The sequence below is a fragment of the Halorubrum rutilum genome (assembly GCF_042665015.1).
In the GTDB taxonomy this organism is placed as follows: Archaea; Halobacteriota; Halobacteria; order Halobacteriales; family Haloferacaceae; genus Halorubrum; species Halorubrum rutilum.
This window is the reverse complement of record NZ_JBHTBL010000011.1, coordinates 451,011-496,461: the sequence shown is the minus strand read 5'-3', so window position 1 is coordinate 496,461 and position 45,451 is coordinate 451,011. Positions and strand designations below refer to the sequence as shown.

The following is a 45,451-nucleotide window of genomic DNA, read 5'->3' as shown; positions in this document are numbered from 1 at the left end:
ACGACCACGGCTCACATCAGATTTCCGCTTACGCCGGAGCGCAGGGGGCGAAATCCTCATATCGGTGAGTCGGACGAACCGACTCTGCGAAACCGGGCCGAGTTGAACGGCCCGAATTCGCGGGTGCGTTCTTCGCGTTACAACCGAACGCGCTTATACACTTAAGCACGTCGGAACACTTCGGCCGGGCGCGGTGCGGCCGACCGTCGTCCCCCGCGCCGGGGGACCTTCGCATTCAACACGAATCCCGGGTTGTACTTAACACCGTCGAACTATCACCGCCACGTCATGCGATTTCAATGAGATCGATTGTCACGACGGGGCGCGACCGGGACTCGTCACGGCGATCGCTGCGGCGGGGGTCTCGCCCGAGCGGACAGAGCCGATCTACGGGGATTTATTTGTCTTCTGTCAATAGATCGCACGGGTATTTGAGTGCACCATCGGGGGTTCCTGAGGGGGCACCTGTAGATTTGCGAGTGCACACAGCGGCCGGTCTGTGAGAGCGAGAGGAAGCCCGTTTCGGTCGCGTCTGCTCTCAGAAATGGGGGTCTCGTTCATCGGCGACCCTGGTCTCGTCCATCGGCAATCCTAGGTTTCGATCACGCGTACTCGGGACTCGGAGAGCGAGCGAGTGGCGGCGACGGGGACGCGTCGCGAGCGATCGTTTATACCACGGGCGTTTATAAGGGAGGGGGACGCATATAAAAGCGAACGATGACGAACCCTGCTGATTCGATCGAGATTCAGAACGTCGTTGCATCAACCGGAATCGGCCAAGAGCTCGACTTGGAAGCGCTCGCGGAGGACCTCCCGGGCGCGGATTTCAACCCGGACAACTTCCCCGGGCTCGTCTACCGGACTCAGGAACCGAAGGCGGCCGCGCTCATCTTCCGGTCGGGGAAGATCGTCTGTACGGGCGCGAAGAGCATCGACGACGTGCACGAGGCCCTCGGCATCATCTTCGAGAAGCTCCGCGGGCTCCAGATTCCGGTCGAAGAAGATCCGGAGATAACCGTACAGAACATCGTGTCGAGCGCCGATCTCGGTCACAACCTCAATCTCAACGCGCTCGCGATCGGCCTCGGTCTGGAGGACGTCGAGTACGAGCCGGAGCAGTTCCCCGGGCTCGTCTACCGGATGGACGAGCCGGAGGTCGTCATCCTCCTGTTCGGCAGCGGGAAGATCGTCATCACCGGCGGGAAACGCACCGACGACGCCGAGGAGGCCGTCGAGGAGATCGTCGAGCGGATCGAGGGACTCGGCCTGCTCGGCTGAGCGTCCGCTCGGTCGTACCGGCTCGATCGTATCGGCTCGATCCGTCGCGAGGCGTCGAACCAGCAGCGCTCGGACGGTCGACGAAGCGCCGGCGCGGACTCGACCGTACGGGGTATCCGGAGGGGAGAAGCGACCGTGGAATCGGTCGTGGCGGAACGGCTACGCGGCGCTGTCTCCCGTCAGTACGTCCTTGACGACGCTCGGGTCCTCCAGCAGCTGATGTTTCGTGTAGCTGCCCTCCGCGCTCCCGCCGCTGTGTTTCGACTGTTCGATGATGTCGAGGAACGCGTGCTCCTTGAGGAGGTCTCGGACGCGACGGAGCGAGAGGCTGTCCGACCCCTCCTGCCGGCAGATGTTCTCGTAGATCTCGTAGACGCGGCTGGTCCGGAAGCCGTCCTTGCGTCCGTTCGAGAGCGACAGCAGCGCGAGCGCCTGCAGGACGTATCGGGAGTGCGGCGTCGATCCGCGGATGAGTTCACGGAACCGATCCGTCTCGGCGCGCTGGCGCGCCTGCGTCACGAACTCCTCGCGAACGGTCGGTTCGTCGTTGCCCTGCGCGATCTCGCCGGCGTATCTGAGGATGTCGATCGCCTTCCGCGCGTCCCCGTGCTCGCGCGCTGCGAGCGCCGCGGCACGCGGAATCGTAGACGGATCGAGGACGTCGTCGTGGAACGCGTCCGCCCGCGCCTGCATGATCTCTCGGAGCTGGTTCGCGTCGTACGGCGGGAACACGAATTCGCGCTCGCAGAGGCTCGACTTGACCCGCTCGTCCATCCGGTCTTTGTACTGGATCTTGTTGCTGATGCCGACGACGCCGAGCTTGCAGTCCGTGATCTTCCCGGCCTCGCCCGCCCGGGAGAGCTGCATCAGGATCGCGTCGTCGTCGAGCTTGTCGATCTCGTCGAGGATGACGAGGACGACGTCGTACCGCTGGTCGAGGATGCGCCAGAGCCGCTTGTAGTACGTCGAGGTCGAGAGCCCCTTGTCGGGGACGTTGATCCCGGTCGCGTCGGGGTCGTTCACGCCGTCGGCGATCGTCTGGACGGCCTGCGTCTCGGTCGTGTCCTGCGCGCAGTCGACGTACGCGAAGGTGGCGTTGACGCCCTCCTCGCCGGCGGTCGAGACGAGTCGCTTCGAGACGTACTTCGCGCAGAGCGACTTCCCGGTGCCCGTCTTCCCGTAGATGAGGACGTTGCTCGGACTCTGCCCGAAGATGGCCGGGTTGACCGCGTTCGCGAGGTCGGCGATCTCATCGTCCCGACCGACGATCCGACCTTCGCCGGGGAGGTGACTGATCTCGAGGAGCTCCTTGTTCGCGAATATCGGGTCCTTCCGAGTGAAGAGGTCGTCCGCTGCGTTCATGGGATCGACACCGGGTTTCCGGTGAAATGCGTTCCGTTTCGAGCGTGTGGTGAGTTGGGAGAGTTGAGACACACACCGGGTTTCCGGTGAAACGGGGTCGGTGGGGTGGATGGTGTTTCGTGGGGATGGTGTTTCGTGGAGGTGGTGTTCTGTGAAGGTGGTGTTGCGTGGAGGTGGTGTTCTGTGAAGGTGGTGTTGCGTGGAGGTGATGTTCTGTGAAGGTGGTGTTGCGTGGAGGTGATGTTCTGTGAAGGTGGTATCCCGTGGAGATGGATTCTGTGGAAGCCGGTAAGACTGCATGCAAAAGGGCGACGTTGAATAAGTAATGCCATCGCGACGAGATCGACACCACCACGCCATTCGTATTCACCGGAAACCCGGTGTCCGTCGCATGACTTCTCGTGGCTGAATACGCCTTCATGCGGTCGAAAAACGAAACACTCGGCGACAGAGTGTCGGAGCCTCTGGTATCTTTCCGATGAAAATCTCTCGACTATCGAGAGAAATATCTCGACTATTGGAGTCAATAGAGTGTACTCAAAACTAGTTTATAATTCTTTATCGAATCAGCGGGGATCAGATGAGACGGTCGAAGGAAGCTCTCGGTAGTTTTAGATTTCTCGGTGCGGAATTTTCGATGGGTCTGACAAAGAACCACCCCACCTCACGACCGCAGCCACCACACGTCCCCGTTTCACCGGAAACCCGGTGTGTCACTCCACCCTCAACGCGATAGCCTCCGGAGTGAGTCTGGAGTGAGCGCGGAGTGAACGCGGAGTGAGACGAGACAGGAAACGAGAGTGAGACGAGAAACGAAAGCGAAGGACAGAGGGCGTCCGACGAAACGATTCCGCTCAGAAAATCGGTCGGTCGGTGACCGCTACTCCTGGGCGTCGACGACCGCCACGCTCGCCAGGTTGACGATGTCTTTCACCTCGTCCCCGCGCTGGAGGACGTGGACGGGTTGGTCCATGCCGACCAGCATCGGACCGATGGCCTCCGCACCGCCGAGGCGTTGCAGGAGTTTGTACCCGATATTGCCCGCTTCGAGGTTCGGGAAGACGAGCACGTTCGCGGCCTCGTTCAGCTCCGAGAACTCGTATGTTCCGTTGAGGATGTCGTCGACGACGGCGGTGTCGGCCTGCATCTCCCCGTCGACGGGGAAGTCGACCGCGTCGTCGCCGTGGAGGATGTCGACGGCCTCTCGGGGCTTCTGTGTCCCCTCGTTGTCGACGCTTCCGAAGTTGGAGTACGACAGCATCGCCGCGCGCGGCTCGACGTTGAACCGCCGGGCGAGCTCCGCGGTGTGGCGGGTGACCTCGGCCAGCGTCTCCGCGTCCGGGTCCTGGTTCACGGTGGTATCGGCACAGAAGATCACCCGATTCTTGAACGTGAGCATGTACACCCCGGCGATCGTGTCGGTGTCGTCGTCGGACCCGATCACCTGAAGCGGCGGTCGGAGCGCCGACGGGTAGTGGTGCGTCAGTCCGGTGAGCATGGCGTCCACGTCCCCCGACTTCACCATGACGCTCCCGAGGTAGTTCGTGTCGCGTCGGACCAGCTCGTTCGCCTCGCGGCGGGTGATCCCCTTCCGCTTTCGGAGCTCGTGGAGCCGGTCCCCGTACGCCGACACGTCGCGGTGCTCCGGGTCGACGATCTCCGGCTGGAACGAGAGTCCCAGCCGGTCGGCCGTCCGACCGATCTCGTCGGCGTCGCCGAGCAGCACGGGGTCCGCGATGCCCTGCTCCGAGAGCTGGTAGGCCGCGCGGATCATCTTCTCGTCCGTTCCCTCGGCCAAGGCGATGCGCTTCGGATCGCTCTTCGCCTTGTTCAGGACGACGCGCATCATCTCGCGGGACTTCCCGAGCCGCGCTTCGAGCTCCTCGCGGTACCGGTCGAGGTCGATCTCCGTCCGCGCGGCGCCGGACTCCATCGCCGCCTCCGCGACGCTCGGCGCGACCTCGAAGAGGACGCGCGGGTCGAGCGGCTTCGGAATCACGTAGTCCGGGCCGAACTGGAGCGGGTCGTCGCCGTACGCCTTCACCACGGCGTCGGGGACGTCCTTGCGCGCCAGCTCGGCGAGCGCCTCGGCGGCGGCCCGCTTCATCTCCTCGTTGATCTCCGTCGCGCGAACGTCGAGCGCGCCCCGGAAGAGGAACGGGAACCCGAGGACGTTGTTCACCATGTTCGGGTAGTCCGACCGGCCCGTCGCCATGATCACCGTGTCGTCGCGGGCGTCCTTCGCGTCCTCGTAGGTGATCTCGGGGTCCGGGTTCGCCATCGCGAAGATGATCGGGTCGGCGGCCATCGACCGCACCATCCCCTGCGAGACGATCCCGCCGACGGAGAGGCCGACGAAGACGTCGGCGCCCGCCATCGCGTCCGTCAGGTCGCCGCCGGCCACGTCGCTGGCGAACTGGCTCTTGTACTCGTTGACCTCGCCGTTCGCGACGCGCTCTTCGGTGATGATCCCGGAGGAGTCGCACATCGTGATGTTCTCCTTGCGCGCGCCGAGCGAGACGTAGAACCGGGCGGTCGCGATCGCGGACGCGCCCGCGCCGGAGAAGACGATCTCAATCTCGGAGAGGTCCTTCCCGGAGATCTCGACCGCGTTCATCAGCGCCGCGCCGGAGATGATCGCGGTGCCGTGCTGGTCGTCGTGGAACACGGGGACGTCCATCTCGTCGCGGAGGCGCTCCTCGATCTCGAAGCACTCGGGGGCCTTGATGTCCTCCAAGTTCACGCCGCCGAAGGTCGGCTCCATCGCCGTGACCGCCTCGCAGAACGGGTCGACCGAGTCGATGTCGAGCTCGATGTCGAAGACATCGATGTCGGCGAAGCGCTTGAACAGCACGCCCTTCCCCTCCATCACCGGCTTCGACGCCGAGGCCCCGATGTCGCCGAGCCCGAGGACCGCCGAGCCGTTCGAGACGACCGCGACGAGGTTCCCCTTCGCGGTGTACTCGAAGACGGATTCCGGGTCCGCGGCGATGTCGCGGCAGGGCGCCGCGACGCCCGGCGAGTACGCCAGCGAGAGGTCCCGCTGCGTGTTCGTCGGCTTCGTCGTCTCGATGGCTATCTTCCCCGGCGGCTCCTCTCGGTGGTATTCCCGCGCGTCGTCATCCAGTCCCATGTGCACCTCCATTCACGAACGGAGTAAAAAGGTATGTGAACCCGTCGAATGCGTTGTTCGACGTTCGACGTTTCGCGGTCGAAACCGGACGTTCGCCCGACGGCCACGAGTAAAATACGACAGTCGACGCCGACGCACCGAGTCGGCGGTCGGAGAGGCGCCACGGATAGCGGCTCAGCAGTCGCCCGGCTCGCCGGTGTCCGATTTCGAACTATCCGACGCCGAACCGCTAGACTCAGAACTATCTGACTCCGAACCGCCAAACTCCGAACTATCCGACGCCGAACCGCCCGATCCCAAGCCACCTGACTCCGGGTTATCCGACTCCGGGTCACTCGATCCCGAGGCGCGCGGTTTCGACGATCCGCGTCCCCCGGAGTCGAGGTCGGGGTGGAGCGGGGCGAGGTCCCGGTCCAGTCCGCCGAGCGTCGAGACCTCGTAGGCGATCCGGTACGAACGCGTGATCACCTGCACGGGCAGCACCAAGGCCAGCAGAACGGCGACCCCCGCGAGCGCCACCAGCGCGACCGCCGCCGCTCCGGCCGCGGTGCCGAGCAGCGCACCGAGCCCGCCCAGCGCGGCCGCGACGAGGAGGAGCGCGAGACCGCCGACCGCGGCCACCAGCGCGAGGGCGAACGCGAGCGCGACCCCCTCGACGACCGACAGTCCCAGTGCGACGACGACGTGGGCGACGAGGTACACCAGCACCTCCGCCCACTCGGCGCGCAGCACGGTCCAGACCCGCCGCCATCCCCCGAGCACGCCGGTCTCTCGAGCGATCATCGTCGGCACGACGAACTCGTAGGTGAAGCGGAGCGCGAGCGCGGCGACCGCGACGAGCGCCGCCCCGGCGAGGCCGAGCGCGACGAGCGGCCCGACGGAGAGCGAGCCCAGCGTCCCGGCGAGCGAGTCGACCGGCGCCAATCCGGTCGGGTCGTCCGCGGCGACCGCGACGAGGACCCCGAGCGCGACGGGCGCCGCCGCCGCGGCGCTCAGTACCGCGGTGAACAGGAACAGGCCGAGCGACTGGCGCAGGCGCCCGAGGAACGGCCGCCAGATCCGGACCCGATTCGTCTGGAGCGCGTCGTAGAAGACCAGTCGCAGCGACAGCGACGCCACCGAGACCGCGACGATCAGGAGGGCGACCGCACCGGCGGCGACCGCGAGCGCGATCGGATCGACCGCTTCCGCGACCGCTCCCGTGACCGCGTCGGGCGGTATCGTTCCCCCGTCGCTACCCACGGATCCCGAGCCGACACCGAAGGCGGGATCGGGCTCGACTCCTTCCGGCGGCGTCACGCCAGCGTCGGAGGCGAGGGAGACGGTCGCGTTCGCGCTCGCGCCGCCGCCACCGCCCATCAGGAGCACGAGGAGGGCGAGCTTCGCCCAGCGGACGAGGCTGAACGGGAACAGGAACCGGCGCGTGGCGTCGACCGCGTCGTCGAGCGCGTCGACGGCGTGCCAACTCATGTCCGGCGGTTCTCGCGGATCACATATATAACATGTCGAGAAGAGGGTGACCGAGCCGTCGGGCTCGACCCCGACCGCAGCCCTTTACGCCGAACGGCGCCAGGGGTCGAGTATGAAGGTTCGCGGCGAACGGGAGTGCCGGGAGTGCGGCGCTCGGTGGTCGTACTACGAGACGGGGAGCGTCGAGTGCCCGGAGTGCGGGGACCTCCGGAGCGTCGGCGTCGACGACCGCACGGCGCACACCGACGCGCCCGCGTCGCTCGACCTCAGTCCCCATCGCGCCCGGTTCGGCGACGCGACCGGGACCCTTCCTACTGACGGCGTCGACGACCTCAAGTCGGCCCTCCGCGAGTACGTCCGCAAGCGCGGGTTCATCCGCGGCGGAGAGCTGCTCCCGCTCGACGGGACGTACCTCGCGGCCCGAGAGCTGCTGGAGGCGGTCGACTGCTACGACCGGCTCCGCGACCCGGCCGACGCGGACCGCGAGTACCTCCTCGAGCTGCTGGCCGGCGCCGACGACGGCGACCGTCCCGCGACGGCGGCCGTCCCCGAACGGCTCCGCGAGGCGCGCGGGATGGCGGCTGCGCGCGCGGTCGACGAGTACCGGAGCGACTGCCTCTCGTTCCTCGACGAACTCTCCGAGGGGACGGGAGGCGGATCGGAAGCCGACGGATCGACGGTTTCGGTTGACGGCGACGACGGCGATGACGGCGACGACCCGCGGTCGCGGATCGCCCCGGCCAAGGAACTCCTCGAACGCCTCCGCGACCGAGCGAAGCGCGTCGAGGCGCTCGACGGCGACGTCCCCGCGGCGGACTCGGACGCGCTCGTCGCCGCCGCCGACGCGCTCGGCGAGTACGTCCGGACCGGCGAGGAGGCGGCGATCGAACGGGCGGGGTCGCGACTGGCCGAACTCGACGCCTGAGCGACGCCGGACGCGACGGACCGGACGTGACACCCGAAGGACATCAACCGCGTCGAAATCACACCTGATACTCGCGGGGGCAGCTTCAACCGCCGTCACGGAAACCGCCACTTATGACGCGGTTCGACGTCCACGACCACCGTCACGCGCTGAAACAGCTCAGGGACACCGGCGCCACGGGACTCTGGGAGAACCGGAAAGGCGTCTCGTGCCCCGTCTGTGACGCCCCGTTCGATCGGCTCTTCACCACGCGCCAGACCGGGACGACGTTTCCCGAGAGCGACGGCGCCCGCTTCTGTCTCCTCCGCGACGACGACGCGATCCACCTCTTTCGCCACTGACTCCCGTCAGTCGCCCGCGACCGAGTCGACGTCCGGTTCGGGATCGTCGATGTACCGCTCGGTCCACGTTCCGCGGGCGAACCACGCGACGCCGACGACGGCTCCGAGGACGTTCCCGAGCGCCATTCCGACCCAGACCCCCGTCTCCCCCCACCCGGCCACGAACACCAGGTAGCCCACGCTGGCAACGCGGCCGACCCAGAGGGTGAGAATGGAGATCACCATGGCCGTCTTCGTGTTGCCGGCGCCGCGGAACGCGCCGAGGATCACCTGCGAGACGCCGATGAAGGCGAACTCGACCGATCGGATCCGGACGTACTCGACCGCGTAGCCGACCGTCGCGGGCGCGTCCGGCACGTCGCCGAGGAACGCCCCGACGATTGGCTCCGTGAACGTCACCGCGACGACGGCGACGAGGAACATCACGCCCGCTCCGGTCCCGGCGGCGAGCCCGACCGACCGCGCGGCGCGGTCCGCCCGGTCCGCGCCGAGGTTCTGCCCCACCATCGTGTCGATCGCGCGCCCGAGCCCCATCGCGGGGAGGAAGACCAGCGAGATGAGTCGGTTCCCGAGCCCGTAGGCCGCCACCACCGGCGGCGAGAACGTGACGACCATCGCCGTGAGCGTGATCATCGCGAGCGCGCTGGTCGTCTGCTCGACGCTGGAGGGAAGCCCCAGACCGAAGATGTCGCGGATGAAGCCGGGATCGGGCACGAGGTGACCGACCGTGACCGCCGGCCCGAGCCCGGTGCCGAACAGGAGCCAGACGCCGATGCCGGTGGCGACTCCCCGCGAGAGGATCGTCGCCAGCGCGGCCCCCTCGATGCCGTATCCGGTGAAGCCGGTGACCGCGAACAGCGACGCCTCCAGCGCGACCGGGTCGAGGGCGCCCGCGGCCGGGATCCCCGCGAGCCACCCGAACAGCGGGTTGTCTGCGAAGCCGAAGATAAGGAAGGGGTCGAGGACGACGTTCAGCACGACGGAGACGAGCATCACCGCCATCGGCGTTCGGGTGTCGCCGTAGCCGCGCATCAGCGCGGAGAAGACGAAGAAGCCGAACATCAGCGGGATGCCGGCGAAGACGACCTCCATGTAGTCGGCCGCGAGCGGGATCACCATCGCCGCCGTGGCGGGGTCGCTCGGGAGCAGTTCCAGCGCCGGGCGCGTGTAGAAGTACCCCGCGATCCCGATGAACACGGAGAGCACGGAGACCGTGAAGATGGTCTGCCCGGCGACCAGCCCCGCCGACCCGTCACCGTCGGCACCCGTGTACTGCGCCACGAGGATGGCGCCCGCGGTGGTGAAGCCGCCGGCGACGGCGATGAGCAGGAAGATCAGCGGGAAGGCGAGGCTGATCGCGCCCACCGCCTCCGCCGACAGCCGGCCGAGGTAGAGCGTGTCGACGACGTTGTACGTCACCTGTAACAGCTGGATGACGACGATGGGCCAGGCGAGGCGGAACAGCGGCCGCACGAGGCTCCCCTCGGTGATCGACTCCTCGGAGACGCGCTCCCCGTCGCCGTCGTCGGCTTCGCCGCCGTCACCCACATCGCTATCACCCACATCGCTATCACCCACATCGCTATCACCCACATCGCTATCACCCATACCGTCATCACTCCCATCGCCGTCACCCACATCGCCATCACTAATATCGCTGTCACCGCCATCGTGGAAACCGTTCTCGCCGGTTCTCGGATCGGAATCCGACGGATTCTCGGAGGGCTCGTCGCTCACTAGTTTATAAGTGAGCTCCTCGGCGAATCAGGCTTCCGGTTCCGGCGGCCTCCGCATCGATCCGCCTCAGCTCCCGTCGCCGCCGGTCGGAGCGTCTCGTCCTGCGGATTCATCCGTGAGACCCTCGATGTCCGAATCCCCGCTCTCGGAACCGTCTGCCCGCGAGCCGGCGGTCGGAGAGTCGCCCGTCGGAGAGCCGGCGACCGAGGAGTCGTCGACTGAGGAGTCGTCGTTGACCGCCCGACCGCCGCGGATTCCGCCGTCGTCGGGCTTGTCCCCGGCCCGCTCGCCCGGCGGGCGCCCGTCTTCCGGACCTCCGACCCGCGCGACGCCGGAGGTGTCGTCGAAGACGAGGTGGCGGTGCGGGTACGCCATCTCGACGTCCGCGTCGGCGAGCCGCTCCCGGATCAGCGTGTTCACGTCCGACTGCACCTTCGCGAGCTTGTACGGCTTCTTCACCCAGTACCGGAGCCGGAGCAGGATCCCGTCGTCACCGAACTCGTGGAGCCGGCAGTCGGGCCCGGCGACGTACCGCGCCACGCCGATCCGGATGTCGGGGCCGCCGTCGATCACCGCGTCGCAGTCGCGGGCCGCCCGCTCGATGAGGCGCCGGCCCTCCGAGATGTCGCTCTCGTAGGTGACGAGCACGTCGATGGTCCGCCGCGTGCGCTCGTCCTCCGCGGAGAAGTTGGTCACGTCGCGCTCGCGCATGGTCCCGTTCGGGACGACGAGGAACGTATTGTCGAGCGTAAATATCTTCGTGTACCGGATCGTGATGTCCTCGACGAACCCGGTCGTCCCGTCCTCCAGTTCGATCATGTCGCCGATCTCGAACGGCTGGTCGGCGAGGATGAACACGCCGTTGATGAAGTTCCCGACGAGCGGGGCGAGGATGATCCCGATCACGGCCGAGAACACCGCCGTCCCGACGAGCAGGTCGGTGAACCGGAAACCGCCCGCCCAGAGGCCGACGAGGAGCGCGACGACGATCGTCCCGACGCGAACGCCCCTGACGATCGTCTGCGCGACGCTCTGTCTCGACACCCGGCGCGCGACGGGGCGGCCGATGAGCCGGACGAGGAACTTCGAGACGAGCGCGCCGAGCGCGACCGACAGAACCACCAGCAGCAGCCGCGAGCCGGGGACTCCCGCCAGCCGCGAGACGGCGTCCGTCACCGGACCGAGGAGCTGACCCGTGACCGGCGTCGCGCCCGCGGGCAGTGCCATAGGCAATCCGGCGTCGCCCACCCGAAAAAGGGTTTCTCCCCGCGGCCCCGCCACCGCGCCCGGACGACATCCGGACGCCCCCGGGCGACTGGGCAATCACTAGGAGAACCGGGCAGCCACTAGGAGGACTGGGCAACCACTGGGACGACTGGGCAATCACTGGGACGACTGGGCAATCACTAACACCCCGCCGAGCGAACCACCGGTCATGTCGGAGACTCCGTCCGCCCGACCGTCGTTCAGCGTCACGCACGAGTCCGCGCCGAGCGACGTCCTCGTCGCCGGCTTCTCGTCGTTCGGCCTCGCGGGACTGACCGCCGTCGACTACCTCGTCGACGACCTCGACCTCGACCAGACGGGCCACGTCGCGATCGATGGGCTCCCCTCGATCACCCCCTTCGCGAAGGGCCGACCGCGCCGCCCGATCCGGCTGTACTCCGCGGACGACGTCGACGTCACCGTGCTCGTCGTCGAGCAGTTCGTCCCCCCGGCGCTCGGAGAGTCGCTCTCGGCGTCGATCCTCGACTGGACCGAGGCGGCCGACGTCTCCGAGATCGCGGTGCTCTCCGGGGTGCCGATCCCGCACGGTCCGGACGCTCACCGGACCTTCTACGTCGCGACGGACGACTACCGCGAGGCGCGGCTCGCGGACGGGTCGGTCCCGCCGATGGAGGCGGGGTTCCTCGACGGGACGAACGCATCGCTGCTCGAACGGGCGATGGACTCGCCGCTCGGCGTCGGCGTGTTCATCACCCCGGTCCACGCGCAGGCCCCGGACGTGGAGGCCGCGGTGCGGCTCGTCGACACCGTGGACGGCACGTACGACCTCGGAGTCGACTCCGAGCCGCTGGCGTCGTTCGCGGCCGACATCCGCAAACACTACGAGGGGCTCGCGGAGCGGATGGAAGAGCGGGAGCCGGAGGGCGGGTACGACCGGATGTACATGTAACGAACCCGCGTCGACTGGACCGACCCCGTACCCGTGGCGAGGGACCCGGCTCCGAAAACGCGTACTACTCGGCTCATAGTAAAAACCTATATCGGAGGAACGCGTCGTGCCGGTATGACCGACGATCTCCGCGACACCCTCGATCACGTCGGGGACCGGTTCAACCTCGGCGAGTACGAGATCGACGCGTACCTCGCGGTGTTGGAGCACGGCGAACTGACGGCGAGCGACATCGCCGACCGGACGGACATCCCGCAGCCGCGCGTCTACGACACGGTGCGGAGCCTCTCGGACCGCGGGCTCGTGGAGCTCCGCGAGTCGCGTCCGATGAAGATCGTCGCCGTCGACCCGGACGACGCCTTCGGCGACCTCCGGTCGTCGTTCGCGGAGATGGTCGACGAGCTGGAGGCGCGGTACACCGCGCCGACCCGGGAGACCGAGGCCGTCTCCCTGGTGAAGTCGCGCTCGACGATCCTCCGGTACCTGGAGGAGATCATCGCCGGCGCGGAGTACGAGCTCGCCGTCTCGCTGACCCCCGGCCTGCTCCGTCGCTTCCGCGACGACCTCGCCGAGAAGGTCGCCGAGGGCGTCAGCGTCGAGCTGCTCGTCACCCCGGCGTCGAAGGCGCCGGACCCGGACGAGTTCGACTACCTCGAGGTCGCGACCATCGCCCGGACGCGCCGCGGGATCACCACGCCCATCCTCGCGGTCGCCGACGGGGAATACTCCGTCTACGCGACGCAGGACGCGCTCCGCGACGACCGCGAGCGCTACGGCGTCATCTTCAACCGATCCGCGCTCGGCTTCCTCGTCTCGGGCTTCTTCGGCACCGTGCTGTGGACGACCGCCGAGACGCTCGCCACCGACGGCGCGGAGCGCCCGTTCCCGCGCCGCTACGCGTCAATCCGGCGGGCCGTCAAGGACGTCAAGGAGTTCGGCGGCGACGACTTCTACGCCGCCGTCGAAGGCCGGGACATCGAGACGGGCGAGGCGGTGACCGTCCGCGGCCGCGTCGTCGACCTCGCGTTCGAGGAGTCGGAGGAGGTCGCCTCGCTGATGGTCGAGACCGAGTCCGGCCGGGTCGAGATCGGCGGCCGCGTCGCGGCCCTCGAAGACGTCGAGGGACAGGAGATCGTCATCGGCCGCGGCGCGCCCCCGGCGCTGTGAGTCGGGTCTGAGTCGGATCCGTGTCGGGCCTGAGTCAGGCCGTGTCGGGCCTGAGTCGGATCTCTGCCGGGCCTGAGTCGCCGTAACACACTTAAGAGCACGCTCTGTATCCACTCTCAGTGGCATCCCGACAGGGCGGGCCGGGAGACGCGGAGTCATCCCGTCCCGGATCGACGGAGCGTCGGACCGCGTCCACGACCGCGCCGGCGGGGTCTCGCCGGCGGGCGGCGAGGTCGGACCCGCTCCCCTTCGACCCCGAGACGGGCGACTCGCGGCGACGGAACTCTTCTCGAGACCGCCGGTCCTCCGTCGCGCGAACCGCGGAGGACCCGCCGATCCGCGACCCGGGACTCTACGCCCTCACCGATCACTTCCGTGAGCGGCTCGAACAGCCCGGTCGCTACGTCTCGACCCGCACCGTGAGCGACGCGATCCGCCGCGGGCAGCTCCGGTGGAACCGGACCGACGGCTGGCGGTTCGCCCTCGTCGAGGGCGGGATCCGGTTCGTCGTCGTCGTCGGCGACACGGAGACCAACTCCCCGGTCGTCGTCACCGGGTGGACCGAGGTGGCCGACCGCGAGGCGGCCCTCGACGCCCGCCGGTGGGACCCCGTCGACGTCGACACCATCGCCGTGCGGGCGGCGCTCAGCGAGTCGTCGTCGACGCCGATCCCGGACCGGATCCGCCCCCGGACCGTGACTCGGCCGTTCGTCGTCGGCGACCACCGCCTGAAGACCGAGCCGGGCGAGCCGTACGTCCGGTGCGCCGACTGCGGCTGCCGGTTCCGCTCGAAGGACGCGATCACCTCGCGCGGCTGTCACGGGCGCTCCGGTCGGTGAGGTCGCGACCGAGGGTCGCTCCGCCGGCTCTCCGACCGCGGACGCTACCCCTTTCAGCGTCGCGCCCGAACCGGAGCTAATGACCGACGACCCCGCCGACGCCGCCGGCGAGGACGATTCCGCGGCCGACGGCGACCTCTCGCTGGACCGCTTCCACGAGGCGCTCGAAGCCGAGGAGCGGCCGATCGCGACCGCCAGCGAGGTCGCCCGCCGGCTCGGCACGACGCAGTCGGCCGCCCGCGACGCGCTGGCCGCCCTCGTCGACCGCGGCGACGTGGACCGGCTCGACGTCGAGAGCGACCCGGTCGTCTTCTACCCGACCGACTGGGGGCGGCTGGCGACCCGCGAGCGCGTCGTCGCGTTCCCGAACCGCCGCGAGATCGTCGTCGACCGCCCGACGCAGTTCACCCGCGCGCGGCTCTCGCAGTTCGCGCACCTCGTCGACACCACCGGCACGGAGCCCGGGACCCGCGGGTACCTCTACCGGATCCGGCAGGAGGACGTGTGGGCCGCGCCGTTCGACGACGCCGACGCCCTCATCGGGAGCCTCCGGTCGGTGCTCCCGCGACGGTACGACCACCTCGAGGAGTGGATCCGCGACCAGTGGCGCCGCGCGCACCGCTTCCGGCTGTACACCCACGAGGACGGCTACGTCGTTCTGGAGGCCGCGTCCGAGAGCCTGATGGGGAACGTCGCGGACCAGCACCTCGACGACGACCACCTCCGGGCGCCCATCTCCGAGACGGAGGCGTGGGTGAACGAGGAGGCCGTCGCCGAGGTCAAGCGCGCCCTCTACGACGCGGGCTACCCGGTCGAGGACGACCGCGACCTCGACGCCGGCGACCCGGTCGACGTCGACCTCACCACCGACCTCCGCCCGTATCAGGAGACGTGGGTGGAGACCTTCCTCGAACGTCGGTCCGGCGTGTACGTCGGCCCGCCGGGCTCCGGGAAGACCGTGGCCGCGATCGCGACGATCGCCGCCGTCGGCGGCGAGACCCTCATCCTGGTCCCCTCCCGCGAGCTCGCCGGGCAGTGGCGCGAGGAGCTGCTCGACCACTCGACGATTGATCCCGCCGATATCGGGCTGTACCACGGCGGCCAAAAGGAGATCCGACCGATCACGATCGCGACCTACCAGATCGCCGGGATGGACCGCCACCGGAGCCTGTTCGACTCCCGGAAGTGGGGGTTGATCTGCTTCGACGAGGCCCACCACATCAGTGCCCCGGTGTATAGCCGCACGGCGGAGCTCCAGAGCAAACACCGCCTCGGCCTCTCGGCCACGCCGGTCCGCGAGACCGGCAGCGAGGAGGAGATCTACACCTTGATCGGCCAACCCATCGGCGCCGACTGGGACGAGCTGTTCGAGGCCGGCTTCGTCCAGGAGCCCGAGGTGGAGATCCGATACGTCCCGTGGCGCGACGAGCTGGCGCGGAACGAGTACGCCAGCGCGGACGGCCGCGAGCGACGGCGCCTCGCCGCCGAGAACCCCGCGAAGATCGAGGAGGTCCGGTACCTGCTCGCGGCCCACCGCGACAAGAAGGCGCTCGTCTTCATCGAGTTCCTCGATCAGGGCGAGGCGATCGCCGACGCGCTCGGCATTCCGTTTATAAGCGGCGAGACCCCGCACCGCGAGCGCGCGGAGCTGTTCCGGCGGTTCCGCGAGGGAGACGGAACCCGGGAAGAGCCCGGTTCGGACGGCGACGACGTCGACACCCTCGTGGTCTCCCGCGTCGGCGACGAGGGGATCGACCTCCCGAACGCCGAGGTCGCGATCGTCGCCAGCGGGCTCGGCGGCTCCCGCCGGCAGGGCTCTCAGCGCGCCGGACGGACGATGCGGCCCGCCGGCTCGGCGCTCGTCTACGTCCTCGCCACGCGCGGCTCCGGCGAGGAGGAGTTCGCGCAGCGTCAGATGCGCCACCTCGCGCGCAAGGGGATACGGGTGCGCGAGACGAACGTGGCGGAGTAGGACGGCCCGCCGACGAACCGGGATAGGACGGCCCGCCGACGCGGCGGTAGAGGACCGCTCCCCGCGCCGAACCGGTCAGTCCAGCGCGTCGCGGAGCGCCCGCTCGCCCCGCTCGATCGACGCGACCGGGTCCGCGGGGTCGTCGTGTTCGTAGACGAGCCACTCGACGCCCGCGCCCCGCGCGCTCGCGACCACCGAATCGAGGTCCAGATCGCCCTCGCCGAGCGCGACCGACTCGCCTCGGGCGACGTCGACGTCGGCGGCGTGAACGTGCGTGATCCGGTCGGCGTGGCGGTCGATCAGCGCGGCGGGGTCCGCCCCGCCGGCGAGCGCCCACCCGACGTCGACCTCGAACCCGACGCGGTCGTCGGTCCGACCGAGCAGCCGTTCGATCGCGGGATCGCCGTCGACGGTCGCGAACTCCCCGTCGTGGTTGTGGTACGCGAGCCGCAGGCCCTCGGCGTCGAGGGCCCCCGCGAGGTCGTCGAGCCGCGCCGCGACCGCGTCGACCGCGGCCGCGCTCTCGAAGTGTTCGGGGTCGAGCCACGGGACGACGAGCGTGTCGACGCCGAGCCGGTCGCAGCGGTCGACGGTCTCGTCGAAGTGGGCCTCCAGGGCCTCGGGCGGAGCGTCCTCCAGCGCCTCGATCGGGACGTGCGCGGACGCGGCGTCCAGGCCGTTCCGGTCGAGCGCCGCGAGCACCTCGTCGGTCGGCGACTCGCGAGCTCGGTAGGCGAACTCCACCCCGTCGTAGCCGGCCCGCCCCACGAGGTCAAGCAGCTCCGGGAGCGGCGCGTCGAGCGAGCGCAGCGCGTACAGCTGGACCGCGACGTTGACCATGTCGGCCGTCTCTCGCCCGGCGACGTATCGGTTCGGGTGCTTCGGGCGCGATGCCGAGGCCGCCGATCGGCCGGCGACCCCCGGCCCGCCGCCGAAGCTTTGAACACCCGCTCCGTCGACCTCGCGGTATGGACACCTCCGACTCCTCGGACGGGGCGGATCCGGGCGACTCCGATACCCCGACCGTCGCCGAGGCGGTCGTCGATCGGATGCTCGACCGCGGGGTCGACGTCGCCTTCGGGATCCCCGGGAAGCAGACGCTCCCGCTCAACCGGGCGCTCGCCGACCGCGACGCGCGGTTCGTCGTCGCGCGCCACGAGACGGCCGTCACCCACCAGGCGTGGGGGTACGCCGAGACGGGCGCGCCGGGCGCGATGGCGGCGACGGTCGTCGTCCCCGGCCCGGGCGACACCAACGCCATGAACGGGCTGAAGAACGCCCTGAACGACTGCGTCCCGCTCCTCCACCTCGCCGTCGAGACCGAACGCGAGGTGCGCGGCGGCGACGGGATTCACGAGACCCCGCCCGAGACGTACGACACGGTCGTCAAGGAGAACGTCCTCGTCGACTCGCCGGCGGGCGCGGTCCCCGCCGTCGCCGAGGCGATCCGCGTCGCCCGCGAACACCCGCAGGGCCCGGTTCGCGTCGGGATCCCGAAGGACGTCCTCGCGGGCCGCACGCCCCAGCCCGCGGTCGGGGAGCGAGAGCCGAGCCCGCCCCCGGCGCCACCGACCGAGGCCGTCGACCGCGCCGCGGAACTGCTCGCGGGGGCCGACGCGCCCGCGGTGCTCGCGGGCGGCGGGGTCCGGCGCGCCGGCGCGAGCGACGCGCTCCGATCGGTCGCGGAGGCGCTGGACGCCCCGGTCGCGACCACGTACAAGGGAAAAGGGACGCTGCCGGAGACGCACCCGCTCTCCGCGGGCGTCCTCTGTGGCGGGTCGAGCACCGAGCTCCGGGACCTGCTCGCCGCGGCCGACGTCGGACTCGTCGTCGGCTCCGACCTCGACGCGGTCGCGACCGCCTCGTGGTCGGCCCCGATGCCGGACCGGCTCGTCCACGTCACCCTCGACGGCGACGACATCGGGTTCGGCTACGAGGCGGATCTCGGCGTCGTCGCCGACGCGGACGCGTTCCTGCGGGCGCTCGCGGACCGAGTCGACGGTGGCGACGCGGCCGGCGCCTCGACGCCGACCGCGGAAGCGGGGGCCAGGGGGGCCGAGAGGGTCGACGGCGCCGAGCGCGCCCGAGCGGTCAGGTCGGCCGACGAGGCGCGGTTCTCGGCCCTCGCCGACGAGCGCACTCCCGACGAGCCGCTCCGGTCGGTCGAAGTCCTGCGGGAGGTCCGCGAGGCGCTCCCCGAGGAGACGGTCGTCGCGGCGGACGCGGGCGGGTTCCGGCTCTGGACGCTCGTCTCGTTCCCGGCGGCGGGCCCGCGGTCGTACGTCAACCCCGGGTCGTGGGCGACGATGGGGACCGGTCTCCCCTCGGCGATCGGCGCGAAGCTCGCGAACCCCGACCACGACGCCGTCGCGCTCACCGGCGACGGCGGGCTCATGATGTGCGTCCACGAACTGCATACGCTCGCCGCGGAGGGGATCGACGTCACCGTGGTCGCGCTCAACAACGACGACTACGCGATCATCAGCGAGGAGGCGTCGCGCTCGTACGGCTTCCCCGAAGGCGCGTACGGCTGGGGGGAGACCGGGCTCGACCTCGTCGCCGTCGCGTCCGGGATGGGCGTCCCCGCGGAGCGCGTGACCGACCGCGACGCGGTCGCGGACGCCGTCGACGCCGCCCGCCGCCGCGACGGCCCCGCGCTCGTCGAGGTCGTCACGGACCCGACGGAGCCGCAGGCGAGCGAGTGGATGACCCGGGATCCGGTCCCCGGTGAGGGGCGGTGAGCGGGAGGTCCTCGGGGCCGGTCCTCCGCGGCGGGGACTGCGACCGGTGTCTCACGGGACGCGACCGAACGTTCGCGCGCCGCGACCGAACGTTTCACGCGCCGCGTTTCGGGTATCTGAAGCGAGATATATACGGGCCGAGGGGCGAGATCCGGTATGCGCAATCCGTGGGTCCACGACGACGTGCCGGGAGCCGCCGACTCCGGGTATGGGGGGCGGGTGCGGCTGCTCGGGGCGATCGTCTGGGGGACGCTGCTGCTCGGGGTCGGGGGGACCGCGCTCCTCATGGGGACCGGGACGGTCGAACTGGCGCTCGCGGCGCCGCTGCGCTCGGCCGTCACCTACGCCGTCGCCGGGGCGGTACTGGTGCTGCTGTTCCCCCTCGTCGTGCGGCTGCTCGCGGTGTCGCGACTGCTCGCGGCGGTCTCGTTGCTCGCCGGCGGATGGCTGGTCGGCGGCTTCGTCTGGAGCCGCGAGTCCGACCGAATTCGACGGCTCGCGCCGGGCGACGGAGCTCTCGGAGGCGGCGCGGAGTCGCTCGACGGGGTGATCGAGCTGATCGACGCGCTCCTCGCCCTCCTCTGAGCCGCGGTCGCCCGGCGGCCGAACACGGCCTAGCGTTCCGCCGGGAGTCGAAATCGCGCCGTGCGCCGGAGCGTGAACCTTAACAACTTTCGTTGTGAATCCGAGTTATGACTCACGCGAACGACGTCGCCGTCGGGATCGTCGGCCTCGGCGGGATCGGGACCCACCACGCGACGAAGCTGACCGAGCGCGGCGCGGACCTCGTCGGCGGTATGGACATCGACCCCGACGCCCGGCGTCGGTTCCACGAGGAGTTCGGCGTCCACGCCCACGAGAGCGAGGAAGCCCTCTACGAGGAGTGCGACGCCGTCCTGATCACGACGCCGAACCGCTTTCACGAGGAGTACGCCGTCTCGGCGCTCGAGGCCGGCCTCGACGTGCTCCTGGAGAAGCCGCTCGCGCACACGGTCGAGAGCGCGGAGCGCATCGCCGCGGCCGCCCGCGACGCCGAGGGGTTCTGCATGGTCGGGTTCAACAACCGGTTCGCGGAGCCGGTCCGGGTGATCAAGGGGTACCAGGAGGAGGGGCGGTTCGGCGAGACGACGCACGTCGAGGCGAACTACGTCCGGCGCCGCGGGGTCCCCGGTCGCGGCTCGTGGTTCACCTCCGGCGAGGTCGCCGGCGGCGGCGCCCTCATCGACATCGGCGTCCACGCGATCGACCTGGCGCTGTACTTCCTCGACCACCCGGAGATCGTCGAGGTGTCGGGCGAGACGCGCTCGGAGTTCGGGGGGCGCGACGACTACGCGTACGTCCACATGTGGGGCGACGACGACGGGGCCGAGGGGTTCGACGTGGAGGACTCCGCGTCGGCGTTCCTCCGCGACGCCGACGGCAACACGGTCTCGCTGGAGGTCGCCTGGGCGACGAACCGCCCGACGAACGACGAGTTCGTGATCCGCGGGACCGAGGCGGGCGCGACGTTCGACCGCGGCAGCGACGAGCTCACGATCCACGAGGCGCGCGCGTTCGACGGCGACCGGCACCACTTCTCCGACACCGAGATAGCGACCCGCGAGGGCGACGCCCACGCCGCCGAGCAGGCGACGTTCCTCGACGCGGTCGCGGCGGGCGAGGCGCCCGAGATCAACACGGTCGACGAGGCGCTCTCCGTCCAGCGCGTCATCGACGCGATCTACCGGTCCTCCGAGCGCGGCGAGGCCGTCCGCCTGGACTGAGCGGGTCGCGTCCCGGTCCGGCGTGCGGCCGCTCCGCCCTGCGGTCGTCCCGCGGTCCGCGCCTATCCGAACCTATTCGGTCCTCCGGTCCCTCCTCGGAACCAATCCGTGACACGCGACGCCGGCCCGACGCCGCCCTCCGAACGGATCGTCAGCCTCGACGCGCTCAGAGGGTTCGCCCTCCTCGGAATCCTGGTCATCAACGTCTGGGTGTTCGCGATGCCGGAGGCGTCGCTGCTGAACCCCACCGTCTACGCCGACGGGGCCGTCTACGGCGATTTCACCGGCGCGAACTACTGGGCGTGGTTCGCCGGCCACGTGTTCGCGCAGTCGAAGCTCATCACGCTGTTCTCGGCGCTGTTCGGCGCCGGAATCCTCCTGTTCGTCGAGAGCAAGGAGGAGAAGGGCCAGGACGCGGTCCGGCTCCACTACCGCCGGACCGCGGTCCTCATCGCGATCGGGCTCATGCACGCCTACCTGCTGTGGTACGGCGACATCCTCGTCGCCTACGGCTTCACCGGGCTGTTCCTGATCGCGCTCCGCGACTGGGAGGCGAAACAGCTCGCGGCACTCGGCGTGGTCTTCCTCCTGTTCGTCCCGGCCACCGAGCTGTTCGCCGCCGTCAGCATCGGCGGCGACGCGATCGCGGCGCAGTGGGCGCCGAGCGAGGCCGCGCTGCGTCAGGAGGTGGCGACCTACCGGGGCGGCTGGCTGGAGCAGATGGACCACCGCGTCGACGCCTCCCTCCAGCGGCAGACGACCGGCTTCATCGGCTCCAGCTTCTGGCGCGTCGGCGGCGTGATGCTGCTCGGGATGGCCCTGTATCGCTGGGGCGTGCTGACCGGCGAGCGCTCGGCGCGGGTGTATAAGGGACTCGTCGCCGGCGGCGTCGTCGGCGTCGCGGTCGTCGTCGCCGGCGTCGCCTACATCGAGGCCAACGACTGGAGCGCGGGCGCGGCGCTGTACTGGCGCCAGTTCAACTACTGGGGGAGCCTCCTCGTCGCCGGCGGCTACCTCGGGCTCGTCACGCTGTACGCGAAGCGACGCCCGGACGGCCCGGTGACGCGGACCTTCGCCGCGGTCGGCCGGACCGCCTTCACCAATTACCTGCTCCAGACCGTGCTCGCGACCTCGATCTTCTACGGCCACGGCCTCGGCCTGTTCGGGTCCGTGACCCGCGTCGAGCAGTACGGGATCGTCCTGGCGATCTGGGTCGTGCAGGTGGTGTTGTCCGTGGCGTGGCTCAGGCGCTATCGGTTCGGCCCCGTCGAGTGGGTCTGGCGGACGCTGACGTACGGGGAGAAACAGCCGTTGAAGAATCCGGACTAATCGAATTCCGCGGGTCCCCCTTTTCTCGGTTCACTCGTAATCAGTTTATATTTCGTTGCCGTCGCTGGCACGACTAGCCTCTCCGACTCTCCGGCGGCTCGCTTGTAATACTCCAACACAGATCGACGGTGAAGGCCTCCAAAGCCCCAGCCGCTCGGTTATAATCGCTCACTGAGAGATCGTCGGCGAACACCTCCAAAGCCCCAGCCGCGTGGGGCACGCACGCTCGCTGCGCTCCTCGGTCGCTCACTCCGTTCGCTCCCTGCGGTGCTTGCGTCGCCTCCGTGCCCCACGCGGCTGCCCCTTTGAGTCCCACCCAACCGCACAGCACCGCACCTCACACCTCCCCAGCCTCGTCGCTGGCACCCTCCGCTTCGCTTCGGGAGCCAGCGACTCCCTCGCGCGCGCTCTTCGCGCCCGGTGGGCGCTCAGAGGCACGCGCCACCGCACGCTCGTTTGAAAATAAACCGTCAGTTACGCCTCGTCAATCACCTGATTCGACAGCGTCCCGACGCCCTCGTAGGTGATATCGACGCGCTCGCCGGGCTCGACGAGCCCCGGGTTCGCCGGGCTGCCGAAGGCGACGCAGTCGCCGGGTTCGAACGTGAACCGCTCGGAGAGGTACGAGACGATCTCGTGGGGGCCGAACAGCATCAGCTCGGTGTTCGCGTCCTGGCGCTGCTCGCCGCCGACCGTCGTCGAGATGTCGAGGTTCGTCGGGTCGACGTCGGTCTCGATCCACGGGCCGAGGGGCCCGGAGCCGTCGAACGCCTTCCGCGCGGTCCGGCCCTGCTGGTCGAGCGCGTCGACGTCGTTCATGATCGTGTACCCGCGGACGACATCTGGAACGTCCTCCGGATCGAGGTCCCGACAGCGCTCGTCGACGACGGCGACCAGCTCGCCGGCGTACGTCAGCTCGTCGGTCCACTCGGGGTACGCGATCGGCTCGCCGTGCGCGAGCAGGCTCGCCGGCGGCTTGACGAAGAAGTCGGGCTCCTCGGGGCGCTCGTACTCCATCTGGTCGAGGGTCTCGGCGTAGTTCCGCCCGACGCAGTAGAGCGCGCTCGGGTCGCAGGGCGGGAGGAGCCGCCCGTCGCGACCGACCTCGTAGCGGCCGTCGTCGGCGACGATCGTCCCGTCCTCGTAGCGTCCGGAGACCGGTCCGTCCGGCGTGAGCAGGCGTGCGAGTCGCATGGCGGCACGTCCGCGCGGGGCGCCGAAAAGGCGTCGGTCGCGGCCGGTCGGTGGTCACGCCTCGTCGCGGTCGGTCTCACCCGGGGCGTCGTCGCGCTCGCCGCCGTCGACGCCGATCACGACGCCCGACCGGATCTCCAGCGCGGTCTCGAACTCCTCGCGCGTCGTCCGGCCCGACCCGGCGCGCTCGACCGCCGTCTCGTGGGCGCGGGCGACGGCGTCGCGCTCGCGGTCCGTGAGCCCGAGCCGCTCTCCGACGCCCGCCCAGTGGTCGGGCTCCACGAGGAACGTCTCGCGCTCCGGCTCGACCGCGATGCGCTCGTACCGCCGGCGGTAGTCGTCGATCCGCGGCCCGAGGTCCGCCTGCACGCGGGCGAGGAGGGCGGGGAGCCGCTCGGCGGGGACGCTCGCGAGCGCCGCCGTCTTCACCAGCGCGGTGCCGTCGATCGGGTACCCGTCGGCGGGCGCGGCCGACCCCGCGCCCGGCCGTCCCTCGTCGTCTGTCATCAGCCGCCGGCTCGCATCGCCTTCTGCCGGTACTTCGGGAGGAGCTCCGCGAGCGCCTCCGGGTCGCCGACGAACGCCGCGGTCACCTCGGTGAGCCGGATCGCGGCCGCGGCCGTCACTGTCTCCGCACTGAGCGCGACGCGCCACCCGTCGCCGTCCACGCGGGTCGCCTCCGCCGGGTCGTCCGTCCCGACGAGCTCGCCGCCGAGGTTGACGAGGTAGTGGGCCGCCAGCCGTCGCGAGATCCCGCGGTAGACGACCGTCTCGCGCTCCCAGCCCGCCTCCGCGGGCGGGAAGTCGACCGCGGCCTCGGCGCCGTCCACGTCCCCGTCGGCGGTCATGCGCCGCCCGCCACCGGCGGGAACACCGAGAGGCGGTCGCCGTCCTCCAGCGTCGTCTCCAACCCGTCGAGGTGGAGCACCTCGCGGCCGTTCTTCAACACGTTGATCTGCGGGGCGAGACCGCCGTCGACGATGAGCCGACCGGCCATCTCCTCGTACTCCGACTCCAGCTCCAGTAACACCTCGCCGACGCTCGACCCGTCGGCGAACTCCGACTCGACGACCTTCCCGCCGGCGGCCTCGCGAAACGTCGCGAAGAACCGCAGTTCCAGTTCCATACGCGTGTATCGGGCGCCCGCGGGTTAAAAAGAGGCGGCCGCGGATATCGCTGCGGCCCCGAGCCGGAACGTCCAGGTCAAATCGGCTCCGAGGTCGGATCGGTCCCGGGGTCGGATCGACCCCGCGGAACGCGGCGAACCGCCTACAGGTCCGACAGCCGGATCCCGTCCTCGACGAGCCGGAAGTTACGCTCGCGGCCCAGCTCGTCGCCGAGCCACTCGTGCTCGTACAGCTGGCCGATCAGCTCCACGTAGAGGTTCCGCCACGCGATCGCGTAGATGGGCGACTGGCCCCAGGCGCGCAGTTCGGGCACGAACTCGTGGTACGTGCTCGCCTGCGACTCCATCCGCTCGACCGCGTCGGCGACCACCTCGGCCGCCTCGGCCGGCTCGGCGCCCTCGATCTCCTCGTTGATCCGCGACTGGATCCCGGCGATGGCGCGCCGCATGTCCTGCTCGGCGGTGCCGTCCTCCTCCGGCAGCGACTCGACGACTCCCCGCGGCACTCCGAGTTCTATCTCAGGCATGCGCGAGGCTCGGGACGGGACGGTGAAAAACCCACCCGACTCACGGCGTCGGCGCGGCCTTCTGGAGGGCCGTCTCGGCGACGTTGCCGCCGTAGTCGGCCGACCGGAGCACGGAGTCGACGACGAGCCCGAGCAGCTGCGCGCGGGCCGGGTCCAGGTCGCGGAGGAGCTCGTCGATGGCGCGGACGCGCTCGTCGATCGCCCTGACGCCGGTGCGCGCCTCGTTCGCGAGCCGCGTCGCCTCGTCGCTCTCGTCGGCGAACAGCGCGTCCATCGCGGTGTCGATCACCTCGACCGCGTCGGCGTGGAGCCCGTTGACCGCCTCGACGACCTCGTCGGGGAGCGGCTCCTCGATGTTGAGCGTCAGGTGGCCGATCTTCGTCGCGTGGTCGCCGATCCGCTCCAACTGGCGGGCGCTGGAGTGGTAGTCGAAACACTCCTCGCGCGGGAGCCCGAGCTCCTCGGCCGCCTTCGGCGTGCGCAGCGTCGCCCGGAAGATCCGGGAGACGACGAGCCACAGCCGGTCGAGGTCGTCGTCGCGACCGATCACGTCCCGGGCGAGGTCGTGGTCGAGCTCGGAGAGCGCGGCGAGCGCGTCCTCCAGCATCGACAGCGAGATCAGCCGCATCCGGGTGACGGCGTTGTGGATCGACAGCTCGGAGGAGTCGAGCAGGTCCTGAATGACGACGCGGTCGCGGGTCTCCTCTAACACCTCCAGCCCGACGAGGCTCTGGACCGCCTCGCGGATCGTGGAGCGCTGCTCGGTGGTGATCTCGACGCCCTCCAGCTCGATGACGTCGAACCCGCTGACGTACATCGTGGTCACCGCGCGCATGAGCGCCTGCCCCGAGAGGTCGGTGACGTCGAGGCTCCCGCGGGTGCGCTCCTCCTCCGACCGCGGCGTGAGGAACAGCGAGTCGCCGTCGGGGAAGAACTCGATCTCGGTGCCGGCCTCCACGTCGTTCTCGGTCGCCCACGTCTTCGGGATCGAGACGGTGTACGTCGAGCCGCCGGTGACCTGCACCTTCCTCGTTTCCATAGCTCGGTATCACACACGATCTCACTTAAATGTATCCAAAATATATACCCCAAGTACGACCCAGTGAAAGCCCTCAAACCCTTATTTCGCGCGTTTCGGGTCTGATCTGAGGGATTGATTCGGATCTGATCGGGTCAAATTGATGAGTTTATATAGTTCTATATATCAAAAATAGTTCGATCTCTCGCACCCGATTGACGGGGTTCGAAGGCGTTCGTCGGGGTCGACGCTCCGGGTCGTTCAACGGGGTTGACGCTCCGAATCGTTCGGCGGGCGCTCCGATCCTGCGGATCGTGCGACCGGCCCTCCGCCGACGACTCCCACACCGGCGGGAGTTAAGAAGAGTTAAATCGGACGCGACGTAAGCGTCGCTTACGCTCGGTTGGTGTAGTCCGGCCAATCATGTTGGCCTTTCGACGGACGCGGCGCGACGGCGCGCCGGTTCGGAAGTCAGCCGACGACCAGGGTTCAAATCCCTGACCGAGCACTTCTCGCGGATCCGCGTCGCCAGCGGCGGCGCCGTTCTCGCGGCCTCCGTCCCGGTGTTCCCACGGCCTCCGCTCCGACGTTTTCGCGACGTCCTCTCCGAAGGGGAAGAATCACGGCGCTCGGCGACGACGCCCGGGTATGAGCGACCAGTCCGACGACCCTCGTTTCGAGACCCGCGCGATCCACGCCGGCCAGGAGCCGGACCCCGAGACCGGCGCGCTGATGACGCCGATCCACGCGAACTCCACGTACGAGCAGGACGCGCCGGGCGACCACCGCGGGTACGAGTACAGCCGAACCGGGAACCCGACCCGGACCGACCTGGAGGCGAACCTCGCGTCGCTGGAGTCGGGGAGTCACGCGCGCTGCTTCTCGTCGGGGATGGGAGCGATAAACACCGTCCTGAACCTGTTGTCCGCGGGCGACCACGTCGTCGCCGGCGACGACGTGTACGGCGGCACCCACCGCATCCTCACGCAGGTGTACGACGAGTACGACGTCGACACCAGCTTCGTCGACACCACCGACCACGACACGGTCCGGGACGCGATGCGCGAGGAGACGGAGCTGGTGTGGGTCGAGACGCCGACGAACCCCCTGATGAACGTCAACGACATCGGGGCGCTCGCGGAGATCGCCCACGCGAACGACGCGCTCTGCGCGGTCGACAACACGTTCGCGACCCCCTATCTCCAGCGCCCGCTCGAACACGGTGCCGACATCGTCTGCCAGTCCCTGACGAAGTACCTCGGGGGCCACTCCGACACGATCGGCGGCGCGCTGATCGTGGACGACGACGGGCTCGACGAGCGGCTCGGCTTCTACCAGAACTCGGTGGGCGCGACCCCCGGCCCGTTCGACGCCTTCCTCGTGCTCCGGGGGACGAAGACGCTCCCGGTGCGGATGGACCGCCACTGCGAGAACGCGGCGGCGCTGGCGGAGTGGCTGGAGTCGCACGACGACGTGAGCCGCGTCTACTACCCCGGGCTGGAGAGCCACCCGGACCACGAGCTCGCGGCCGAGCAGATGGACGCGTTCGGCGGCATGCTCTCCTTCGAGTTCGACGGCACCCTCGACCAGGCCTCGACCGTCGTGAGCGAGACGGAGGTGTTCACGCTCGCGGAGTCGCTCGGCGGCGTCGAGAGCCTCATCGAGCAGCCGGCCGCAATGACCCACGCCGCGATCCCGCGCGAGGAGCGCCTCGCGGCGGGGCTCACGGACGGGCTCGTCCGCGTCTCCGTCGGGCTCGAACACGTCGACGACATGACGGCCGACCTGCAGGCCGCGTTCGACGCGGCGCTGGAGTAGCCGAGAGCCGGAACGAGCAGAGGGGGCCGACCTCGCCGGAGCGCCGGCTGCCGCCTCGCGCGCCGAATCCGGCACCCCTCGCCGCACGGGCACTCTTTATAACCGTCGCGCCGAGTCACCCGCCATGAGCGACCCAGACGTACTCGTGTTGCGGCAGACGATCCACGGATCGGACGCGTCGGACCTCGCCGCGTCGCTCCGCGAGCGGCTCCCGGACCGCGACGTCGCGCTGGCGCGGACGCCGGCGGAGGAGCGGGAGCTGATCGCGACCGCCCGCGTCGCGGTCGGGCTCGACATCGACGAGGAGCTGCTGGCCGCGGCCGAGGAGCTGGAGCTGTTCGCCTGCGTGTTCGCCGGGACCGGGCACCTCCCGCGCGACGCACTCGCAGGCCGCGGCGTCGCCGTGACCAACGCCTCGGGCGTACATAAGCCCAACATCGCGGAGTACGTCCTCGGCTCGATGATCACCCACGCCCGGCAGTGGCCGCGCGCGCAGCGCCAGAAGGCGGAGCGGGAGTGGCGCACCTACGAGACGACCGAGGTGTACGGCTCGACGGTCGCCGTCGTCGGGCTCGGCGCCATCGGGCAGGCGATCCTCGACCGGCTGGAGCCGTTCGACGTCGAGGCGGTCGGCGTCCGGTACTCCCCGGAGAAGGGCGGCCCGGCCGACGCGGTGTACGGCTTCGACGAGTTCCACGAGGCGGTCGCCGACGCGGAGTACGTGGTGCTCGCGTGTCCGCTCACCGAGACGACGCGGGGGCTCGTCGACGCCGACGCGCTCAAGACGATGCGCGCCGACGCCGTGCTCGTCAACATCGCGCGCGGCCCGATCGTCGACACCGACGCGCTCGTCTCGTCGCTCCGGAACAGCCGGATCCGCGGCGCCGCGCTCGACGTGACCGACCCCGAGCCGCTCCCCGAGGACCACCCGCTGTGGGGGCTCGGGAACGTCACGATCACCCCGCACAACGCGGGCCACACCCCACACTACTACGACCGCGTCGCCGAGATCCTCGCCGGCAACCTCGACCGGCTCGACGGCGGTGCGGAGCTGGAGAATCAGGTGATATAAACCCGGGACGACGGACCGCGTAGTCGCCGGTTCGGGTCGCGTCCGGGCTCGACTCGTCGACGGTGACGCCCCGCTCGTCTACTCGTCGACGGCGACCTGTTCGATCTCGACCGTATCGCGGGGCTCGTCGTTGCGACCGGTCGGCACCGAGCCGATCTCCTCGACCACGTCCATCCCGTCGACGACCTGGCCGAAGACGGCGTGCTTCCCGTCCAGGTGCGGGGTCGCGTCCAGCGTGATGAAGAACTGCGAGCCGTTCGTGTCCGGGCCGGAGTTCGCCATCGAGAGGATCCCCGGGCCGTCGTGGGTCAGGTCGTCGTGGAACTCGTCGTCGAACTGGTAGCCGGGGCCGCCGCGACCGTTCTCCTGCGGGTCGCCGCCCTGGATCATGAACCCCTCGATGACGCGGTGGAAGACGTTCCCCTCGTACAGCGAGTCGCCGCGGACCTCGCCGGTCTCGGGGTCCTCCCACGTGTTCGTGCCGCGCGCGGGGTCGGCGTCCGCGGCGGGGTCGTGGCGAGCCAGTCCGAGGAAGTTCTCGACCGTCTTCGGGGCCCGGTCGGCGAACAGCTCGACGACGACGTCGCCGTGGTTGGTGTGGAGCGTCACCTGCGGGTTGTCGGGGTTGGAAACCTCTCGTGCCATGTGGCCTCGGAGGGACGCGCGTCGGAAAACCCTGCCCATCCGCGTCGTCGCGGGCGCCGTCGGGCGCCCGAGTCGGCCGTCCGGCCTCGGCCTGCGACGGCGGCCTCCCGAACGGCTCTCCGGCCGGTATCGTTTTGCACCCGGCCCGAGCAGTATCGCGTATGTACGACGACATCCTCCTCCCCGTCGCGCCCGGCGGCGAGGCGAACGACGCGGTCCCGCACGCGGCCAGCCTCGCCGAGCGCTACGACGCGACCGTCCACGTCGTGAGCGCGGTCGACACGGTCGCCCGGACGCTCCGCGGGCCGCAGGCCGGCGCCTTCGCCGAGCGCGTCGAGTCCGCGGCCCAGGAGCGCGTCGAGGCGGTCACCGCCGAGCTGGAGGCCGCCGGCGTCGACGCCGTCGGCGACCTCCGGCAGGGCGAGCCGGTCGACGTCATCGAGAACGCCATCGCGGACGCGGGCGCCGACATCGTCGTGATGCCGAGCCACGCTCGCAGCGGTCTCCGGCGCGTCCTCCTCGGGAGCGTCACCGAGAAGGTGGTCCGGGTCTCCCCCGTCCCCGTGGTCACCGTGCCGATGACTGACGAGGGGGACGAGCCGGTGACGCGAGAGGACGACGAGGCGATGTCGCGGGAGGACGACGAAGCGACGTCGCGAGAGGAGGACGAGGCGGCGACGCGGGAAGACGACGAGACGGCGGACGACGAGGCGTGACGACGACCCGCGCGTTCCGGGTCGCGTACGACGGCCGGGAGTACGCCGGCTTCCAGCGACAGCCCCACGCGACGACCGTCGAGGGGACCCTCCTCCGAGCGCTCGCCGAGCACGGGGTCATCGACCGCGGCGACGGGCCGACGCACGCGACGCCGCCCGGGTACGCCGCGGCGGGACGCACCGACGCCGGGGTCTCCGCCGTCGCGCAGACGGTCGCGTTCGAGGCGCCGGCGTGGCTCACCCCCCGGGCGTTCAACGGCCACCTCCCCGGCCCGGTGCGGGTCTGGGCGGCCGCCGACGTCCCGGACGGGTTCCACGCGACCCACGACGCGACCCGGCGGACGTACCGGTACCACCTCTACGCGCCCGAGGAGGAAACCCCCGAGGCGGACCCGCGTCACGCCGTGAACGACGACCGGGCTCGCGACGCCCTCGACCGGCTCTCGGGCCGTCACGACTTCCACAACCTGACGAGCGACGACGCGGGGACCGTGCGGGACCTGACCGCGAGCGCGACGCGGGAGGGGGACCTCCTCGTGATCGAGGTCGCCGCCGGCGGCTTCCCGCGCGCGCTCGTCCGGCGGCTCGTCGCCGCGGTCCGGGCGGTCGGCCGGGGACGCACCGAGCCGGCCCGGATCGACCGGCTGCTCGACCCGGAGCCCGTGCCGGGCGAGATCGGCGTCGGCCCGGCGCCGCCCGAGCCGCTGGTGCTGTGGGACGTCGCGTACGAGGGCGTCGCCTTCGACGTCGACCGGGAGGCCGCCGAGAGCGCCCGCGTCGCGTTCGGCGAGCGGTACCGGACGGCCCGTCACGTCGCCGCGGCGACGGGAGCGATCCGCGACCGGATCGCGACGGGGCGCGGGAGAGCGACCCCGGAGCGACGCGACGGCGACACCTCCTAGTCGGCCGCGCTCGCGTTGGCCGCGTCGGTCGGGTCAGTCGGGTCGGTCGCGTCGGCCGCGTCAGTCGAGTCGGTCGCGTCGGCCGCGTCAGTCGAGTCGGGCCCGTCGGTCGGGGGCGTCTCCATCCCGTCGACCCGCAACAGGAGCGTGTTGCCGTCGACGTTCGTGGCGTCGACGGTCCCCGAGATCCGGAGCCTCGCGGCCGGCGTCGGCCCCGCGGTGACGCGGTCGCCGGCGTCGAAGGGACCGACCGGCCCGCGGATCACGAGCTCCGCGCGACAGAGCTCGGGGTCGGCGACGTTGGAGAGGTCGATCTCCTCGACGTTCACCCCCTCCACTGGGTCGCCGTCGACCGCGACGGGCGTGGTCTCGGCGTCGTCCATCCGCTCGACGCCGAGCGCGTCGTAGGCGCCGTCGGTGGGGACGTACCCGCCCTCGGGGCCCGGGACCCCCTCGACCAACCGGAGGTCGCGGAGGCTCTGCATCCGGTTCCGAACCGTGCCGGGGTTCCGGTCGATCGACTCGGCGATCTCCCTCCCGGACACCGGCCGGTCGGCGTTCTCCGCGAGGTTTACGAGCGCGGTCAACACGCGTTCCTGACTCGACGTGAGCTCTATCGTCGTCATACGCGAAGTAACAATACTAAGACGAATAAACGTTTGCTTCTACGCACCTTATACTCTTGATACGGTTCGAAATGACTTTATAATTTAGCGTACATCCGCAATTTTTCTATGAGTTTGTATAGAACACAAATTACTTCTAGTGTGCGCGGGAGGGAGAAACGAATATAGTATTATAATCGGTTTTTATATACATACCAGTAGCTATTTTCGAAACGTGTGCCGATACACCGTGAAATACGCATAATACCTTATACAGTTGGTACCGTGAGTATTTATCCGTCCGTTCGGAAGCGCCGCGTAGATATGAACCGTCGAACCGGCGATCGACCGCGACCGCGGCGTCGCCGACCCGCGGTACCGGCTCCCGTCTCCCGGCGGAATCGCGAGGCAACGGCTCGACCGAACGAGGTCCGGAGCGATGAGTGAGCGCGGATCGCCCGCCTTCGACGGCGACGCGCTGGAGGAGCGCGCCGCGGGCGGGATCCGGTCGGACGCCGCCGAAGACGCGACCGCGACCGGCGAGGCGACCGAGCGCGGAGCGGCCCCCGGCGAACCGACCGCCGACGCCGTCCTCGATCCGCGCGACCCCGGCGACGAGCGCGAACGGGTCCGTTCGTTCGTCGAATCGGCCGTCGCGGCCGCCGGCGCCGACGGGGTCGTCGTCAACATGAGCGGCGGGCTCGACTCCACGGTGACGGCGGCGCTCGCCGTCGAGGCGCTCGGTCCCGACCGCGTCTACGGCCTGATCCTGCCGTGTAACAAGGTCGGCGCGCACCACGCCCGCGACGCGGAGGCGCTCGCGGGCGCGCTCGGGATCGACCACGACACGGTCCACCTCCACTCGCTGTTCGCGCAGTTCGGCGCCGTCGCGCCCGATCGCTTCGACCTCCACGACGAGCCGGTATTGTCCGGTAACGCGGTCGCGCGCCTCCGGATGACGCTCGCGTACCTCGCCGCCAACGCGACGGACCGGCTCGTCTGCGGCACGGCCAACCGGAGCGAGCTGCTGCTCGGCTACTTCACCAAACACGGCGACGGCGGCGCCGATATGCACCCGATCGGACACCTGTACAAGACCGAGGTCCGCGCCCTCGCGGCCGAGCTCGACGTCCCCGAGTTCGTCGTCGAGAAGCCGCCGACCGCCGGGTTCCTCCCCGGCCAGCGCGACGCCGACGACCTCGGCGCCCCGTACGAGGTCATCGACCGCGTGCTCCGGCTCGGGGTCGACCGCGGGCTCGACGCCGCGACGATCGCGGCCCGGCTGTCGGGAGGCGAGTCCCTCGACGTCGACGAGGAGACTGCCGCCGACCTGCTCGCGCGACACCGGGCCGCGGCCCACAAGCGGACGACGCCCGACGTGCCGACCGGACGCGGCCGGTGACGTCCCGTCCCGTCGACCTCGTGGGACGCGCTACGGCCAGTCGTCGGGCCAGAGGTCGGCCGCGCGCATCCCCGTCTCGAAGTCCGCGTCGCGGAACGCCCGGACGAGGTCGTCGCGGTCGAGCCGGGGGACGTCGCGTTCGGGGGCCGCGAACTCGCAGACGAGCAGCGCCGTCAGCATCGCGTGCTCCCGGACGTTGCGGTCGTCGACCTTGTCGCGCGTGTCAGCGTGCGTGTGACCCCACCCCCGGCCGCGGTCGCCGGAGTCGCTGTGGAGCTGAAGCGCCGGCACCCCGCGGCGGACGAACGGCCACTGGTCGGAGAACGGGTGCGGCTCCGCGTCGACCGCGATCGGCTGCCGGGTCGCGGCCGACACAGACACCGCGACCGACGCGGCCGCGTCGGAGGCGTGCGCGAGCGCGACGAGGTCGCGGTGGCGCCCCGCGCCGTCGACGTTGATCACGCCGCGCACCCGGTCGAGGTCGACCGTCTCGGCCAGGTGTTCCGCGCCGAGCAGCCCGACCTCTTCGGCGCCGACGGCAACGACGTCGACGCCGATCGGGAGGTCGGCCTCGGTCAGGACCCGCGCCGCGGTCGCGACGGTCGCGATCCCGCAGCCGTTGTCGAGCGCCCCCTCGGCGATGTCGTGGCCGTCGTAGTGCGCGAGCAGCAGGAGCCGCTCCTCGGTGTCCGGCCCCGCGCGGCCGACGACGTTCCGGCTCTCCCCGCGCTCGGTCCTCGCCTCGACCGCGATCTCGGCCTCGGCGGCGACGTCCGTCGCCCCGCTCGTCCCGGCCGCGCCGCGGCCGCCGCCCGCACCGGCCGCGCACTCCCGGAGCCACGCGCCGGTCTCCTTGGAGACGCCGACGGCGACCGCGTCGGCCTCCCCGCCGAACGTTAGCGACCCGGTCGGCGGAAGCTGCCCGTCGAGGTGGTTGACGAAGACGAAGCCGACCGCGCCCGCGTCGACCGCGTACCCGAACTTCTCCATCCGGTGGACGAACCGCCCGCCCGAGGGCGTCGTCGTCGAGGCGACCGCGATCCGCCCCTCCACGTCGCGCTCGTCGACCTCGGCCGGGGTGCCGTACCCGACGTCGACGAGCTCGCCCGAGACTTCGCCGGAGGGCGAGTACGGGAGCGCGATCGACTCGAACTCGCGGGCGGTCGCCCCGCCCTCGCCGTTCCGACTCGGGATCCGGACCCGCAACTCGGCGCCCCCGCGCTCCCACGCGTCCAGTTCGAACGGCTCGGTGTCGACGTCGGCGAGGCCAGCGCGCTCGAACGCCTCGGCGACGACCCCCGCAGCCCGGCGCTCCCCGTCGCCGCCGGCCATGCGGCTCCCGATCGCGGTGAGGTCGGTGAGGAGGCGCCACGGCTCGTCGTCGGTCCACGTCCGGCCGAGCGCGGGGGCCAGCGCGTCGCGGCGCTCGCGGACGCGCTCGACGGCCTCCGGATCGGCGGCCACGTCGGCTTCGGTCGGCTGCGAGTGCATGCCGTCGACTGCCGGGGCTGCCTGTTAAGCGTGTGGCTCCCGGCACCGGAAACGCTACGTTGAAGTATGGCGGTCGGATATCTCGGACCGAGCACCGTTGGTCCAGTGGTAGGACATTAGCTTCCCAAGCTAATAGCCCGGGTTCAATTCCCGGACGGTGCATTCCTGCGGCGAACAACGACGTGAGCCGCAGGAATCAGCAGGGGAATTGAACCCTATCAGTCGCGCGCAGCGAGCCGTGCGAGCACGTCTGATTCCGGTTCAATTCCCGGACGGTGCACTTCCGGCTGACTTCGTCAGCCGACGGTCGCCTCGCTTCGCTCGGCGAACTCCCTTCGGTCGTGCGCCGTCCGTACCCCCGCTCGCAAGCTCGCGGGGGTCCCGGACGGTGCATTCTCGCGGCGAGCAATCCGCGAGCCACAGTCACTGATTCGGTCTCGGTACCGTTCGATTCCTCGAACACGTTCCGGTCTGAAACGGTCCTTCACCGAATCCTGCGAATCAGCCGTCGATATTTCCACCAGCTCGAAGGGATGTTCTGATAGCCGTGCGAGATGCGGGGCGCGAGTCGGGAGAGTGCGAACTACGCCAGTGCGATCGGTATGTCATTCCATCCGACGAGCGCTGTCGTCTGGATCTCCGACTACGGAGTCGCGTCGCGAATATTCAAGTCGACTGCACACGTCGTTTCCGGTGGAATTTCACGGAGAATGTCCACCGCACAGGAACAGTACGACACATGGTTGCTCGACATGGATGGTGTGCTGATGCACGAGGAAACCGCTCTTCCCGGAGCCGAGGAGTTCATCGATCGCCTCCGGGAGCGGGAGCGGCAGTTTCTCGTGCTTACGAACAACTCGATCTACACTCGGCGCGACCTAGCGGCTCGCCTCGCAGAAGCCGGACTTGATGTCCCGAAGAAACGGATCTGGACCTCAGCTGTAGCTACAGCGCGGTTTCTATCGAACCAAGCGCCGGAAGCGTCGGCGTTCGTCATCGGTGAGGCGGGGCTGAAGACGGCGCTTCACGATGTAGGCTACACGCTTACTGATGCCGACCCGGACTTTGTCGTTCTGGGCGAGAGCCGCACGTACTCGTTTCAGAACATAACGGAGGCTGTCCGTCTACTTGACGGAGGAGCTCGGTTCGTTGTTACGAATCCGGACGCGACGGCGCCCTCACCAGAGGGTCCACTTCCGGCTACCGGCTCAGTCGCCGCGTTGCTTACGAAGGCTACCGGCAAGGAACCGTACTCCATCGGCAAGCCCAATCCGATCATGATCCGAAGTGGATTGAACCGGATCGGGGCTCACTCCGAATCCACGGCGATGGTTGGCGATCGAATGGACACGGACGTTGTGGCCGGCATAGAGGCCGGTCTAACAACCTACCTCGTGCTCACCGGATCCACCGAGCGGAACGAAATCACAGAGTTCGCGTACCGACCGGACGAAGTTGTAAAGTCCGTCTCCGAGTTGATAGAGGCTATCTAAACCACGTCGAATACATCGTTCGTGCTGAACGGACAGCTGACGCGTAGCGACGGGACGTGCGAGAGATACCCTCTGTATCTCGCACGTGGCTACTGACAAACGCAGAGTAGGTATGTTAGACGCTGCTGAAGAGCACCTATCGGTCAAGAACTCATTCTGTATGAGTTGACGAAAGTCCCTCGTACAGAGAGATTACTCATTGAGCGTCTCAGCGGCATGTCGTCCTGTAGCATCGGCAAAGTACCACCATGCGATTTGATCAAGTTCGATCATTCGGTAGTCCGTTTTATCAGATATCCACTGGCAACTGTCCAACACGGCTTGGTCTGTTGAGGCGTCAAGATGAGGAGTATCAGTCGTCTCAGAGAGTTCTTTGATAAACCGTTGAACTTGGATATCGGGCTTTACTGTATCGATGCCCGCGATCATCCGAAGGTATTGAAATGTTCGTAGCCCAACCCCTCTAATCCGGCCGAATCGCTCCTCTGAGTAGTCAGTTGGATCCGCATCTTCCGCCCACTGTTGAAGCCGGTCTAAGTCATCCTCGGCATCAATTTCAGCGAATGTATCAGCTCCAGTAATAAGGACTCGGCGTTTCCGCTGAGCTTCAAAGATTTCTGTCAACGCGGGGCTCTGCTGGTCCAAGTCAGCCAGTTCGCTAAACGAGCTGATCCGTCCCGTATCAAGAAATTTCGTCTGAAAAGTTTCGACGCTGGGCTTCACCTGTGAAAAGTATGCTTGACCGGTCGTCGTCCCCGCTGCATCTGCCAACAACAACAGCGGGTTGTCACCCGTCCACCGGTCTAACTGTAGGAACTTGGTAGCATGCGCAGTATACTCAACTTCTGCCGCATATTCATCGATACATTCCTGAAGATCGGGCATAGATACGCTTTCCGTAGAGGGGTCGATTAAAATCTGTCCGAGACGGTTACTAGCACACTATCTCAAGTAATTTAAAATTTGTCTAAAGAAAATATAGCTTTTGTGCTGACGATGTCCTCCGGTATCGATCAGGCAGTTACTGATAGAACTGGATTAGTTGCGGCAGCATGTGCTGAATAGAGGGCGCAATCGTACACGCTGTCACGTGCAGAGCAATCGAGGGGAATCGGACACTGTAAACGATCTAGAAGGCATTTACCAGTGGGCGAAGCGGTGACAAACATGGACGTCAGCACCCTCCATCGTCGGCGACCGCTTCCGGTCCTGACGACCGTCGCGTTCCTTGTCGCCTGTGGTGTTACGGTCGCATACTTCGCTGGCATTGTTCCCGGTGTCCCGAAGACGCTTCCCGTGTTCACAGACCTCCTGACTGTGACGCTGGTGCTATTCGTATCTGCGGTAACCGTGTGGCTGATATCGCTGTTCACGGAGTAACGGCGTATCCAGTCAGCGTGCCCTGCTCGGTCCGTACGCCTATCGGATAATTTGCATCATCCGGATATATCAGGAAACGGATCGAGCGTGCTGCATACAGCCTCCGTATCGGTCACGCAACTACTGAAGTTGCCGAGGAGCCGACCCGGCGCTGCCGAATAGGGAACGCACACAGCGGGTAGATGAGGCCAAGAGACTCTACGTATTGAAGAAGCATCGTCCGGAGCAGGACTCAGGCCCGTGTTTGGCCGAACATGTAAATAAAAGTCAAAAATGCACCGGCGAAAGCTAACACACCATACAAGAGAAGATACTTCCACGAGTACGTCGAACAATACCGAGCCGCAATACCCGTCCCAACCGCGCTGAACGCCAAAAACCCATAGAATACGGGCATACCTTCTAACCCGAGACGGTGGGCGAGAACTTCCTCTGCGAGGAGGGGGGAGACCACCCCGGCTCCTACGGCGACAATACCAGCGACGATACGCCGGTCACGGAGGGACATGGGATAATTACGAGGGCCGTGACCGTGTCTCTTCTACCACAATCATACGGGTCTATTTCCGCTCCACTCGAACGGCTGGTTCGCTCGATCGCCCCGGCTCAACGGTGTTTTTGATACCGACTCCACTCTCTGTGGTCGCACGCACTCCGGAACGTACCGTCGCCCGATTTCAACAGAGCCGCTCGTACCCTACTCGAGCCGGTTGAGAACGGTCAGCACTTGCAGAATCGACCCGTTCTCGGGCGCGGCGTCGCGAAGGTCACGTTTCCGTCGCGTTCGGTGTGAAAACCGAGTACCGCGGGACGAACGGAGCGTATTTACGTGTCTTCGTCGGTCTCAAACGTAACCGTCCCACCGCCGTCCATCGAAACGGTCTCGTTCTCACCTTCCCCGAACATCACGACGTCGTCGGCGTCCAGTTCGAGTGTCGCGTAGGACCTGACGACCGTCTCGTCGTTGAGATCGATCGTCACGATGACCGCGCTCCCGTCCGACCCGGCGGTCGTGAGTCGCACGTCGACCAGGTCGTCGTTGGTCGCCTCCAGCACGGTCGCGTTCAGCCGTTCGGGGTCGTTGAACTGTTGCTGGACGTTGTAACTGGCCTCCTCGTCCGCGGCGACTAGCTCCTCGATCAACCGCCTTTCGTCGTCGTTCAGGACACCGAGGCCGTCGGTGATCCGCAGCTCGATGTCGTCGAGGGGAGGGAGCGTTGTAATCACAGTCACGTCCTCGCCGGCGAGATCGATCTCGCCGCGCACCGTCGGCAGACAGTCCTCGTAGGGGCGGACGGTGACGCCGGCGGTGTCGAGCGGCCGTTCCCGATCGATACTCTCGTAGTACTGGTTGACGCGCACCGTCACGCGATCGTACTCGTCCAGTTCGGCGCGGTCCGATGTGGCGTCCCAGACGAGTTCGGCGACCCGCTCGCGGGAGATGCCGTCGAACGTCTCGCCGCCGTGTTCTTCGATCAGGGTGACGGTAGTTCCATCGACCTGTACGTCGGTCCGGTCGGCGTCGGACGCGTTGACCGCGACGACACCGCCGCACCCGCTCGTCGCCGAGGCGAACGTGACGGTCCCGTTATCGGACGCGGTGACCGTCACGTCGTACTGCTGATCCGACTCGCGGTCGAACCGAACCGCGTCCGTCCCGTTGGTCGGATCGTCGTCCGATTGCGTCGGAGCCGGCGTCGCGCCCGGCGCGAACCCGGAAGCGACGACCGCACCGGCGGCGACGAGCAACACTGCTGACAGCCCGAGCGCGTACAGCGCGATGCGGTAGTCACGTTCCACGGCGTTCACCCCCGTTCTGGAGGGCGGTTCGTGATGGATTTCCTGTGTCACGTTGCGTCTGCCTCACCTGAACTGCGGGGACTCGTTCTGGCATCAGTGGTGTGTCGCACCGGCCCCACGGGGCGCGAACGGGGTAACCATACGTCAGCGGGGAACGGCTGCACCGCCGACCGTCGGGGGCGATTGCGACATCCGTGGATTGCGAAAAAGAGGATATAAACACCCGTTGGAAACAGGTGTGAAACGGTCGTGGAACGCGTTTCAGAGGTTGTTTCAGGTGTTTCAGAGCCGCGAAACCGTCATTTTCTTCTGACGACCGATCCGGACTGTGAGCTATGCGGAGCGTCAAGCCCTCCCGAATCGCGCTCGTCGTCTCACTCGTGGTTCTCGGCGGCAGCCTCGCCGCGCTCGTGAGTGCTACCGGTGCCGCGTCGGCGATCACGGCCGACGCTACCCACGAGTTCGCCGTCGAAGACGGAGCGCTCGTCACCACGGTGGATGGCCGGACGAAGACGCTGGTCTCGGATCTGCGGACCGTCGAACGTATCACCGTAACGACTGCCGACGGACGCCTCGTCGTCCGTACCGAACCCCTCACCCCGCCCGATGTCAGCGCGACCAAGCGTTCGCGTGCCAAGCGGATCGTGACCGACGAACCCGCCATCGCCGACACGGTCGACGCGGCCGGCGGAGCGGTGTACACGGTCCGGCCCGTTCCCGACGGCGTGTCCAGCGACCGGGCGGCGGTCGTCGGGGCGGATGCGGACTGGCCGTGGAACCGACTCCTCCCGGACACCGACTCCGCGTTCGCCGTCCGTGACAGCGCCGACGCGGACGCGCTCGTACTCGAACGGGAGAGGCGATCGAACGCCTCACAGCGAATGCTGGTCGTCGTTGATCTGCCGACCGACGACGTTCGGTACAGCGTCGTCGTAAATCACGCAACCGAACGGATCGAGTCGTTTGTCCGAGTCGATCCGACGATCGAGTGAGCAGAGAATGCGCGCCCGCCAACGGACAGTCGCACTCGCCGTCGTCGTCCTCGTCGGCACCGCGGCAGCCCTCGGCGTGGAGTTTCTCACTCCGTCGTCGGTCGTGTTACGGATCGGCGACACGAGTACGGCCACCCGCCTTCCGAGACGCTACTTCCTGTTCCGGGACGTCGCGGTGATCGCCGTCGCGGCGGTCGCCTTCGGTGGAAGTCTGACGTACCTGCTCGTCGACGGCGCTCCCCGCTCCGAACCGAATGGCGAACCGGCCGAGTCGGAACCGGGCACCGACGCCGACGACGACCCCGCACCGACGGACGACCTCTTGGAAGCGCGTCGCCGGGAGTGGCAGGAGAAAGCCGATCGTCTCGCCGACAGCGAGCAAACCGTCTACGAAGCGATTCTCGACGCGGACGGGGTCCTCTCCCAAAGCGAGATCGTCGAGCGGACGCCGCTTTCGAAAGCGACCGTCAGCCGGTCCCTCGACAGTCTGGAAGCGAGAGACCTCGTCGAACGCAAGCGACGGGGGGTCGGCAACGTCGTCTTGCTCCGGTGAACGAACGACGACCGTCCACCGCTCCGAGGGGCGACCCACCCGTCGGGGTAGTCGACCAGTCCCGTCGGCAGTTCGCCGTCTAATTAACGGCGCTGGGATATAGTCAGGTGTCGCGAGTTAGAGCGCTCACGTATACCTCGGGTAACCGCGTCCTGACGGCGTCGAGATCCACGCCGCTCAGCAGGCGTACGCGCCACTGCTTTGGTCGGCTCCGACCGCGTGATAGGGTCGGTGCGTCTACCAATTAGTGGCGCGTTTTGTTTAGACTCACACGGAGAAAATAACGCGGCTCTCGTGCCGACTGTACCCCTGTATCTCGCACGGGACATCTTGACATAATGTAGGTATAGCCGTACTGTGCGTGGGTGTGTGAGTCTCCCGTACTGACCACGGCTCGATCGAAATACGCCATCGCCTGAGAGTTCCGACGGAACCGCCCGTCTCAGTTTCAGGCCCGGAGACAAGGTCAAGCAAATTAAGTGAAAAGTATGACGAATAACACGCAGTAGCGCAATGCGAGAGTCGTTCCCTCCACGAACCCTGCTATCGAACAGAAATCTTCTCTCGGTGTTCGTGGCGAACGGCGTCCCCATAGTCGGACTCCTGGCGTTCGACACGTCCGCCGTGGCCCTCCTGACGTTCTACTGGCTCGAACTCGGGATGCTCGCCGTCTGGGCGATCGTACGAGCGCTGTTTGCCGGCCATCGACCTGACCGAGGGACCGGACTCGACGGACTCAACGACACCCTCGCGGCGGCAGTGCAGGTCCTTTCTCCCGACAGACGTTCCGAGGATGCGAACGACGAGTCCTCGTCCGACGACGGCGGCGTGATGGACGAGCGGATCGTGATCCCGCGGACCGACGTCGGGATCTACGTCGGAACGATTCCCGCGCTGTTGTTCATCGTCCCGCTGCTTGCCGCCGTGTGGATCGGATTCGGGGGACTCGTCGCCGGCCCCGTGATCGCCGCGTCGGATCCGGCTTCCACCCCGGCGTGGGTTCTCACCGGTGCCGGCGTCGTCTTTCTGAGCGAGGGCGGCCGGACGGTCTCGGAGTACTTCTATCACGGCGAGCATCGCGAGACGTCCGCTTGGGCGGCTGCCAAGGGAATCTTCTGGCAGGGGTTCGCGTTGACCGGCGCCGGACTGCTCGTCGTGTTGCTCGCGTACGAGTCCGCGGAGGGCAACGCAGACGGCGTCGCGAGTGCGGCCCGCGGCCCCCTCATCTTCACCGCAATCGCCTGTAAGCTCTCGATCGACCTCACGAGCCGCTATCTCGACGGCCGTGACGAACCGCTTCGAGAGCTACTCTGACCGAGATCCCGACAGTCTCACCGTTTCGGGCTCGGTCGGATCGGTAACCGTCTGATACGGCTCCGGGCCGAGTCAGGACCCGTCTACACGCACAACTCGGTCGGTCACCGGTGGTCGCGATCGAAGGGCTATCGGAGCGGCGGAGGCGAGCGCGTGTTGTCCCCTCCGAAACAGAGCGGTCGGATACATCCGTCTCGCCTTCGACCGTGACGAGTATGGAACCGGCAAAAGTCAAGCCGATACTCGCGCCGCTCGGACTGTTCGCCCTTTCGGCGGGGGCGTACTGGTCGGTGTTATCCGGCGTCGCCTCGCCCGACCTCGGTACGCCGCTCGTCTTCTCGGCCATCGCGGGGGCGACCGCGCTCGGTGCCGCGGTGATCGACGCGCGGACGCCCGCCGTCACTGCGGGCGCGGCCGCCGTCGGATTCGCGCTCGCTGCCGCGAGCGTGGGCGAGGTCCTCGGAGCGGACGACTCGGCCCTCCTCGTCGGGGCTGCGCTCGCAACGTTCGGCGTGTTGGGGTACGCAATCAGTATGATCTACCACATCGGGGCGCGCGTACGCAGGGCGCGCCCGAGCGAGGGCTAGAAGATGTTCGCCCGCCCGTACACCGAGATCCCGGTGTCTGTGATCTCGTACGGCTTCGTCTCGCGGGAGTGGTTCGCGTCGCGGATCTTCTGGATCTCGACGGCGAGCCGGGTCTCGCGGAAGTCCGACCCGCGGACGTACTGGAGCACGAACACCGCGTCGGTGAGGTACTCGACGATCCCGTGCCGGGAGGCGTACGGGGTCTCCTGACTCGCCTCGGAGGTGAGCAGCGTCGTCACGCCGGCCTCCTTCAGCGACCGCGTGAAGCCGAACACCTCGGAGCGCCGCTTCGCCGGGTGGTCGTACATCATCTCCAGGAGCGACACGGAGTCGAGCACCAGCCGGTCGGCGTCGAACTCGGCGATGAGCCGGGTGAGGTCGTTCCGGATCGACGCGAGCGAGTTCGCCATCTCGATCGGGTCGATCGCGACCACGGCGAGTCGACCCTCGTCGGCGGCCTCGTGGAACGCCCACCCCTTCTCCTCGGCGGTCGAGAAGATCGACTCGCGCGTCTGTTCCAGCGTGATGTAGACGCCCTTCCCGTCGGATTCGAGCGCCCGGTTGAGGAACTGGAGCGCGAACGTCGTCTTCCCCGTCCCCGCCCCGCCGATCACGGAGAGCAGGGAGCGGCTCGGGACCCCGCCGAGGATCATGTCGTCGAGCCCCTCGATGCCGACGTCCGTGCGCTCGATCGCCGACTCGAACTCGTCGGGGTCGACGTCGAACCCCGTCTCCGTCCCGCCCCCGGCGTCGCCGCCGCCATCACCGAAGTCGCCGAAGCCGAAGTCCTCCGACGGCCCGGAGCCGCTTCCCCGGTAGCCGCCGAACGGGTCGTCGTCGCCGAACGACCCGGCGCCGAAGCGGCCGCCGCCGCCTCCGCCGGACCCGCTGAAGGGGTCGTCGCCGCCGCCTCCGCCGGACCCGCTGAAGGGGTCGTCGCCGCCGCCTCCGCCGGACCCGCTGAAGGGGTCGTCGCCGCCGCCTCCGCCGGACCCGCCGAACGGGTCGTCGCCGCCGCTTCCATCGGACCCGCCGAACGGGTCGTCCCCGTCACCTGCCCCGGACCCGCCGAACGGGTCCTCGGCGTCGCCTTCGCCGGTCCCGGACGGAGCCGGGCCGCCGAACTCCTCCTCGGCGAAATCGCCATCGAAGTCGCTCTCGCCGAGATCGTCTCCTTCGAAGTCGCCGCCGGCGTCCTCCCCGAACGACCCGTCGTCGTCACCGAACGACCCGCCGCCGAAGGGATCGCCCGGACCGTCCGATCCGGCCGATTCGGTCGCGTCCGTCTCGTCGCGGACGCCGCCGAACGGGTCGTCTTCGCGGCCGTCGCCGTCCTTGCGGTCGTCGCCGTCCTCACCGACCTCGTCGTCGGGTTTCACGTCGTCTGCGCCGGCCCCGTCACCGTCGCCGGCCTCGTCGTCCCCGTCGCTCGCGGCCGTCTCGTCGCCCTCGTCGTCGGCCGAGCGGTCGGACTCCTCGTCGAGCTCGCGCAGCGCGCGCTCGAACCAGTCGTCCTCCCCGCTCATCGTCCCGGTCGGCCGTGGGCGGTCGACATGTCTCTGGCAACGCGGGCGGCCGGCTTGAAACTTTCCGGAACCCGGGGGCGAAGTCCGCACGCTTTTGTCCGGCGGCGAGAATCGGTGGCGCATGGAGGTCGGTATCGTGGCGCGGAAGGGGAGCGAGCGCGCGGTGAGCCTCGCGGCGGACCTGCGCGACGCGATCGTCGCCGCCGGCGAGTCCGTCTGGCTCGACGCGGAGACGGCCGACGCGCTCGGCGAGGGCGACCGGGGGCGCTCGGTCAACGCTCTCGGCGGCGCGGACCTCGCCGTCGCGGTCGGCGGCGACGGGACGTTCCTCTTCGTCGCGCGCAACGCCGGCGACACCCCCATCGTCGGCGTCAACCTCGGCGAGGTGGGGTTCCTCAACGCGGTCCCGCCGGGCGACGCCGAGGATGCCGTCATCGCCGAGGTCGAGGCGTTCGGCCGCGGGGAGCTCGACGTCAGAGAGGCGCCGCGGCTCGCGGCGCGGGCGGGCGACTGGACCTCGGTACCGGCGGCGAACGAGATCGTGGTTCAGAGCGACCGCCGCGGCCCCGGCGCCGGCGTCGACTACGAGGTCCGCGTCGACGGGAGCCGCTACTCGGGCGGACACGCCGACGGCGTCCTCGTCGCGACGCCGACCGGGTCGACCGCGTACAACCTCTCCGAGCGGGGCCCCCTCGTGAGCCCGGGCGTGAGCGGGCTCGTCGTGAACGAGATGGCCGCCGAGTCGGGGATGCCCCCGCTCGTCGTCGACGTCGACGCCGCGGTCACGGTGGCGGTCGAGGGCGTCGAGGAGGCGGTCGTCGTCAGCGACGGGCGGAACAAGACGACCCTGGAGGCGCCCGTCGAGGTGACCGTCGAGCGGACGGCCCCGCCGATGCGGATCGCCGGTCCTCCGTCGGACTTCTTCGAGGCGCTCGGGAAGCTCTCGTGAGCCGGTGACGCCGCCGCGACCGAGCGCGCCCACAAAGCGTTTATCCCCCGGCGCGAACCGTCGGCCGTGAACCGCCGGTTCGTCCTGCTCGGATACGTCGTCGCGGGG

Annotated in this window: 41 protein-coding genes, 2 tRNA genes and 2 pseudogenes (1 of these 45 running past the window's edge); 26 read left to right on the top strand and 19 right to left on the bottom strand. The window is 68.7% G+C overall.

The features are described from left to right. Positions 1-717: 717 nt before the first annotated feature. Positions 718-1,278, top strand: coding sequence for a TATA-box-binding protein (locus ACFQMF_RS14030; protein ID WP_015910251.1), 561 nt, complete (start codon positions 718-720; stop codon positions 1,276-1,278). Between the two features lie 159 nt (positions 1,279-1,437). On the opposite strand, the gene ACFQMF_RS14025 is transcribed toward ACFQMF_RS14030, so the two are convergent. The 3 genes from ACFQMF_RS14025 to ACFQMF_RS14015 form a co-directional block, all read right to left on the bottom strand. Then, entirely contained in the window at positions 1,438-2,640 is a 1,203-nt protein-coding gene (locus tag ACFQMF_RS14025; RefSeq protein WP_256408412.1) for a Cdc6/Cdc18 family protein, read from the bottom strand. A gap of 880 nt (positions 2,641-3,520) precedes the next feature. Beyond that, on the bottom strand, positions 3,521-5,773 hold the full coding sequence (locus ACFQMF_RS14020) for an NADP-dependent malic enzyme (protein WP_256408411.1): 2,253 nt from the start codon (positions 5,771-5,773) through the stop codon (positions 3,521-3,523). Positions 5,774-5,947: 174 nt separating this feature from the next. Next, complete coding sequence (locus ACFQMF_RS14015) at positions 5,948-7,243, bottom strand: DUF7544 domain-containing protein (RefSeq protein ID WP_256408410.1); 1,296 nt, start codon at positions 7,241-7,243, stop codon at positions 5,948-5,950. Positions 7,244-7,355: 112 nt separating this feature from the next. Between ACFQMF_RS14015 and ACFQMF_RS14010 the strand changes: the two genes are divergently transcribed. After that, positions 7,356-8,168 carry a DUF7117 family protein gene (locus tag ACFQMF_RS14010; RefSeq protein WP_256408409.1) on the top strand — a complete coding sequence of 271 codons (813 nt, stop codon included), beginning with the start codon at positions 7,356-7,358 and terminating at the stop codon, positions 8,166-8,168. A gap of 113 nt (positions 8,169-8,281) precedes the next feature. Next, a complete protein-coding gene (locus tag ACFQMF_RS14005) occupies positions 8,282-8,509 on the top strand; it encodes a DUF7385 family protein (RefSeq protein ID WP_256408408.1) in 228 nt (75 codons plus the stop codon). A 6-nt stretch (positions 8,510-8,515) separates the two neighbouring features. On the opposite strand, the gene ACFQMF_RS14000 is transcribed toward ACFQMF_RS14005, so the two are convergent. Both ACFQMF_RS14000 and ACFQMF_RS13995 read right to left on the bottom strand, forming a co-directional pair. Next, positions 8,516-10,246, bottom strand: coding sequence for an MATE family efflux transporter (locus ACFQMF_RS14000; RefSeq protein WP_379792122.1), 1,731 nt, complete (start codon positions 10,244-10,246; stop codon positions 8,516-8,518). 66 nt (positions 10,247-10,312) lie between these two features. Continuing rightward, positions 10,313-11,473, bottom strand: a complete 1,161-nt coding sequence (locus ACFQMF_RS13995) for a mechanosensitive ion channel family protein (RefSeq protein ID WP_256408406.1) — start codon at positions 11,471-11,473, stop codon at positions 10,313-10,315. 208 nt (positions 11,474-11,681) lie between these two features. Between ACFQMF_RS13995 and ACFQMF_RS13990 the strand changes: the two genes are divergently transcribed. The 4 genes from ACFQMF_RS13990 (at position 11,682) to ACFQMF_RS13975 (ending at position 16,400) form a co-directional block, all read left to right on the top strand. Beyond that, positions 11,682-12,422, top strand: coding sequence for a proteasome assembly chaperone family protein (locus tag ACFQMF_RS13990; protein ID WP_256408405.1), 741 nt, complete (start codon positions 11,682-11,684; stop codon positions 12,420-12,422). 114 nt (positions 12,423-12,536) lie between these two features. Next, the gene (gene trmB / locus ACFQMF_RS13985; protein WP_256408404.1) at positions 12,537-13,589 is read left to right on the top strand and encodes an HTH-type sugar sensing transcriptional regulator TrmB; all 1,053 of its coding nucleotides are present in this window, start codon (positions 12,537-12,539) and stop codon (positions 13,587-13,589) included. A 119-nt stretch (positions 13,590-13,708) separates the two neighbouring features. Continuing rightward, positions 13,709-14,428 carry a hypothetical protein gene (locus tag ACFQMF_RS13980; RefSeq protein WP_256408403.1) on the top strand — a complete coding sequence of 240 codons (720 nt, stop codon included), beginning with the start codon at positions 13,709-13,711 and terminating at the stop codon, positions 14,426-14,428. Positions 14,429-14,507: 79 nt separating this feature from the next. After that, positions 14,508-16,400 carry a DEAD/DEAH box helicase family protein gene (locus ACFQMF_RS13975; protein WP_256408402.1) on the top strand — a complete coding sequence of 631 codons (1,893 nt, stop codon included), beginning with the start codon at positions 14,508-14,510 and terminating at the stop codon, positions 16,398-16,400. A 75-nt stretch (positions 16,401-16,475) separates the two neighbouring features. On the opposite strand, the gene ACFQMF_RS13970 is transcribed toward ACFQMF_RS13975, so the two are convergent. Beyond that, entirely contained in the window at positions 16,476-17,240 is a 765-nt protein-coding gene (locus tag ACFQMF_RS13970; protein WP_256408401.1) for a sugar phosphate isomerase/epimerase family protein, read from the bottom strand. A 128-nt stretch (positions 17,241-17,368) separates the two neighbouring features. On the opposite strand from ACFQMF_RS13970, the gene ACFQMF_RS13965 reads away from it, so the two are divergent. From ACFQMF_RS13965 to ACFQMF_RS13950, 4 genes are all read left to right on the top strand, one after another. Then, on the top strand, positions 17,369-19,141 hold the full coding sequence (locus tag ACFQMF_RS13965; protein ID WP_256408400.1) for a thiamine pyrophosphate-binding protein: 1,773 nt from the start codon (positions 17,369-17,371) through the stop codon (positions 19,139-19,141). Between the two features lie 156 nt (positions 19,142-19,297). Further along, a complete protein-coding gene (locus tag ACFQMF_RS13960; protein ID WP_256408399.1) occupies positions 19,298-19,726 on the top strand; it encodes a hypothetical protein in 429 nt (142 codons plus the stop codon). Positions 19,727-19,833: 107 nt separating this feature from the next. After that, a complete protein-coding gene (locus ACFQMF_RS13955) occupies positions 19,834-20,904 on the top strand; it encodes a Gfo/Idh/MocA family protein (RefSeq protein ID WP_256408398.1) in 1,071 nt (356 codons plus the stop codon). 108 nt (positions 20,905-21,012) lie between these two features. Next, complete coding sequence (locus ACFQMF_RS13950) at positions 21,013-22,233, top strand: DUF418 domain-containing protein (protein WP_256408397.1); 1,221 nt, start codon at positions 21,013-21,015, stop codon at positions 22,231-22,233. Positions 22,234-22,707: 474 nt separating this feature from the next. On the opposite strand, the gene ACFQMF_RS13945 is transcribed toward ACFQMF_RS13950, so the two are convergent. The 6 genes from ACFQMF_RS13945 to ACFQMF_RS13920 form a co-directional block, all read right to left on the bottom strand. Further along, a complete protein-coding gene (locus ACFQMF_RS13945) occupies positions 22,708-23,427 on the bottom strand; it encodes a fumarylacetoacetate hydrolase family protein (RefSeq protein WP_256408396.1) in 720 nt (239 codons plus the stop codon). A 54-nt stretch (positions 23,428-23,481) separates the two neighbouring features. Next, positions 23,482-23,934 carry a DUF8048 family protein gene (locus ACFQMF_RS13940; protein WP_256408395.1) on the bottom strand — a complete coding sequence of 151 codons (453 nt, stop codon included), beginning with the start codon at positions 23,932-23,934 and terminating at the stop codon, positions 23,482-23,484. After that, on the bottom strand, positions 23,934-24,275 hold the full coding sequence (locus ACFQMF_RS13935) for a MoaD-like domain-containing protein (protein ID WP_256408394.1): 342 nt from the start codon (positions 24,273-24,275) through the stop codon (positions 23,934-23,936). The genes ACFQMF_RS13940 and ACFQMF_RS13935 overlap by 1 nt, the downstream gene beginning before the upstream one ends. Next, on the bottom strand, positions 24,272-24,553 hold the full coding sequence (locus tag ACFQMF_RS13930) for a ubiquitin-like small modifier protein 1 (protein WP_256408393.1): 282 nt from the start codon (positions 24,551-24,553) through the stop codon (positions 24,272-24,274). The genes ACFQMF_RS13935 and ACFQMF_RS13930 overlap by 4 nt, the downstream gene beginning before the upstream one ends. Before the next feature lie 143 nt (positions 24,554-24,696). Beyond that, complete coding sequence (locus tag ACFQMF_RS13925; protein ID WP_256408392.1) at positions 24,697-25,080, bottom strand: hypothetical protein; 384 nt, start codon at positions 25,078-25,080, stop codon at positions 24,697-24,699. 40 nt (positions 25,081-25,120) lie between these two features. Next, a complete protein-coding gene (locus ACFQMF_RS13920) occupies positions 25,121-26,119 on the bottom strand; it encodes a phosphate signaling complex PhoU family protein (RefSeq protein WP_256408391.1) in 999 nt (332 codons plus the stop codon). A 376-nt stretch (positions 26,120-26,495) separates the two neighbouring features. On the opposite strand from ACFQMF_RS13920, the gene ACFQMF_RS13915 reads away from it, so the two are divergent. From ACFQMF_RS13915 to ACFQMF_RS13905, 3 genes are all read left to right on the top strand, one after another. Next, positions 26,496-26,606, top strand: a tRNA-Glu gene (locus ACFQMF_RS13915). 140 nt (positions 26,607-26,746) lie between these two features. Further along, entirely contained in the window at positions 26,747-27,916 is a 1,170-nt protein-coding gene (locus ACFQMF_RS13910) for a cystathionine gamma-synthase (RefSeq protein ID WP_256408390.1), read from the top strand. A 124-nt stretch (positions 27,917-28,040) separates the two neighbouring features. Continuing rightward, entirely contained in the window at positions 28,041-28,988 is a 948-nt protein-coding gene (locus ACFQMF_RS13905) for a D-2-hydroxyacid dehydrogenase (protein ID WP_256408389.1), read from the top strand. Between the two features lie 78 nt (positions 28,989-29,066). Here the strand turns inward: ACFQMF_RS13905 and ACFQMF_RS13900 are convergent, their stop codons facing one another. Continuing rightward, on the bottom strand, positions 29,067-29,633 hold the full coding sequence (locus ACFQMF_RS13900) for a peptidylprolyl isomerase (protein WP_256408388.1): 567 nt from the start codon (positions 29,631-29,633) through the stop codon (positions 29,067-29,069). A gap of 161 nt (positions 29,634-29,794) precedes the next feature. Between ACFQMF_RS13900 and ACFQMF_RS13895 the strand changes: the two genes are divergently transcribed. Together ACFQMF_RS13895 and truA are read left to right on the top strand one after the other, a co-directional pair. Next, positions 29,795-30,349 (top strand): universal stress protein, encoded by a 555-nt coding sequence (locus tag ACFQMF_RS13895; RefSeq protein WP_256408387.1) that lies wholly within the window; start codon positions 29,795-29,797, stop codon positions 30,347-30,349. Next, complete coding sequence (gene truA, locus ACFQMF_RS13890) at positions 30,346-31,251, top strand: tRNA pseudouridine(38-40) synthase TruA (RefSeq protein ID WP_256408386.1); 906 nt, start codon at positions 30,346-30,348, stop codon at positions 31,249-31,251. Before ACFQMF_RS13895 ends, truA begins: the two co-directional genes overlap by 4 nt. 113 nt (positions 31,252-31,364) lie before the next feature. Here the strand turns inward: truA and ACFQMF_RS13885 are convergent. After that, positions 31,365-31,877, bottom strand: a pseudogene (locus ACFQMF_RS13885) (Rrf2 family transcriptional regulator); the annotation flags it as partial. A gap of 418 nt (positions 31,878-32,295) precedes the next feature. Between ACFQMF_RS13885 and nadE the strand changes: the two are divergent. Continuing rightward, entirely contained in the window at positions 32,296-33,258 is a 963-nt protein-coding gene (gene nadE, locus ACFQMF_RS13880) for an NAD(+) synthase (protein ID WP_256408385.1), read from the top strand. Between the two features lie 30 nt (positions 33,259-33,288). Here the strand turns inward: nadE and ACFQMF_RS13875 are convergent, their stop codons facing one another. Then, entirely contained in the window at positions 33,289-34,749 is a 1,461-nt protein-coding gene (locus tag ACFQMF_RS13875; protein WP_256408384.1) for a M28 family metallopeptidase, read from the bottom strand. Between the two features lie 91 nt (positions 34,750-34,840). Between ACFQMF_RS13875 and ACFQMF_RS13870 the strand changes: the two genes are divergently transcribed. Together ACFQMF_RS13870 and ACFQMF_RS13865 are read left to right on the top strand one after the other, a co-directional pair. Beyond that, positions 34,841-34,911 (top strand) — tRNA-Gly (locus ACFQMF_RS13870). Positions 34,912-35,459: 548 nt separating this feature from the next. Then, positions 35,460-36,242 carry an HAD-IIA family hydrolase gene (locus tag ACFQMF_RS13865; protein ID WP_256408383.1) on the top strand — a complete coding sequence of 261 codons (783 nt, stop codon included), beginning with the start codon at positions 35,460-35,462 and terminating at the stop codon, positions 36,240-36,242. 192 nt (positions 36,243-36,434) lie between these two features. On the opposite strand, the gene ACFQMF_RS13860 is transcribed toward ACFQMF_RS13865, so the two are convergent. Continuing rightward, positions 36,435-37,127: a hypothetical protein gene (locus tag ACFQMF_RS13860; RefSeq protein ID WP_256408382.1), complete on the bottom strand. Its 693-nt coding sequence runs from the start codon at positions 37,125-37,127 to the stop codon at positions 36,435-36,437. Between the two features lie 282 nt (positions 37,128-37,409). Between ACFQMF_RS13860 and ACFQMF_RS13855 the strand changes: the two genes are divergently transcribed. Beyond that, positions 37,410-37,622, top strand: a complete 213-nt coding sequence (locus ACFQMF_RS13855) for a hypothetical protein (protein ID WP_256408381.1) — start codon at positions 37,410-37,412, stop codon at positions 37,620-37,622. A 232-nt stretch (positions 37,623-37,854) separates the two neighbouring features. On the opposite strand, the gene ACFQMF_RS13850 is transcribed toward ACFQMF_RS13855, so the two are convergent. Both ACFQMF_RS13850 and ACFQMF_RS13845 read right to left on the bottom strand, forming a co-directional pair. Next, complete coding sequence (locus ACFQMF_RS13850) at positions 37,855-38,130, bottom strand: hypothetical protein (protein ID WP_256408380.1); 276 nt, start codon at positions 38,128-38,130, stop codon at positions 37,855-37,857. A 317-nt stretch (positions 38,131-38,447) separates the two neighbouring features. Next, positions 38,448-39,422 carry a hypothetical protein gene (locus ACFQMF_RS13845; protein ID WP_256408379.1) on the bottom strand — a complete coding sequence of 325 codons (975 nt, stop codon included), beginning with the start codon at positions 39,420-39,422 and terminating at the stop codon, positions 38,448-38,450. Positions 39,423-39,757: 335 nt separating this feature from the next. Between ACFQMF_RS13845 and ACFQMF_RS13840 the strand changes: the two genes are divergently transcribed. The 4 genes from ACFQMF_RS13840 to ACFQMF_RS13825 all read left to right on the top strand — a co-directional run bounded on the left by ACFQMF_RS13840 (position 39,758) and on the right by ACFQMF_RS13825 (position 42,868). Continuing rightward, on the top strand, positions 39,758-40,414 hold the full coding sequence (locus tag ACFQMF_RS13840) for a hypothetical protein (protein ID WP_256408378.1): 657 nt from the start codon (positions 39,758-39,760) through the stop codon (positions 40,412-40,414). Then, complete coding sequence (locus ACFQMF_RS13835; protein ID WP_256408377.1) at positions 40,386-40,967, top strand: helix-turn-helix transcriptional regulator; 582 nt, start codon at positions 40,386-40,388, stop codon at positions 40,965-40,967. The genes ACFQMF_RS13840 and ACFQMF_RS13835 overlap by 29 nt, the downstream gene beginning before the upstream one ends. Positions 40,968-41,480: 513 nt before the next feature. Continuing rightward, complete coding sequence (locus ACFQMF_RS13830; protein ID WP_256408376.1) at positions 41,481-42,281, top strand: DUF6498-containing protein; 801 nt, start codon at positions 41,481-41,483, stop codon at positions 42,279-42,281. A gap of 215 nt (positions 42,282-42,496) precedes the next feature. Beyond that, positions 42,497-42,868, top strand: coding sequence for a hypothetical protein (locus ACFQMF_RS13825; RefSeq protein WP_379792113.1), 372 nt, complete (start codon positions 42,497-42,499; stop codon positions 42,866-42,868). Here the strand turns inward: ACFQMF_RS13825 and ACFQMF_RS13820 are convergent. Continuing rightward, the gene (locus ACFQMF_RS13820) at positions 42,865-44,394 is read right to left on the bottom strand and encodes a KaiC domain-containing protein (RefSeq protein WP_256408374.1); all 1,530 of its coding nucleotides are present in this window, start codon (positions 44,392-44,394) and stop codon (positions 42,865-42,867) included. The two genes, ACFQMF_RS13825 and ACFQMF_RS13820, sit on opposite strands and share 4 nt — an antisense overlap. A 121-nt stretch (positions 44,395-44,515) precedes the next feature. Between ACFQMF_RS13820 and ACFQMF_RS13815 the strand changes: the two genes are divergently transcribed. Both ACFQMF_RS13815 and ACFQMF_RS13810 read left to right on the top strand, forming a co-directional pair. Next, a complete protein-coding gene (locus ACFQMF_RS13815) occupies positions 44,516-45,343 on the top strand; it encodes an NAD(+)/NADH kinase (protein ID WP_256408373.1) in 828 nt (275 codons plus the stop codon). 66 nt (positions 45,344-45,409) lie between these two features. Further along, positions 45,410-45,451 (top strand): annotated as a pseudogene (locus tag ACFQMF_RS13810) (VTT domain-containing protein); it runs 625 nt beyond the window's last position.

What these genes read in the sequence shown, in the direction of transcription:
- ACFQMF_RS13945 (WP_256408396.1), bottom strand. Translation starts at nt 23,427, where the DNA reads ATGCGACTCGCACGCCTGCTCACGCCGGACGGACCGGTCTCCGGACGC.
- ACFQMF_RS13855 (WP_256408381.1), top strand. Translation starts at nt 37,410, where the DNA reads ATGGACGTCAGCACCCTCCATCGTCGGCGACCGCTTCCGGTCCTGACG.
- ACFQMF_RS13990 (WP_256408405.1), top strand. Translation starts at nt 11,682, where the DNA reads ATGTCGGAGACTCCGTCCGCCCGACCGTCGTTCAGCGTCACGCACGAG.
- ACFQMF_RS14020 (WP_256408411.1), bottom strand. Translation starts at nt 5,773, where the DNA reads ATGGGACTGGATGACGACGCGCGGGAATACCACCGAGAGGAGCCGCCG.
- ACFQMF_RS13895 (WP_256408387.1), top strand. Translation starts at nt 29,795, where the DNA reads ATGTACGACGACATCCTCCTCCCCGTCGCGCCCGGCGGCGAGGCGAAC.
- ACFQMF_RS13925 (WP_256408392.1), bottom strand. Translation starts at nt 25,080, where the DNA reads ATGCCTGAGATAGAACTCGGAGTGCCGCGGGGAGTCGTCGAGTCGCTG.
- ACFQMF_RS13850 (WP_256408380.1), bottom strand. Translation starts at nt 38,130, where the DNA reads ATGTCCCTCCGTGACCGGCGTATCGTCGCTGGTATTGTCGCCGTAGGA.
- ACFQMF_RS13970 (WP_256408401.1), bottom strand. Translation starts at nt 17,240, where the DNA reads ATGGTCAACGTCGCGGTCCAGCTGTACGCGCTGCGCTCGCTCGACGCG.
- ACFQMF_RS13900 (WP_256408388.1), bottom strand. Translation starts at nt 29,633, where the DNA reads ATGGCACGAGAGGTTTCCAACCCCGACAACCCGCAGGTGACGCTCCAC.
- ACFQMF_RS13875 (WP_256408384.1), bottom strand. Translation starts at nt 34,749, where the DNA reads ATGCACTCGCAGCCGACCGAAGCCGACGTGGCCGCCGATCCGGAGGCC.
- ACFQMF_RS13935 (WP_256408394.1), bottom strand. Translation starts at nt 24,275, where the DNA reads ATGACCGCCGACGGGGACGTGGACGGCGCCGAGGCCGCGGTCGACTTC.
- ACFQMF_RS14005 (WP_256408408.1), top strand. Translation starts at nt 8,282, where the DNA reads ATGACGCGGTTCGACGTCCACGACCACCGTCACGCGCTGAAACAGCTC.
- ACFQMF_RS13840 (WP_256408378.1), top strand. Translation starts at nt 39,758, where the DNA reads ATGCGGAGCGTCAAGCCCTCCCGAATCGCGCTCGTCGTCTCACTCGTG.
- ACFQMF_RS14030 (WP_015910251.1), top strand. Translation starts at nt 718, where the DNA reads ATGACGAACCCTGCTGATTCGATCGAGATTCAGAACGTCGTTGCATCA.
- trmB (WP_256408404.1), top strand. Translation starts at nt 12,537, where the DNA reads ATGACCGACGATCTCCGCGACACCCTCGATCACGTCGGGGACCGGTTC.
- ACFQMF_RS13905 (WP_256408389.1), top strand. Translation starts at nt 28,041, where the DNA reads ATGAGCGACCCAGACGTACTCGTGTTGCGGCAGACGATCCACGGATCG.
- ACFQMF_RS13930 (WP_256408393.1), bottom strand. Translation starts at nt 24,553, where the DNA reads ATGGAACTGGAACTGCGGTTCTTCGCGACGTTTCGCGAGGCCGCCGGC.
- ACFQMF_RS13960 (WP_256408399.1), top strand. Translation starts at nt 19,298, where the DNA reads ATGCGCAATCCGTGGGTCCACGACGACGTGCCGGGAGCCGCCGACTCC.
- ACFQMF_RS13825 (WP_379792113.1), top strand. Translation starts at nt 42,497, where the DNA reads ATGGAACCGGCAAAAGTCAAGCCGATACTCGCGCCGCTCGGACTGTTC.
- ACFQMF_RS13995 (WP_256408406.1), bottom strand. Translation starts at nt 11,473, where the DNA reads ATGGCACTGCCCGCGGGCGCGACGCCGGTCACGGGTCAGCTCCTCGGT.
- ACFQMF_RS13920 (WP_256408391.1), bottom strand. Translation starts at nt 26,119, where the DNA reads ATGGAAACGAGGAAGGTGCAGGTCACCGGCGGCTCGACGTACACCGTC.
- ACFQMF_RS13910 (WP_256408390.1), top strand. Translation starts at nt 26,747, where the DNA reads ATGAGCGACCAGTCCGACGACCCTCGTTTCGAGACCCGCGCGATCCAC.
- ACFQMF_RS13820 (WP_256408374.1), bottom strand. Translation starts at nt 44,394, where the DNA reads ATGAGCGGGGAGGACGACTGGTTCGAGCGCGCGCTGCGCGAGCTCGAC.
- ACFQMF_RS14015 (WP_256408410.1), bottom strand. Translation starts at nt 7,243, where the DNA reads ATGAGTTGGCACGCCGTCGACGCGCTCGACGACGCGGTCGACGCCACG.
- ACFQMF_RS14010 (WP_256408409.1), top strand. Translation starts at nt 7,356, where the DNA reads ATGAAGGTTCGCGGCGAACGGGAGTGCCGGGAGTGCGGCGCTCGGTGG.
- ACFQMF_RS13865 (WP_256408383.1), top strand. Translation starts at nt 35,460, where the DNA reads ATGTCCACCGCACAGGAACAGTACGACACATGGTTGCTCGACATGGAT.
- ACFQMF_RS13975 (WP_256408402.1), top strand. Translation starts at nt 14,508, where the DNA reads ATGACCGACGACCCCGCCGACGCCGCCGGCGAGGACGATTCCGCGGCC.
- ACFQMF_RS13965 (WP_256408400.1), top strand. Translation starts at nt 17,369, where the DNA reads ATGGACACCTCCGACTCCTCGGACGGGGCGGATCCGGGCGACTCCGAT.
- ACFQMF_RS13860 (WP_256408382.1), bottom strand. Translation starts at nt 37,127, where the DNA reads ATGCCCGATCTTCAGGAATGTATCGATGAATATGCGGCAGAAGTTGAG.
- ACFQMF_RS14025 (WP_256408412.1), bottom strand. Translation starts at nt 2,640, where the DNA reads ATGAACGCAGCGGACGACCTCTTCACTCGGAAGGACCCGATATTCGCG.
- ACFQMF_RS13940 (WP_256408395.1), bottom strand. Translation starts at nt 23,934, where the DNA reads ATGACAGACGACGAGGGACGGCCGGGCGCGGGGTCGGCCGCGCCCGCC.
- ACFQMF_RS13815 (WP_256408373.1), top strand. Translation starts at nt 44,516, where the DNA reads ATGGAGGTCGGTATCGTGGCGCGGAAGGGGAGCGAGCGCGCGGTGAGC.
- ACFQMF_RS13830 (WP_256408376.1), top strand. Translation starts at nt 41,481, where the DNA reads ATGCGAGAGTCGTTCCCTCCACGAACCCTGCTATCGAACAGAAATCTT.
- ACFQMF_RS13955 (WP_256408398.1), top strand. Translation starts at nt 19,834, where the DNA reads ATGACTCACGCGAACGACGTCGCCGTCGGGATCGTCGGCCTCGGCGGG.
- nadE (WP_256408385.1), top strand. Translation starts at nt 32,296, where the DNA reads ATGAGTGAGCGCGGATCGCCCGCCTTCGACGGCGACGCGCTGGAGGAG.